The organism is Streptacidiphilus sp. MAP12-16 (genome assembly GCF_041262165.1).
Classification (GTDB): Bacteria; Actinomycetota; Actinomycetes; order Streptomycetales; family Streptomycetaceae; genus Streptacidiphilus.
The window spans coordinates 1-56,735 of sequence record NZ_JBGCBY010000025.1; the positions used below are offsets into that span (position 1 = coordinate 1).

Sequence of the window (56,735 nt, forward strand, 5' to 3'; positions counted from 1 at the left end):
CTTCACACTGTGGCGGCAACCAGAAGCCCACACCAGCCCTCCGACCAGGTCACTCCCACCAAAGCCCCGGACTTCTTCAGGGGCAAGTAGCTAGTCGACTACGACTGCTCCCAGTTTAAACCACTCGTTGGAAACTGCTGATGTTACTAGTCGTATCAAGTCATTCATGAACTGCTCACATTTCGCCCTATGGGATTCAAACATTCGGGGTGAGATGCTCTCCCGGCGGCTCCCGTGAGCAATGTCGTTTCTGGCGTTTTTGACAAACTCTATGGCGTTGAATTGCTGGCCGCTGACCTGGCTACTAGGAATGGCCAGCATGTAAAGGCAGCGCCTCAGAACATCACGTCCCAAGTTCATTTCCATCGAGGCTGCAATTTCTGCAACGATCTCAACAGGGGCGCTTGAAACCTCTTGCAACTTTTGAACGAAGATGACTTGATTCTTTGCTCGACGAGTTAGGCGCCCATCTTCCTCCTTTTCTTCGTCAGTACTCACATTCTTTCGCATGGCTTCGAACTCGGCCGTTAAGGCCGAGGCCATCAACTGTGGTTGTAGCTCATTAGCCTTGAGCGACTTCTCATTGATAGCATTGACATACACCGAAAATGCGTTCCGCGTAAAGCCTTCAAGGTGCGCGTACTGCATAACAAGAATTGTTCGCATTGCCGTGGCGGACCACTGATCAGCAGAGTCCCCTGCCAGCAGCGTGTTTCGCAAATGGCGAAGTTCGTCGAGCCGCCAGCTCAAATCATTTTCAAGCTCGGCTCGCAGCTCAACGATGTTCAAGCCAGCGCTCCGTCAAACCGGTCTTCGAAGTATCCAACGCGAGCTTTTAGCGCGTTGCGCTCGTTCTTCCCTCCGCCTGTCGCTTTCAGGAACTTCTGGTCGACCTTTCCAGATTTTACGACGTCTGCCAAGGCTTGCATCTGGACATCATCGTCGATATTAACCCTGTCAATCACGCGTTGGATACCGAGAGCGATACCTTCATAGTGATAGACAGAGAACTGACTCTTCGGCTGGCCCGACGGCGCTATGGTGCCGAAGATCCTGGAGCCGTAATCGAGGATGTCAGAAATCCTCTTAATGACACGGAATGTTTTCTCGAAGATCTTCCGTTCTTCCTCATAATCAAACTCTGTTGGTGCCGTGGGATCCGAGACGGCTTCCATGTAGTCTGTCAGAAAATCTGCAATATCGTGCCTGTATAGCTCCCCGGCATTCTTGAAGGAAAAGAACCGCAGTACGAGCTCCTGGTCGAACTTGCGCCTTACTGCGTTTTCAGTAATTGCGTCAATTGAAGCGGAGAAGTCCGTATTCCGGCTAAGGCTCACAATGAATTGGTTGAAGTCATTGGAGAGAAGCCGAATCGTTGCGTTCCTGACTTCCTGCTCTGCCAGTCGTTCCCCGCCAGTGTTGAGACGCTTGAACATGTAATAGCGGAGTCGTGGGTCACTTTCCTTGCGCAAGATTTCGGCGCGGATGTAGCTTCTCTTCAGCTTGATATCAAGGGCGCGAGGAAGATCCTTAATAGATTTTCCATTCAGCTCTTTGACGATGTCACAGTCGGAAAGAATTAGGGGCTCAAGCTTCTTATCGTCGATGACTAGCTGACCCCGAAAATGCAGGAAAGACGAGATGCGTTGCAACCCATCGATCAACTCATAAATGCGGTCATCTCTCTCGATGAGGAAGATTGGCGGAACAGGCAGCTCTAGGAGTAGGGACTCGATGAATCGCGCTTGGGCTCCTTCGGTCCAGCGAAACATTCGCTGGAATTCAGGATCGATTATCAGCTCGCCCTCGGCATGCATATTGGCCAACTCGTTGAATGAGAAGTCCAAGCTTTGGGTTCGCACCGCAGAAATCTTCATGTCTACGGCTCGGATAAGCTGGTCGGGGCTTGCTGATACTACCTCGTCCACTAGCTTTTCCTCCTGAGAGTGACCACGGTTTCCGCTACTTCGCCCTTGGTATATGCACGCGCTGATTTGTTCAGAGAAGTCAAAAGACGGCGGACTGGGAAATTCTCGCGTTCCTCCAGAACCCAACCCCGCCGCTGTGACTCATCAATGCAAATGTCTGCTAGCGCTACAGGCACATCCTTGTAGTAGGAGTCCTGGACCACGAGATGCATGAGTCCGTTGAATTTGGAAACTCTCGTGATCTCATCGAGACTGCAAGTCAGATCTGTAAGGTATTGTCGCGCTTGCTTCAAGTAGTAGCCCGTAGAAGCTTTACTGTCGTGGGCTTCAATCTTACCGAGAAGCGCTGACGCCACCGAACCCAAAGTCTCGCGGTTGAAAAATTCATTTCGCGTGAGAGTAGTTCCCATGAGGGCGTACCGAATCTTCTTATCATTAAAGATGTCGAGGCCCAGAATGGCCAATTCCCTAGAATACGCTACAGCGTAGTCAATCCGCGTGAGATACGGGGGTGACGTCAATACTACATCAACAGTTCGATCCGCTATTGGCAAGTGACCGGAGTCGGCTGTGATTAGGGCAATTGGCGCATCCGTTCTCGGTGAGGACTGTGCCCTCTTGAACAGGAACTCCTGTTCAGTGGCAATCGCCTGATCTAGCTGTACGGAGGGAATGTGAATCCGTTCCTCTTCGCTACTAGCTTTCTTCACCCAAGTTGGGTTAGTTCCCTCAAATGACTTGGTCATAAGACGAGCTACCCTGAACAGGGCGACGATTCCAAGTGCTCGAGTGGCCGGAGTGCAACCCGCAAGCTTCCGTGTCCAGTCGCGGAACCTCGAAACGGTTTCCTGATCGAACCAGTGGAAGAGAGGATCAGTACTGTCTAGCCTTTTTGGCGTAGCCCCGCGGCCCGGCGTCTTGCAAAGAACTACGCTCGAAGAAGCTGTGCATCGAAAGCTCGCTACAACATTAGCAATGGGATTTCTGTCAATCCCCAGGGCCTTGTGCCCTCGCGAGTTTGCAGCCAGGGTGGTTGTCCCACTGCCGTTCCATGGATCCAAGATGGTCAGGAGCCCAGATTCCTGCGATCCGCTAATCCGACTGCATGCCCATTCGAATGAGAAGCCGGCGTAGTAAGGGAAAGCATCCGCCATTCCTGCGGTCTCGGTAGCCGGCCTCTTGGGTGACAATGCACCGTGAACCATTGGTCCGGGCCGACTAAATTCGAGTGACGCATGAAGCGCTTCCTGAGCGTAGTTGCCGCCTAGGCTGCTGCTGGCTGACTTGTCCACTTTCCTTCTCTCGCGAGCTAGACTATCGTCGCCTCTACCCTATCGCATCGTTGGATGGTAAAAGTTATCACCTGTGCAGCTGTCGTCAATAGATATCCTCAGCCCTGTCGTTGAGGTGAATCCACGAGGCTGGGCTGAGGCAGCTCACGTCGCCGCTGTGTGTGCTGGCGGAGCCAGCTTGTAACGCGCGGGGCGAGGACCCTTCTGGTGGTGAGGAGTAGGGCTCGGTAGTGTGTGCGACTCTGATCGACCTGCCGCCTCGGAGCTACCCGCTCGTCACGCTCGTAGATGATCTTCACATGCCTGGGCAGCGACTGGGGCGTCCTCCAGACGACGGGGACCGTCGTGGTTCCTGCGGAGTCGCAAAGCTGAGCGCACGATATTCTACCGCCGTGATCACGGCAGAACGCGCGCGCGAGATAGCGAACATCTTCTTGGCCGAGGAGGTCAACGCCCAGCCCCAATTCGAGGGCATCACTGGGGAGATCACTAGGTTCGATGAGCACCGTTTTGGATGGGTGTTCTTCTACCAGTCATCGACCTGGGTAAAGACGAGAGACATCAACGACGCGTGGATGGGCCATGGACCGGTGCTCATCGACCGCCGTGACGGCAGTGTTCACGCTCTTGGGTCCGCCCGCCCCGAAGAGGACATGGCCCGCTTCCAGAGCCGCTACGACGCGGAGACCATCCAGAAGGACCGCTGAGAGAACCTCTGGGCCGTCTAGGTGCCGTGCGAGGCTGGCCAAAGGTGACCAACGACGACAACCGCCGACCGCTCCTCCGCAGTTCAGGGGAGTGATCGACGTTGGTCCGCAGGTCAGAGAACCGGCGAATCACTTCCTTCGACTTCTGATAAGAACCTGCAGTGCACTGCCGGGTACACCCAGATTCTATCTGGGAATATTCCATGCGTGGACGAGGGCATTGTGCAGTACAAGTTGCCCTTTGAGAAATACGTCTGTACCTTCTCGCCTGTGATAAAACTGCATATAGGTTTCTTGGCCAGGTCGAAGATTACCTAGAGCTCCAGCAAAGAAGAACCAGGTGAGAATCTTCTCCGCCTTCTTTTTGTTCTCTGGAGTCGAACCTCCGAAGCACTCGGCGCTAAATTCCTCGAGAGTGAAGGTACTCTTGGGAAGATGACGCAAAGTAACCATGCCTTCCCGAACTAGTTCTTGATCATCGCCATCCCTTCCAACGAGCTCGTTATGGATTGCATCAACGAAGTACTTAGACGAATACTGCAATACGCCCTCGCGGATAATCTCCTGGGTGAGTTTTCCATGTTGGGCCATTGGGAGATTTCCGGCTTCGGCGACCTTGCGAATATGTTCAAACAGCCTCAGCAAGTCGCGCGGGGTGTGTCGCGTTAGATTTAGAAGATACTGGTGGATTTGCACCCACTGAGGAGCTCCTCCGTGTCGCCCACCAAGCTGGACGTCTGCAGGGAAGTAGGCGTCGACAATATCGGCGGGTGGATCCTCAAGGAGCGAGCCGCCTTTCTTGCTTGCCAGCTTGAAAAGCGGCGCCTGCCGAGGCTGCCCAGACAGGATTCTCCAGTCCAGGTCTGCACCGAAGTCTTCCCGCATCTTGCCAGCGTCGGCCAGAGTCAGCCGGGAGAACAAGTCATTTCTGATCAGGAGAACCACGTGTGCACTCGACTGCGAAGCGCGCAAGCTCTGGTTGATCGAGTAAACAGCCTGTACCAATGCCGAGATAGAAGTAAAGTACTGTGGGTCATTGAGGTAGATCGAGTCAATGCCATCCAGGATCAGCGTGTGGCTGTTGTTGCGGCTCCCGCAAACCCATTTCTCGACAAATGGAACGATATTGGCTAGGTGTACCGAGCTTGTCTTCTCTCGTGAAAAGATCTCCCCAAACTGCGGAATGGGCACCTTGTACGTGTTCTTGGTGGTTGCCAGAACTGCCTTGATCGGAGTGGGGTCCATGAACCCCTCTCTCCTCAGCTCCTTTTCCACTCGTTGCAGTTCAGAGATCTGATGAAGTGGGCTCGATTTGTCGCTCAGTATCAAGTCGAGCAGTGCACATAGAATGATCAGTTTCCAGGCCGTGACCGTTCGGCCCACGCCCGCACTGTCACCGGTCTTCATGCGCTCGATATCAGCGATAGGCAGCTCGCTGATATCCCGAGTGCTCACTAGCTCTGTGGCCGATTTACTCAAGTCCATATACCATGCTACAGCTGACTTACCAGCACCCTTGGGACCCAGGACGAGAAACCTCCTGCGAGTCTTCAAGTCTTCGACGATCCTCTGATGGTCGACGAAGCTCTTAATGAAAGCTTCGGGATTGTCGCGTGCTTCATTCTTGCTGTCGGCCATGCCAAAGTAGAGTTCGGAGAACTTGGGTGAGCTACTCACGATGCAACCCCAAACTGTGGCATTCTGCAGCGAATTGGCACTGACCGGGGTCCGCGCCGGCCGACCATGGGAGCAGCATGCCAGAGTACGCGACGGATGTCTGTTATCTGCCGCAAGCTGGAGTCCTGCTCGTCGACGCCCATCAGCAACTGGGCCGACCCCTGGTGCTCGTGTGGGACAACCTCAACCCGCGATGCCCACATGCGCGCCTTCATCGACACCCATGACTGGATCACCGCCTACCACCTGGCCCCCGTATACCCCACAACTTAACCCGTCGAGCAACACCACGGCCTACCATCCGCGCGGACCTACCGGGCCCGGGGGTGTACGGTGCGCGCCGATCCGGCATCGCAGTGGCACACTTCGGCGGCCCATTGAGGCCACGTGCCCGATGCGTGCCCGTGCTGACGGTGCCGCGCGGTCAGAGAGAGTCAGTCACGGTCAGGCGGTGGGAAAATCGCAGATCAAGGGCACGGCAGCTCAGGCAACAGGCGCTGAAGAGTCTTCCCAAGCTCAGAGCGCGAGTTCGATTCTCGTCACCCGCTCCAGTGCTAAGGCCCAGGCCAGGGACATGATCCCCAGTCTGGGCCTCTTTGCTGTTCGAGCCCGAATCAGGGGCCGTGCCCCCTACGTGCCCTTCGTTGCGATCATGGTTCGGCGGACCCCTCGTCCGTGCCCCGGCCACGCCTGCTCTTGATCTCTGCGTCCATGCCGTCCGCGATCTTCCTGTCCCGCTCAGAGGTCGCGTTGCTGGTAGATCATCGCGGTGCGGACCGAGCCGTGACCCATGCGGGCCATCAGCTCCTTGAGACTGGCTCCGGTCGCAGCCGCCAGGGTGTTGCCCGTGTGGCGGAGATCGTAGAAGCGGAAGCCGGGAAGGCCGGCCGTGTCGCGCGCCTTGCGCCAGATCCGACCGAAGGACGACCGCCGGAACGCTCCTCCCTCCGGGCCGACGAAGACCAAGCCATTCGCGCCTTTCTCCGCGAAGGTGTCGAGGTGGTGCTTCACCTCGGGGAGGATCACGGCCGGGATGGTCACCAGCCGCTTGCCCGCATCCGACTTGGTGTCGCCGACGACCCGGCGGCCCGTGGTCAACTCCGGCGCGGCGAGACGGACCCGGACAGTCGCTGCGCCGAGGTTGATGTCCTGACGGCGCAGCTCCGCCAGTTCCTCAGGCCGCAGGGTGGTGAACGCAGCGAGCAAGACCATGGCGCGCCAACGCTCACCGACCAGGGCCGCGAGCTCATAGACCTGCTCGATCGTCGCCGTGCTGCGCTCCGGGGAGGGCTCCTTGCCCGCACCCTTGATTCGGCAGGGGTTCCGGCGGATCAGGTCGTCATCGGTGGCGGTGGCCAGGATCGACCGCAGCAGCCGGTACGCCTTGGCGGCGGTGATCCGCTTGTCTGCCTCCAGCGGCTCCGTACGCCAGGTCCGGATGCGGGGTGCGGTGATCTGGTCCAGGTCCAGGGCCCCGAAGGTCGGGGCGAGGTGGAGCCGGAGCAGTCGGCGGTACAGCTCCAACGTGGTCGGCCGCAGGTCACGTTCCTTGATCCAGGATTCGGCGTACTCCAGGAAGTTGACCGACCCCGCGTCCGGGTCGCGCCAGTCACTGCGCCGGAGATCAGCCTCCATGAGGGACAGGAAGACCTCAGCTTCATCTGGTTGATCGTCTGTGTGCGGGACTTGACGGCCGACCGGCGTGCCACGCGCAGGGCCTGGATGGCCTCCACGATGCCGTCGCGTGTTTTCGGGGTGCCGGCGGCAGTGCCGGCGAGCACCGATGTTGCGGCGGCGTAGGCGTCGACCGGGTCGGACTTGCCCTTGCTCCGGCGGGCTCGGCGGTCGGGCCGGTCGACCTCGACCACCTGGACCTGGTGTGTGCGCAGGTACCGGGTGAGGGCGGATCCGTAGGCGCCGGTTCCCTCCACGCCGACGGCGAGGACTTCGCCGTGCGAGCGCAGCCAGGCCAGCAGGCTTTGGTAGCCGTCAGGGTCGGTGGAAAACGATGCGCAGGCCAGGTGCCGGCCGAGGGAGTCGATGACAGCGGCCTGGTGGAAGTAGGTGTGGGTGTCGACGCCGCCGATCACCGAAGGGTTGTCTGCCATGCTGGTTGGTGCCGTCCTTCCGGTTCGATACACGGGGGATGGCACGCGCCGGTCGGGCGCCATCTGAATATTTCGAACCACCAACTTGGACAGAGCCCGACTCGATCGTCGATGGCTGGCTCACCGATTAGACAACCGGGGCGGAGCACTCGCGTGGCCGGGCCGTCCCTGGGCCCTGCGAGGTAGACCAACGTCGCCCAGCAACGACAACCGCCGACCGCTCCCCCGCAGCTCAGGGAGGTGATCGACGGTTCCGCCCCAGGCCAGCGATCCGGGGTGTCACTGTTGGGTTCGAACCAACGCAGGCATAGCCGGCTGATTTCAAGACCGTGGACTTCGAGATCGTGAAGGGTCAGACGTGCGTCTGTTCGTCGATGTCCGAGCGACGGCCTCCATACGAGGCGACCAATGCGTCAGCGACGGCCGCCGCGTCTGCATCGGCTATGGCTGCCGGGTACTCCGGCAGCAGGTCGTCCCAGACGGGCAGCCACGACCCGAACAGCTGGGTCTGCCCCTCGGGCCGGGCGAAGAACCAGATGTGCAGGTGCGCCGCTCCGTCCCCGATCCGATAGACGTGGGCCCGGGAGATGTGCGGCAGCGCCTGCACGTGGCGGACGAGGTGTGTGGTGAGCACGCCCAGTTCCGCCGCCATATCGTCGGACAGATCCGCCATGTCGTAGTGCTCGCGCGAGAACAGCATCAGGACCAGCGGCACACCGACGCCGCCGATCCGGGCCAGTCGCCAGCGCTCGTTGAACCAGATTCCCTCGTCCCGCTTACGGCACATGTCGCAGTCCGTGGGGTCCTCGCCGTGCCGCGCCGGCTCAGGCAGCACCGGAGGACGCAGCGGCGCGACGCGCAGCCCGTCCTGCTCGAATGGGCTGATGTTCCAGCCGGTCATCCGCGCCAACGGAAGCCGCAGCTCACCATCCGCAGCCGCACGGGCATGGTCGTAGAACTCATCAGGTCGCAAAGCCATGATCGAAAGGCTAGCGTTGCCCATTCGGCGCCCTCACGACGCCCCACCCGGGCCGTTCCGGGGCCGTGCGAGGCAGCCAGCGGCGCTCATGCATATCGGCGGCCGAGCTGCTGGTAGTGCGCATCGAAGGGGCCACCTGCCCGCCGCGTGCCCGTTCCGAAGGGACGTAGCGGGGATACGGGAATTCACGGTTTGGCCGGCGGTCAGCGGTAGGTCAGCGGATCGCCAGGTCGGCCCTGATCCGGTAGCGGACTCTTCTACACGATCCCCGGGCACAGCGGCTCGCCGAAGCGCGGATCGTCCGGTGGGTGAACCTCGTTGCACGCCAGGGGGCGACCGTGGTGGCCCGGGCTCCGGGGCGCGATAAATCCAGGGGGCTTGTCGTACGTGTGCGCTAGCGTTCCGCACGTTCGTGCCCGCGCAGGCGGTGCCGTTGCCGGGCGCTGTGCGCGGGCCTATGGGAGGGAAAACGTGAAGACATCGCTGGGCGCACGGACCCGTGTCGCTTTTGCATCGATCGCGGCCATCAGCTTGGCGCTGCTGCTGGCTACGCCGGCGAGCGCAGCCACCGGGACACCGACGACGCCGACCGAACTGTTCAACGCCGACCAGGCGTGCTCGACCGATGCGAGCGCGCCCCTGTACGTGGCCGGACGCGGCGGCCTGGTCGTCGAGGGCATCCCCGGTGACAGCGACAGCAGCGTGACGGAGTTGTCCGTGCAGTACCAGATCTGGCCGCTCTCCGACCCGACGAAGATCGCCACCGCCTCGAACCAGTACGCCCTGGCCGGAAACGAGTCCTCGGCGAACCTGGGCGGCGGCTTCCTGACGGACGGCCAGTCCTACGCCTGGCAGGCGCGGACCGTGGACGCGAGCGGCGCCGCCTCGGCCTGGTCGGCGCCGTGCTACGTGGCTGATGACGACACCGCGCCCGCCGCTGCTCCCACCGTTTCCTCCGTCAACTACCCTTCGGGGCAGTCGAACCAGGGCGGCGCGCCGATAAAGATCACCCTGGACGCGAACGGCACGAGCGACGTCCGCGGCTTTGTGTACTCCTGGGTCGGCAGCCTCCCCGTCGCGGGGGTCGCGTCCATCGGGGAGCACGGGATCCCCCAGTTCCAGGACCCCTACAGCGACCCGAAGTACTTCGCTCGTGCGGACGCACTGGGCGGCTCGACCACGGTGAGCCTAGTGCCTCCGCAGGCCAGCGGGTTCCTGGTCCTGACCGTGGCCAGCCTGGACCGCGCGTTCAACGAGTCCCCGACGACGCGGTTCTACATCCAGGTGAAGTTCGACGGCCCGACGGTGACCCAGTTGTCCCACCCGAAGGAGTTCGGCAAGCCCACCACCTTCGAGTTCACCCCTGACCCGGGGGTCGAGGCAGTCAGCCCGGTGGTCAGCTACACCGTCGTGCACCTGGGGCAGAATCAGACGACCACCACGGTGAAGGCGTCCGCCCAGGGCACCGCCAAGTTGAAGATCACGCTGGACGGCATATACGGGGACACCCTGCAGGTGTCCTCCACGAGCGCAGACGGCTGGGTCACCCAGGCCAACTGGTGGACCGGCGGCGAGGCCGACACCACTCCCACGGTCTCCTCGGACGTCTACGCCGAGAACGGCACTAGCGGCGGCGTCGGAGTGCCCGGCACGTTCACCTTCGCACCGAAGTTCAAGGGCGTGGCGAGCTACACGTACACCTTCAGCGACGGTACGACCGGCACGGTCAAGGCCAAGGGGCAGGGCAGCGCCCACATCTCCTGGACCCCGAGCCAGGGCGGCTGGTACGACCTGAACGTCTACGCAACCACCGAGAGCGGCATCCAACTGGCCGCCTACGACTACTACTTCACCGTCAACTAGCCCCACCGCCGGGTAGCCCACCGCCGCTCCGACGCGTCGGACGCCTCGACCCGCCGTCCCGCCTGGGGCGGCGGGTCGAGGCGTCCACGAGGATCAGGACGGCTTTCGGTCGCGTGGAAGGGCTGTCACCCCCAACCGGGTGATGGACACGCGCACCTCGCTCGGCTGGCATGACGGCGGCCTTTCGTCCGGCCAGAGCATCGCCCTGACCGGACTTGAGGACTGGTACGACGGAGTGCCTCCGTTCGGAGCCACCGCGCTCACGCTCAACGTCACGGCGACGAACACGGCGACGGGTGGTTATGTCGCCGTGTTCCCGTACGGCCCGTCCGACCCGAACACCTCCACTCTCGACTTCTCGGCCGGTCCATCTCCAATCAGGCGGTGGTGCGATTGCTCAACGACGGAGTCGCGTTCTCCCATGGAGGGGGACATGTCGACCTCGTAGCCGATGTCGTGGGCTACTACATCAACTGACGACTCGGCATCCTCGATGCGACCAGACCCGCACGGTCCGCCAGTCGAACGGCAGACGGACCGTGCGGGTCCCGATACGGGTCCCGATACGGGTCCCGATACGGGTACCGAGGAGGGCCGCTGACGTCGCTGCTCGTGCTCAGGACTGGGGCGGGGTGGACGAGGCCGGCGACTCCTTGCGCACGCTCAGTCCAGGACGTCAATTATGGGGACTGCGCAAGCAGCCGGCCCCGCCGCGACGGGTAGGCGGTTGGGCTCGCCGAAGATCATGAGGCCTGACATTCCTCAACTCTGCTGTGGCGAGAGGCTTTCGCCATGCTCGGGGAGAACGTCGGCCGGTGCCACGGATGCGGGGGTACTCCAGCAACACGGTCACCGACTGCCTGGGGTCCAGCCGGGTAGGGCCGACGTCCAGGTGACTCCGTAGGATGTGGCGCGCCGCCAGGGTGTGCGGGGGAGGAACGGGGGATCAGCATGACGGCCGAGGGTCCGAACCAGCCACGAAGAGGGCGGCGTAGGCCGCTACGACTGGCCCTGGCTGTGACGTGCTTGGGGATCGTGATGATCGTGGCCGGAGGTGTCACGCTTCACGCCGGCGTCCACGCGTACCGCGTGAGCAGTGCCGCCATGTCTCCGACCTTCGTGCCGGGTGATCTGGTGGTCGGGGAGACCGTCGTCCCGGCCACGCTTCGGCACGGCGACGTGGTACTGGCTGATCCCATGGGGTGGGGTGTCCGCGGACCGGTCCTCAAAAGGGTGATCGGCACCGGCGGTGACCGGATCACGTGCTGCGCCTCTGGACACGTGACCGTCGACGGGAAACCACTCGACGAGCCGTACGCGCCCTCGGCGGACGGCGGCATGCCGGACTTTGCGGTCACTGTCCCTGCGGGTCGCGTGTTCCTCCTGGGCGACAACCGTGCGGATTCCATCGACTCTCGGATGTTCCTGAGCCAGGCTCAGGGCAGCCTCCCCGCCTCCGCTGTGCTCTCACGCGTCGTGTGGACATCAAGGAGCGGGTTCCAGGGCGGGGCATCCACGACCCTGCTGGTCTCGTCCCTACTGACCGCCATCGGCCTGCTGCTCCTGCTGATCGGGCTGATAGCTCTGCCCATCGCCCTGGTCATCGCCGCTCGGCGTTCCCGGGCGGCCAAGTCTGCGGCCCGGAGCCTGTCCGGCCCTTCCGAGGATCAACCACGCCCGATTGGACACGCCTGAAAGGCGGAGGGTCCGATCGGCTCGGGCACTCGGTCGGCCTTTCGGGCACGAGTGCGCTCAAGCGGTACGTAGTCGGTTGCACGCGTCGACCACACAGGGTGTCGATCCGCAGCTCGCGATGGGTGGGCGAGCGTCTCGGGACACTTACCAAACCCAGCCATGACCGCCGGTGTTGTGGACCAGGGCAAGGGCTGCGGTGATCAGGGCGAGCCAGCGCGTCAGTGGGCTGCGCGGCAGCAGCGCCGCCAGGGGCCAGGCGGCGGCTGTGTACCAGGGCATGCACCAGGGAGCCACCACGATCCAGGCGAAGATCAGGGCGAAGGGCACGGCGACCACGCCTGGGGGCTTACCGGGGATCCGGCGCAGAGCCAGGGCGGCCACCAGCAGCAGGAGCACGGGCCAGATGGCGCTGATGGCGAAGGCAGTGGACGCCTGCCCGATCGTCAACCGTCCGAAGTGCTGTACTACCTGCCACACCGAGGGAACCGAGACGAGGTCCGAGGCCGTGGAGAGGGGTGCCAGAGCGTGCAGCCCGTACGTGAAGTACAGGGCGACCACGGTGACCACACTGACGACGGTGATGCGCAGCGCGCGGACCCAGGCACGCTGGCGGACGAGCGGCCAGATCAGTCCGACGCCGATCAGAGCTGCGCTGACCTTGACTCCTGCGGCCAGGCCCACAGCGGCACCGGCGAGGAGGTCGTGGTGCAGCAGCGTGCCCCGTCTGACAGAAAGTACGGCGCAGAGGGCCAGGGCGGCGACATAGGTGTCCAAGTGCCCGCCGCCGACCAGTTGGCCGATCAGGAGCGGATTGGCCATCCACAGCAGTCCCGCGCGAATCTCGTCCTCTGCCTGGCGCATCAGCAGCCAGCCGACCGCGATGAAGACGACGGCGTTCGCGACCATCAGCAGCCATATGGTCAGCCATGGATGGCTGCCGCCGATCATGGCCGCACCCTCCTGGATCCAGGTGGCGATCGGTCCGTACACCGACGGGGTGTGGAGCCAGCTGCTGCTGACGAGTTGCGCGTACGGGCCGCCCAACAGTCCAGGGGTGGAGGAGTAAGGATCGCCGCCCAGCGCGGCTATTCGCCCGTATGCGGCGTAACTGGCCGTGTCCGATGAGCCTATCGGGGTCAGGCAGGCGAGGGTGAGCACGGCAGCGGTGCCGGCCGTGAGCAGTTGGCGCCGCGACGGGCGCCAGCCTGCGCGGTTGGCGGCGAGCATGCCGAGCAGCCCAAGCAGTTGCAGGACGATCGCCGTGAGGGTGAGGTAGGTGGACGCGGCGCCGGGCAGCGCGGGCAGCAGGGACAGCGGCAGCCGTGCGTCAAGGGTGTGGTCATTGGGCGAGGCCAGGCCGACGACGGCCAGCAGCAACGTGCCGACGACGGCAAGGGTGACCGCGATCCTCGGCGTTGCGAGCGTCCGGATGGGGAATCTGTCCCCGGCCGGCGGCCGTGACCGCTGGGCGGGAATGCGCCGCAGGTTTTTGGCGGTGGCTACGTCGAGGGTCTCGGGCGGCTCCGGCTCCGTGCGTATCACGGACTCGTCCTTTGGCAGCAGTGTCGTCTTGCGCTGAACGGATCTTTCGACCGCCGACCGGCGCAACGAGCGTGCACCCCGCCAGGGAGCTCAGTGGATCGAGCCTCGGTGGCTTCCGTGGGTGTCGGGACTGAGGCGGGTCGCAGGATTGCCGCGACACCTGAGGCGCGAGCCCGGAAGCGGATCCGGATCGCCATCTCGCCCAGGAGGGCTGTGTTGCGATTGGTGGCCGGACAGGTCGGCGCGAGCGGATGAGTCACCCCGGAAGCGTATAGACGCTTCCTGGGATGGCGGACGGGGGTAGGGCAACCGCCTACACGACTACGCCCCGAACGCGCTCACGCAGCCCGGATCGGGCCTCGATCGGCCGGGGGCGGCGCAGAACACGGGCCCAGGCAACACCCAGGAACGCAAGCCCCGCGAGCGGATAGACCGCCGCGAAGGGCATCTCCCAGTACGGAAGGTGGAGCGCTCCGTCCCCCGACTGCGGCACCACCCACAGGCACTGGCAGGTGAACGCAGTCACGGTGACGGCGAGCGTCGTGCGCCGCCCCATCCGGCGGTGACCGCCACGGTCGTTCTCGGCTGAAGCTTCGGCCGCCAGCAGAATGATCACTGGGACGCACCACACCCAGTGATGTGACCAGCTGATCGGCGAGACCAGCAGACCGGTGATCGCACAGCACAGCACGCCCCAGGCTTCGGCTCGCGGTGCCGTCGAGGATCGTCGGGCGCAGGCTGTGGCCACCGCGAGTCCGAGGACGCCGACGGCCGCGGTCGCGACGACCGCCCAGGCACCGGGGTCGGCGGTGTGGAACAGCCTGGCGAGCGCGCCCCGCAGGGACTGGTTGTCGACGATCCAGGTCTTGCCGACGCGACCGGTATCGAAGAGGTCCTTGGTCCAGAAGTTCATCGAGTCGTTCGGGAGCGCCAGCCAGCCGAGCAGGACCGTGCCGAGGCTGGCGGCCCCGGCGACCAGGGCGGCCCGGACTCGTCCGGTGAACAGGAGGTAGAGGGCGAACAGGCCGGGGGTCAGCTTGATCCCGGCGGCGATACCGATGGCGATGCCCTTGCTGCGACTGCTGTCGGAGCGGGTGAGGTCCCACAGCACCAGCACCGAGAGAAGGATGTTGATCTGCCCGTAGTTCAGGGTGGTCCAGACCGGTTCCAGCCATACCCCGAAGCATGCCGCCAGGATCGCGACAGCAGGTTGCAAGCGCCTGGCCGGCCAGCCCGCCAGTCGGCACGCGAGGAGCGCGAACAGCCCCAGGAGTCCGACGTTGCCGAGCGTCACGAGCGCGCGTGCCGGTGCGACGGGTATCCAGGCCAGGCCGGTGAACGCCAGGGCCGCGAAGGGCGGGTAGGTCGCCGACAGCTGCCATGGCAGGACCCTCATGGCGTAGAGGTCCTGATCCGCCAGTACGGCGTGGCCCTCTGCGCGATAGACGACCAGGTCGACCATGGAGAGATGCAGCAGGAAGTGCCGCAGCAGTCCGTAGCCGAGGAGGGACACGCCTCCCAGGAAGGCCGCTGCGAGCGTGGGGTTCCGTCGGGAGAAGCCTGCCGGCCTGCGGCCGGCCCGAAGCGGGGCCCTCTGCCCTTCGACTCCGTACTCGTGATTCGCCATAGGTGGGGATTCTTGCAGGCGGTGCTGTGTCGACGAGCAGGCCATCCGGGTCGGAGTCGGCCCTCTGCGAGAACACCCTCGGCCAGGCGAAGACCGAGAGCACCAGGCCCGTGCATCCCGTCGCCCGTCATGGCAGCGGCACGACCGGATCATCCGGCGGGCGTCAACGATTCCCCGTCGAGTCGGGGGGCTGCCACGACCGTGTCGGCGACGACCCGTGCCTGTTTCCCGTCGAGGACGGTGCGGCCGAACAGGAGCCCATGCCACATCTGACCGACAACCGCGTCGATCAGGAAGTCGTTGTCCCTCCTGACCTCGCCGCGGGCGCGGGCCCGGGCGCGGGCGCGGGCCCGGAGCTGACGTCGCGGGCCGGCCTGGCCGCGGTGACGTAGCGGATCCAGGGACGCAGGTCGCCGACCTGGATCTGCTCGAACTCCGTGTCGCGGACCAGGACTTCCAGCTGGTCGATCGGATTGTGCTCCATGGCGGAACCGGTGGCGGCGCCGACCAGGTGTCGGCCGACCCGGCTGCTGGGCGGGCGGAAGTCGGCGATCATCAGGCGGCCGCCGGGGCGCAGTACCCGGTACATCTCGGCCAGCGCCTGCGGACGTACCGGCTCGGGCAGATGATGAATCATCAGGCTGCTGACCACGACGTCGAAGGAGTCGTCGGGGGCCTCGATCCGTTCGGCGATCCCGCGCTCGAAGGCGCAGCCGATCATTCCGTCTGCCAGCCTGCGGGCGTGTTCGATGACCGGCGCGGACGGGTCGGTACCGAGGGCGGTGCCGCCGGGCGAGACGACCCTGCCCAACTGCCGGGTGAGGTATCCGGTCCCGCAGCCCAGGTCCAGAGCGCGGTCTCCGGGGCTGGCGCCGCTGAGCTCCGCCAGCCGGGTGAAGACGCGGTTGCGGCGACCGCCGAAGGCGAGGGCCGCGAAGAGTTCGTAGCCCCGTCCCTGGTCGATGGTGGTGCCGCCGGTGTCCTGCTGCGGGTTTCCGTGCAGAAGGCGTCCGAGTTCCATGCCTGCCCCTAACTTAGTGGTGACTAAGAACGCTCATCTTAGTCATGACTAAGTTTTGTTGGCAAGGCCGTCTACGATGACCGGGTGACCAAGCCCGCACCAGCCAAGCCGCGCCGCACCCGGCTCAGTGCGGCCGACCGCCGCGCCTCGATCCTGACCGCTGCGACCGAGGTCTTCGCCGAACGCGGCTACCAGCGCGGCAAGGTCTCCGAGGTCGCTGCCCGGGTCGGCGTCAGCGAGCCGGTGGTCTTCCAGAACTTCGGTTCGAAGGCGGCGCTCTTCGCCGCAGTGGTGGAGCGCGCGGCGGAGCAGATGTGCGCGCAGCTCGCCGGCGCGGTCGCGGCCGGCACTCCCGTCGCAGCCCTTGTGGTCCAGGTCACCTCGCCCGCGCATCTCGACCAGCTGCACGCGCAGGGCTCGATCGGCGTCCTGTTCGGCGACTCGGTCGCCGCCACCGCGGAACCCGTTGTCGCGCAGGCCGGTCAGGCCGCGGTGCGCAGCGTCGCCGACACTCTGGCCGAGCTGCTGCGCCAGGGGCAGGCAGTCGGAGAGGTCCGGTCCGAGGTCGACCCCGGCGCTGTGGCCTGGCTGCTGGTCTCGCTCATCTCCGCACGCTCACTGCGGGTGGCGGCGATGGCCCCCGCCGAGCGTGACCGGCTGGAGGCCGCGGTCGCGGCCCTGGCCGTCGGCCTGCTCGCCCCGGCGTGAGTTGCTCGCGCGCGGCGACAGAACACACTTCACCGGAACGGACCACATGAAAACGGGCCAACCCGCACGTCGCAAAAGTTACATTACGGACTGCCGAGGGCCACAACCCCGCAGGTGAACCCGACCCGTCGCTGTCGCGTAGGGAGGGATGCATACCCGACTCCCGAGGAGGGGGCACGTGAGAGCACGAGTACGCACGGCCGTTGCGGCGGCCGCGATCCTGATGCTGGGGGTGGCCGCAGGGGCCGCCCAGGCGAGCGGCGCAGCCGCGAACGAGCCTTTCGTCGGACCCGATCACACGATCAGCGCGATCGCGTCCACGGTTCCCGCCAACGGCGACGTGAACCCCTACGGTGTCGCGGTGGTTCCGGCCAGCCACGGCCTGCTGCACCGCGGCAACGTCCTGGTCAGCAACTTCAACAACTCGAGCAATCTGCAGGGCACCGGCACCACCCTGGTCGAGATCAGCCCGGGCGGCGCGGTCAGCCAGTTCGCCCAGATCGACGCCGCGCACCTGCCGGGCAAGTGCCCGGGTGGTGTCGGGCTCACGACCGCGCTCGCGATCCTGCCGGGCGGCTGGGTCGTGGTCGGCAGCCTGCCCACCACGGACGGCATGGCGGCGACCGCGAAGGCCGGCTGCCTGCTGGTGCTGGACAGCCACGGCACCGTCCGGGAGACCATCTCCGGACACGGCATCAACGGGCCCTGGGACATGACGGCCGTGAGCCGAGGCGACATCAGCCAACTGTTCGTCACCAACGTCCTGAACGGGACGGTTGCCGCAGGCGGCGCGACCGTGAACCGAGGCACCGTGTTGCGACTGACCCTGCTCGGAGGCGAGGGCGACCGCCCGCCGAGCCTGCTGGACACCGAGGTCATCGGTTCCGGCTTCGGCGAGCACACGGACCCCGCGGCGCTGGTGGTCGGCCCGACCGGCGTCGGCCTCAGCAAGCAGGGGACGCTGTACGTCGCCGACACGGTCGGCAACCGGATCACCGCCATCCCGAACGCCCTCCGGCGTGACGACTCGGCCGGTACCGGAAGAACCGTCAGCAGCGGTTGCGCCCTCAACAGCCCGCTGGGACTGGCCGTGGCGCCGAACGGCGACATCCTCACCGTGAACGCGGCGGACGGGAACCTGGTGGAGACCACGCCCCGTGGAGACCAGGTGGCTGTGGTGCAGCTGGACGGTTCCGGTAACCCGCCCGGCGCCGGCGCCCTGTTCGGCCTCGCCGTACGGCCGGACTCGCACGGCGTCTACTTCGTGGACGATGCCACCAACCAGCTGAACCTGCTGCACTGAGCAGCTCGACCAGGGCCCGGACCGGGATCGACGTCCCGGTCCGGGCCCTGTCGTGTCGCCGGGTCAGGCGTCGCGCCGCTCGGAGCACAGCAGGGCCGCCCGCAGGTCGAGCCGGTCCGCCAGCCGGCTCAGGTCGCGACCGGTGAGTTCCTCGATCCGGCGGATCCGGTAGTGGACCGTGTTCACGTGGATGTGCAGGGCCTTGGCCGTACGCGCCCAGGAACCGTCGTGGTCCAGGAACACGGCGAGCGTGCCTGTCAGCGAGACGCTGTTCTCCCTGTCGTGCGCGGCGAGCGGGGCCAGCAGGCGCTGCTGGAAGGCCGTGGTGACCTCGGCCGGGATGCCGCTCAGCAGCGCCGACAGCGAGTCCAGCTCGGCGCCGCTGCCGACGGGACCGGAGCCGGTCGCAGCCCGGAGCGCGTAGCGGGCGTGCACGAGCGAGGCACGCAGCGCGGCCGTTTCGGGCAGCGCCGACGGGCTCACCCCGGCGACCAGGGTCTGACGGTCGCTCAACCGGCGTTGCAGCAGCGGCCAGGTACGCCGCAGCGCGGCGGCCACGGCCGACGCGCGACCCCTGCCGTCCGTGCCCGCGGCGAAGGGGGCGCCGAACATGTGCAGTGCTTCGGTCAGCGCGGCGACGGCCCAACCCGACGGCGCCGCGCCGCCGGTGGCGTCGATCCGTGCGGCCACGGTGGTCAGCGGCTCCTGTAGGGGCAGGTCGCAGCGGGCGAGCGCCGCATCGAGATCGGCGGGGCCCTGCTCGTCGAGCAGCTCGCAGAGCTGTCCGGCGGCGGCCCGGCGGGCGGCGGTCGCGGCGTGGGCCTGGACGGCGAGTGGGGCGAGGAGATCGGCGAGGCCGCGCAGCAGCTCAGGGTGGCAGGCCGGACTCTGCGGTTGCAGCAGCCAGGCGTCGAAGGGGGACTCACCGGGCGGCCCGATCGCGACCGCCCGCGCGGAACCGCCGTGCGGCTCACCGCCCCGCGCCGAACCGCCCCGCGCCGAACCGCCCCGTGCCGAACCGCCCCGTGCCGAACCGCCCCGTGCCGCACCGCCGTGCGGCGAACCTCCTTGCGGCGCACCGGACTGGTGCGGACCGGCCTGCTCCGGGCCTCCCTGGTGCGAACCTCCCCGCTTCGCTCCCGCCTTCGGCGGAGCCGCCGGCGTGGAGCGAGCGACGACCCGGCCCGCGGCCGTGACCACCGAGCAGTCCGGGATCCCCAACTGCGCGACCGCCCGCCGCAGTACGTCAGCCGGCTCCGCCCCGCCCTGCACCTGCTCCAGCAACTCCCGCCGCGCCGCCTCCGGGAGTCCGCCGACGCCCTGCTCCCCGGCCCCCGCCCGCAGCCCGGCCCACAGGCGCAAGTAGACCCGGTCGGTGACCGCGCGAAAGCTGGTCCCGGGCGGCACGCTCAGCAGCGGGATCCGGTGGGTGCGGCAGGCCTCGACCAGGCTTCGCTGGACCGGACCGTGGGTCCCCTCACCGGCGAGCAGGGCGGCGACCCGAGCGCTGCGCAGCGAGGTCACGAAGCGCACGGCGGCCTCGGCGTCGTCCGGCTGCCACCAGACCAGGCCACTGAGCACCAGCTCCCCGGGCTGCAGGTAGCGGGCCGGGTCCTGCAGATCGGTCGAGGTGACCCCGGTGACCCGGCGGTCGAGCAACTCGTCCGGCCCCCAGGCCAGCCCGATGTGCAGGTCGTCCAACTGCAGCAGATCTCCGACGATCATCTCCCACTCCTGGTGTGCCTGGATCGGCCGTCATCACTCCGCGTCGATCCACGGGCCTGGCAAGTGCGAGGAAATGGCGCGCATTCGCATGGTAGATGCCAGTCCGGAATGGTCAATCATCCTTGGTTGATCCTCCAGCCGAGCAGCTCGCGCATGGTGCTGCAGACCAGTGGTACCGACGATTGCCTATCCGGCGGCGGATGCGAGGTGCAGGCGTCCGGATGGATCTCAGATGCAACCCGAGTAGGCACAATGCGCCAGCAGATGCGATTCACGGGCCTGCTTCCCGGGTACGACCCTTCAGAGCCGCACGGCACGGCCTCGGAAGGGGACCTCGGATGAGTACCGTCTCCGCCACCGTCCTGCTCCACGGCCAGCTCGACCAGCCGGTGGAACTGACGGTGGAACAGCTGCGTGACCTGCCCGCGCGCCGGGTCGAGGTGAGCTTCGACTGCAGGACCAGCGGGTCGCAGCGCCACGGCTTCGAGGGACCCATGCTCTGGGACGTGCTGCGCGCCGCCGGTCCGCGCATCGACTTCACCCGGCGCAAGGCGCGGCTGCGCTACCTGCTCACCGTCACCGGCGCGGACGGCCACTGCGCGGTGCTCTCCTGGGCGGAGATCGACCCGGAGTTCGGGGGGCAGCAGATCCTGCTGGCCACGAGCATCGACGGCACGCCGCTGGACGAGACGGGGCCGCAGCTCGTGGTGCCCGACGACGCCTGCGGTGCCCGTTACGTCAGCGGGATCCAGGCCGTCTGGGTCGGGTCCCTGCCCGGCTGAGCAGCCCCGACACGCGTGAGCCGCTCAGCCGGGCGCAGGGACGGTCGTGGATCAGACCGTGGCGAGCGAGACCTCGGTCGACTTGATCAGTGCCACGACCGGCGAACCCGCCGTCAGGCCCAGGTCGGTCACGGCGTCTGCGGTCACCGCGGCGGTGAGCTCGCCGCCGTCCACGCGGACCTTCACCCTGGCCATGGCACCGCCGGTGGACACCTCGGCGACCGTGCCAGGGATCTGGTTGCGGATGCTCAGCCCGCTGACCGGGCCGGTGGCGAGGGCCACCTCGGTGGACTTCATCAGCGCACGGACCTCGCTGCCCGCGCTGAGGCCGAGGTCCTTGACCGCGTCCATGGTGACTGCGGCGGTGAGGTCCTGTCCGGACGCCAGCCGTACCTTGACGGCAGCCATGACCTCCCCGAACGACACCGAGGTGACGGTGCCGGAAAGCTGATTTCGGATGCTCAGGCTCATGGGAGGTTCCTCGGAGTTCAGTCGTTGGAATGAGACGGAATCAGATGGGAGGAGGCTGTCGCGATCAGGCCAACTCCACTGTAGTGGTTGAGAAAGCCCAGTTCAGAGCGTCGGCGTGGCGGCTCGCAGGCGCGAGGGCGATGGCCCTCGCGGTGTCGCAGCTGCGGTTCGGCTGCTACGTGCGGCGGCTTTCGCCGCGCATCAGAGCGTTCAACTCCGCGTGGCTCATGGCCTGCGTCAGTTCCGTGTAGGTGCCGGTGGTGAGCAGTTCCCGGGCCGCCCGGCGGACCAGGTCGTAGGCGGCTCCGGCGACGGCGGAGCCGAGGCTGACCCGTGCCACGCCGAGCTTCGACAGCTCGCCGATCGAGGGTCCGCCAGGGCCGACCAGGATGTTCAACGGCGCGCGGATGCCTTCCACGAGTGCGGACACCACGGCGGGGTCGGTGGTGCCGGGCACGAAGATGCCGTCGGCTCCGGCGCCGAGGTAGGCCTCGGCGCGGGCCAGGGTCTCCTGCAGGCGGGTGCCGGGCTCACCCACCGCGCCCAGGTAGGTGTCGATCCGGGCGTTGACGTAGAGCGCGACCCCGGCCTGGTCCGCCGCACGCCTGGCTGCCGCGATCCGCTCGGCCTGCTCGGCGACGGGGCGCAGCGGGGAGCTGCCGCTGCTGAGGGAGTCCTCGATGTTGACGCCGACCGCGCCGGCGGCGACGACGCCCACGACGGTCGCGGCGACCTCGGACGCGTCGGCGCCGAAGCCGCTCTCGATGTCGGCCGTCACCGGTACGCGGACGGCGGATGCCACGCGGGCGATCAGGGCGAGGGCCTGGTCACGGTCGAGCTCGTCGCCGTCGGCCGCGCCGAGGCCCCAGGCGACCCCGGCGCTGGTCGTGGCGACGGCCGGGGCCCCGGCCTCCTCGACCACGCGGGCGCTGACGACGTCCCAGGCGTTCGCCAGCGCCAGCGGGGAGCCGGGCCGGTGCAGCGAGCGGAAGAGCGCGGCCTTGCTCCGCTGCTCGTACTGCTGTTCGTTTCGCGGTTCGGTCATAGGCCACATCAGATCAGCCCGGACGGGTGCCCGCTAGCGGGTATCGGTCAGCGTGCTGTGGGTCAGGGACGGCTGCGGGGAACCGTCCCTGACCGAGCGTCAGCGATCGCGAGTCAGAGCAGCGTCTGCCAGCAGTACCAGAACTGCCGACGGCTCCGGACCGCCTCCGGAGACCGCCCGACGACCGGCTCCGCCGGGCGTCCAGCCCCGGAACGTCAGCCGCCGTAACACCCGCAGAGAGAACTCTCCAGCGCCGGAAGGTGTCCGGTCCCAGCGAAGGTGCGGTGTCGGTGCAGGGTTGACCTCGGTGGCGCGCCGCTACATCGCTATATGCAATCAGTTAAATACGATGCGTAGTCATGTGAGCCTATCTCGCACCCTCCTGACTCGGACCGCCGAACGGAGTCCCATGCATCGCATCACGACAGTCCTTGGCGCGCTCGCCCTCGCCTCGACCCTCGCACTAGCTCTACCGACCTCCGCCGCCACCGCGTCCGTAGGAAACCTGTTCCTCAACGGCGTCCGATTCGAGAACCCGGACGGGTGCATCACTGTGCCCGTGCCGGGCGTCATCGACGTCGCCAACTTCACGCAGTCCGCGGTCCGTGTCTACTCCGGAACCCACTGCGATGGCGATGTCACCAGGGAGGTCCCCCGGGGCGACCGGGCGTTCGGCGTCCCCGGAAGGAGCGTCGAGGCAGGTGTGCCCAATACGGGCGACCCCGGCTGCGATGGAAGCCCCTGGTCCGACCGGCCACAACTCTCAGGGACCCCGTGAGTGCGTAATTTCCGGCCTCCGGAAGCTCCGGCGAGGCATCTGCACTGCTCCAGACTTGCCTGAGCAGCTGGTGATGCAAGACGAGCAGCCGCCCAGAGAAAGGAGCCCCCTACCGGCGGGAAGCCGCTGGTAGGGGGCTTGCGGGTCAGAGTGTGGACCAGTAGTACCAGAAGCGGTTGAGCACCATGAGGGCGATCACCAGGTACCAGAGGGCCGGAACCACCCAGTGGTAGCGGGTGACCGCGGCGATGCCGGGCCGCCAGCGGTCCGGGGTCGGGATCACCCCGTGCCTGAGGTTGTGCAGGGTGGTGTACCAGAACAGCGGGATCATCGCGGTCCAGACGGCGACGCAGTACGGGCACACCGCCCCGATCCGGTACAGCGTCTGGGTGATGAGCCAGTGCACGAAGACGATCCCGAACAGGGTGCCGGCCTGCAGGCCGAGCCAGAACCAGCGCCGGTAGCGTGCCCCGGCCAGGGCTCCCGCGCCGATGGTCATCACTACGGCGAATCCGGCCACGCCGATGAGCGAGTTGGGGAAGCCGAAGGCGGAGGCCTGGGCGGTGCGCATGACCGAGCCGCAGCTGATGATCGGGTTGATGTTGCAGCTCGGGATGTAGTGCGGGTTCTCCAGGAGGCGGATCTTCTCCAGGGTGAGCGTGACCGAAGCGGCCAGGCCCAGCCCGCCGGCGAGCAGGAGCAGTAGCGCGAAGGCTCGGCCGGTGTCGACGGGGCCGGTGCGGGCGGGTCCCTGCGGACGCGCGGTGGTGACCTCGGGGGCCATGTCGGGGTTCATTTCTCGATGCCCGCTCATTTCCTGGTGGCCGCTCATTTCTTGGTGGCGGAGACGGTCTGCTGGACCAGCGCCTGGTACTGCGCCGGCGTGATCGGACCGTTGCTCCCGAAGAGCGTCAGCGTGCTGCCGTTGAGCTTGAAGGTGGGTGTGCCGGTGACGCCGCTGGCGTTGAAGGCGTCGCTGACCTTGGCGGCCCAGGGCTTGTAGGTGCCGTTCCGCACCGCCTGGTCGAAGGCAGGGGTCCTCAGTCCGGGGACCTTGCCGGCCAGGTCGAGCAGGTGGTTCACGTCGGAGAAGGAGTCGTTCTGCTCGTCCGGCTGGTTGGCGTAGAGCACGTTGCGGAACTGCTCGAATTTCGCCGTGCTCTCGTTGAGCGCGGCGCCGGCTGCCGCAAGCGCGGTGATGGAGCCGGAGCCGCCCAGGTTGTTGTCCAGGAACGTGCCCATGTGGTACTGGATCTTGTAGCTGCCGTCGTCGGCGAGCTTCTGGATCGTCGTGCCGTCGGCCCGCTCCAGCGAGTCGCAGACCGGGCAGCGGAAGTCCTCGTACACGTCAAGGGTGTTGGGGGCGTCGGCCTTGCCGTAGACGATGACCGTGCCGCCGGGGCCCGAGGTGTTCGCCGGGACGGTCAGCGGTGTGGTCGAGGTGGCGTTGCCGGCCTTCGTCGAGCTGCCACCGGCCAGGGCGACGCTGATCGCGGTGCCCGCGCCCACGACGACCACGGCGGCGAGGGCGATCAGGGCGATCCGGCGGCGGGCCGCCGTCCGCTCCTGGAGGCGTCGCTCGGCGATCATCCGGTCTCGGGCGGATTCGGTGGGCTTGTGGGTGCTGTTCCTGCTCATGGCTGTGGTCTCTTCCTGCTCCGGGGGGGGTGGAACGACGACGGATCCGGAATGTGCAGGCAGAAGAGGCCCCTCTCGGGGCGGGGAACGCTCAGGTTCTTCCGCTCAGCACATCGCGGCGAGGAGCGGCGGACCACGCCGCCTCGCGGTGCGGAGCAGAACGTCCTGGGGGCCGGGTTGGCTGAGCCTCGGCGCCGGGGCAACCGCTACGCCGACCTGTGAGGTCGGCGCGAGTACGGCGAAGATCACCCGCAGCGGAACCGCTGCGAGTGACGCGGCGAACACGGCGACGGCGCGCAGGGTGCGGAAGACCGCGGCCTCGCCTCGCCGCAGCCAGGCCGCGGCGAGCAGCGCAGCGAGCAGATCGACGGCGAGCAGCAGCGCGAACCGGGAGGTGGTCGGCTCGGCGGGGATCGCCAGATGCAGCAGGCCGGGGCCGACGGCGGGACCGCGGGTCGCGCCGCCGCCGCAGAGCAGGAGGTCGGGCAGTCCGCCCAGCGCGCTGGCCGGCTGAACGCCGGGGGCGCAGGTCTCCTGCCCGAGGTTGAACGTGGCGTTTAGCGCGAGTTCCAGCGGGACCAGAACAGCCGCTATCCGAACGAAGCCGCGCTCGTCGGCGGTGAGCAGCAGTGCCAGCGCGAACACCGCGAGGCCGGCCCACAGCGTGGTGGCGGCGGGGAGCGGCGCCCCGGTCACCAGGAGGTAGCCGCCTGCGGACAGCGAGAGGGACACGCCGGCGAACACCGCCGCGCGGACGACCCTGACTATGACTCCGCTGCCCACACCCACGGAGTATGCCAGGCGCCGTCCGTCAGGCCCAGGAGCCTCGGACGGCGCTGCCGCTCACAGCGCGTTGACAGCGTGGGAACGGCTCGGTGGACCCGGTTGCGGCTCGGCCGGGGCAGGACGGATCGGGCCAGGACGGATCGGGGCAGGACGGCTCGGGGCAGCTCAAAACGCCCAGCGGGACCGACCGGCCACTGCCGCTCGGACCCGTGCTGGGCGTCCTGGTACCAAACGACGACTGCCAGGCGCGGCAGCCGTCTGCTTCAGAGCTTGTTGAGCTTGCTGAACGGGGTCGGGATCCGGACTTGCCGGGAGCCGAAGTCGACCACTACCGCGGTCTCCCCCTCGACTCCGATGATCCGTCCGAGTCCGTGATGGTCGTCCGTTACCAGATCCCCGATGGTGAAGCTCTCGGGAGTCGGGGGCTCGGCAGGTGCCTTGAAGGGACTGGTGGGCATGTGGCGCCGGGGCGCGGCGGTTCTGGTCATTGCCTTCAGTATGCGCCTGCCGGGTGGTGTCGGGCAGGTTTGCCGTCGAGTCGAGATGAGATCGGTGCCGGACGCGAGGCTCGCTGCCGCCGTGGATCTGCCCCGGGTCAGTCGCCGGTGGTGCCGTCCAGCAGCTCGCGGATGATGTCCAGATGGCCGTTGTGCCTGGCGGTCTCCTCGATCAGGTGGTTCAGGACCCACCGCAGGTTGATCTCCCGGCCGTCCCGGATCTGCTGCTTCGCGGGGGTGTCCAGATCGGTCACAGCGACGATCTGGCGGTGCCGCTCGCAGTCCGCCTCGTACAGGTCCAGCAGTTCTGCCAGCGGGATCTGCGGTCCGAGCCGCATCTCGGCGTCCGGGTCCTCCTCGGTCCAGGGGCCACGGTCCTCCTCTCCGAGGAAGATGGTGCGGAACCAGTGGATCTCCACCCAGCGCAGATGGTTGATCACCCCAGACATGGTCATCAGCGGTGAGGTCGGCAGGACCGAACGGCCCGCGTCGGCGTCGCTCAGCCCTTCGCACTTGGCCTTCGCGGTCGCGCGGACGTAGTCGAGCAGGGTCGTGACCATGGCGAGCTCGTCCATGGTCTCGGGGAGGTCGGTTCTCGTCATGCGGTGAGCATCGTCCTCGCGTGCGGCGCCGACAACCCCGTGTACGCCTTACGGCCGCACCGCGCGCCCCGACCGCGAACCTCTTACCGCGAACCTCTACCGCGAAGCCCCACCGAGCAGCCGCAGGCGCCGACAACCCCGGGGACCGCACAGCCGTGCCCGCCACCACCGCTGCGGGGGACATCCGGGTCGAAGTACTGTCCGGACCGACCCCGGTCCCGCACACTGGCAACCATGCGCGTGGAGATGGCGGGGGAAGCGCAGCGCCCGGACCGGGTGAGCGAGGACTACGCGGCGGCTACGCCCGAGGCCTTGGTGCTGCTGGACGGTTCGAGCTCGCCTGCGGCGTTGGAGTCGGGCTGCCAGCATGGCACCGCCTGGTACGCGCGCAGGCTGGGAGTGCACCTGCTGACCCGGTTGGTGGACCGGCCGGACCGCACCATGGCGCAGTGCCTGAGCGACGCCATCGCCGAGACGGCGTCCCTGCACGGTGCCCGCTGCGATCTCGCGCACCCCAACACCCCTGCCGCGATGGTGGTGGCCGTTCGCCGCCACGGACCGGCACTGCAGTACCTGGTGCTGGGGGACTCGCTGCTGGTGCTGGATCGCTTCGGCGCGATCGCGGTGATCGGCGACAACCAGCCCTTCCCGGCCGGGGAGGCGTTGCGCCACGAGGTGCACGCGATGCCACCGGGGAGCCCCGAGCGGGCCGCGCTGCACATGCGTTACGCCGTCGCGGTGCGGGCGGCCCGGAACACCGGGCGTGGCCCGTGGATCGCCGCGGCACTGCCGAAGGCGGCCGACCACGCGGAGACCGGAACCGTCCCGCTGTCCGAGCTGCGTTCGCTGACGGCGCTCACCGACGGTGCGTCACGTTACGTGGAGCGCTTCGCGCTGGGGAGCTGGCCGGACGCGGTGGCGCTGCTCGACGACCAGGGCCCGGCCGAACTGCTGCGCCGGGTACGGCAGGTGGAGGCGGGCGACCCCGCCTGCGCGCGCTGGCCGCGCGGCAGGGCCCGTGACGACGCCACGGTGGTCTACGCGCGCCTGCCGTGAGGGGTGCCGTGGTGCCACGGCACCCCCTGAGCAGGCTGCTGACCCTGGGTCAGTCGAGCTCAGTTGAGATCAGCCGAGATCAGCTGGTGACGGTCCAGTAGTGCCAGCCGGTGCTGCTGCTGCCGTTGCGGGCGTCGCCACCGAAGCCGGCGGCGGAGCGGAAGACCCAGCCCTTCGGCCAGTTGGGGAAGTTGACCTTGTACTGGCTGGAGGAACCGAGCTGGAAGTAGTGCGTCTGGTTGGCGGCGATCCACTGGCCCTTGTAGTAGACCTGCACGGTCATCGAGATGTTCTCGCCGGCCTTGTTCGGGTAGACGGTTCCCTGCAGCACGGGAGCGACGTTCGCGTGGACGCGGGCGACGGAGTGGCCGGCCCAGCTGTAGGTCGAGTAGTAGCCCGAGAACGAGCCGGAGGTGCTGGAGCCCACGTGGACGCCGACGCCCGTCGCCACGGACGGGGCGTATGCGGTGCCGCCGTCGAACTGGGCCCAGAAGGTGTGGTTCTGGTAGCTGCGAACGGGCACGGACAGGTTGCCCCAGCGGTCGACGTTGCCCCGGGCGACGACGTAGCGAGCGCCGCCGGCCCAGTCCTGGCCGAAGATGGTGACGGTGCGGTTGTAGCCGTGCCTGTCGAGGTGCGCGGTCAGCGTGATCGTCTGACCCGGGCTGATCCAGCGGGCGCTGGCCGAGATGGACAGGTGGGTGGCGATGCGGGTGGACGCCGACGCGGAAACCGACGCGCTGTGCGCGACGGGCGTGGCGGCCAGGGCCGGCCCGGCGGTCAGCGCCAGCACACCGGCGGCAGCGGCCAGCGCAGTGCCCAGGGAGGTGCGAAACTTCAAGTTGAGCCCCCAGAAGTGCGTGCAAGAGCACGTGACGCGGCGCGGGCAGGGAGACCCCCTGCTTCCTCGCTGCCGCGATCAACGAGCTGACACTACGACACGCCGCTGACAGCCGGGACCTGAGGGGCAGCTGTGACAACCCTGTTACAGGTGAGGGCCGACGCACCTGGGTGCATCGGCCCTCAATGTCCTGAAAAGCGGACCTGTCACCCGGTCCTTACGCCCCTGATCAGGCGTGTTCGGCCGGGATCTGGCCGAAACGTCCGGCCTGGAAGTCCTCGACCGCCTGCTGGAGTTCGCGGTGACTGTTCATCACGAACGGTCCGTAGTGCGCCACCGGCTCCCGGATCGGCTGCCCGCCCAGGATCACCAGGTCCAGGTTCGGCGACCTCGACTCCTGCGTGGCGTCGGCCTGCACGGTGATGCTGTCGCCGTCCCCGAAGAGCACGGACTGGCCCATCCCGAGCGGACGCTTCTCCTCGCCGACCGTGCCGCGCCCGTTCAGCGCGTACACCAGGGCGTTGAAGTCGCTGCGCCACGGCAGGGTGATCCGTGCGCCGGGGCTGACCGTGGCGTGGATCATCGTGATCGGCGTGTGGGTCACGCCGGGGCCCTCGATGCCGCCGATCTCGCCGGCGATCAGCCGCAGGATCGCGCCGCCGTCCGGCGTCGTCAGCAGCTTCACGTTCGAGCCGGAGATGTCCTGGTACCTGGGCTTGATCATCTTGTCGGCCGCAGGCAGGTTCACCCACAGCTGGAGTCCGTGGAACAGGCCGCCGGAGACGACCAGGTCCTCCGGCGGGGTCTCGATGTGCAGGATGCCCGCGCCTGCGGTCATCCACTGGGTGTCACCGTCGCCGAGGAAGCCGCCGCCGCCGGTCGAGTCCTGGTGGACGAACTTTCCGTCGATGAGGTAGGTCACCGTCTCGAAGCCGCGGTGGGGGTGCCACGGCGTCCCCTTCGGCTCCCCGGGTGCGTACTCCACCTCGCCCATCTGGTCCATCATGATGAAGGGGTCGAGGTACTTGGTGTTGATCCGAGCGAAGGCGCGGCGGACAGGGAAGCCCTCTCCCTCGAAGCCCTCGGGAGCGGTCACGACCTGGAGCACCGGGCGGGGTACGGCGGTGGTGGGGTCCGGAGTCTCCACCCGCGGCAGGACCAGCGGGTTTTCGACGGTCACTGCGGGCATGGCAACCTCCTCGATCTGCGCGGCAACGGGATGCCGACACCGATGAGATTAGTTGATGCATCAACCGAATGCAAGTTGAAGTTTCAACCATTAGTCCATGCTGCGGCGCGGCCCGTGCGCCTGTGAGGGTCAGCCGTACATCCGCCGCATGGTGAAGTCGACCATCTGCTCCACGGCCTTGGCGTCGAACACCATCCGGTGCTCGCCCTCCATGTCCATGGCGAAGCCATAGCCGGTGGGGAGCAGGTCCAGCACCTCGGCGCCGGTGACCGTGAAGTACTTGGACTCCTTGCCCGCGTACCGTCGCAGCTCCTTGAGTGAGCTGAACATCGGGATCACCGGCTGCGGGGTGTTGTGCAGGGCGAGGAAGCCGGGGCGCTCGCCGCGCGGGCAGTAGACCTTCGAGGTGATGAAGATCGACTGGAAGTCCTCGACCGGGAGTCCGCCGGTGGTGAAGGCGCGTACGGCGTCGCTGAGCGAGGGTGGCGAGGGTTCGGGGTAGAGCGGCTGCTGCGGCTGCTGCTGGCCGTAGCCGTCCCCGAGGCCGCCGCCGCCCATGCCGCCGCCCATGCCCGCGCCCGTGCCGGGCTGCTGCGCCTGCTGTTGCTGCTGGTAGGGGCCGCCCTGGTAGCCGGGTCCGGCGCCGCTCGTCGTCTGCTCGTAGCCGTACACGAGGCCAAGGTTATCGAGTCCTGGGGCACCCGGTCGGGCCACTGGGGTTGAAATAAGTTACCTGTGGGTAGCATCATGGTACTTACCGCTGGGTAGGGGGCCTATTCTGGCCCGCGCAGTCCCGGCACCTACCGACGCGATGACCGGAGAAGGTTCATGGGTCACTACAAGTCCAACCTCCGCGACCTGGAGTTCAACCTCTTCGAGGTCCTTGGCCGTGACGAGGTCTACGGCAGCGGGCCGTTCACCGACATGGACGTGGACACGGCGAAGAGCATCCTCGCCGAGATATCCCGCCTCGCCGAGAACGAGTTGGCAGCGTCCTTTGCCGACGCCGACCGCAACCCGCCGGTGTTCGACCCGGCGACCAACACCGCGCCGGTGCCGGAGACCTTCAAGAAGAGCTACCACGCGTACATGGACGCCGAGTGGTGGCGCCTGGGCATCCCGGAGTCCATCGGTGGCACCCCCACCCCCAGCACCCTGATCTGGGCGTACGCGGAGATGGTGCTCGGCGCCAACCCCGCCATCTGGATGTACTCCTCGGGCCCGGCCTTCGCCGGCGTCGTCGCCGACGAGGGCACCGACGAGCAGCTCAAGGTCGCCCAGCTGATGACCGACAAGGGCTGGGGCGCCACCATGGTCCTCACCGAGCCCGACGCGGGATCCGACGTCGGCGCGGGCCGCAGCAAGGCCGTCCAGCAGGCCGACGGCAGCTGGCACATCGAGGGCGTCAAGCGCTTCATCACCTCGGGCGAGCACGACATGTCCGAGAACATCATCCACCTGGTGCTGGCCCGCCCCGAGGGACACGGCCCCGGCACCAAGGGCCTCAGCCTCTTCATCGTGCCGAAGTACGACTTCGACTGGGAGACCGGCGAGCTCGGCGAGCGCAACGGCGTCTACGCCACCAACGTCGAGCACAAGATGGGCCTCAAGGCGTCCAACACCTGCGAGCTCACCTTCGGCGCTGTGCACAACGGGACGCCGCACCCCGCCAAGGGCTGGCTGCTCGGCGAGAAGCACGACGGCATCCGCCAGATGTTCCGCATCATCGAGTTCGCCCGGATGATGGTCGGCACCAAGGCCATCGCCACCCTCTCCACCGGCTACCTCAACGCGCTGGAATACGCCAAGGAGCGCGTGCAGGGCCCGGACCTCGCCGAGTTCCTCGACAAGGCCGCCCCCCGCGTCACTATCACGCACCACCCCGACGTCCGCCGCTCGCTGCTCACCCAGAAGGCGTACGCCGAGGGCATGCGCGCCCTGGTGCTCTACACGGCCTCGGTCCAGGACGAGATCCAGCTGCACAAGGCGCGCGGCGAGTCCGCCGACGCCGCCGAGCGCCTGAACGACCTGCTGCTGCCCATTGTCAAGGGCTACGGGTCGGAGAAGTCGTACGAGCAGCTGGCCCAGTCGCTGCAGACCCTCGGCGGCTCCGGGTACCTGCAGGAGTACCCGATCGAGCAGTACATCCGCGACGCCAAGATCGACACCCTGTACGAGGGCACCACCGCGATCCAGGGCCAGGACTTCTTCTTCCGGAAGATCGTCAAGGACCAGGGCCAGGCCCTGACCGGGCTCTCCGAGCAGATCCAGAAGGCCATCGCCTCCGGCCTCGGCGGCGACGACCTGGCAGCCGAGCGTGAGCAGCTCGCCGCGGCGGCCAGTGACCTGGAGGCCATCGTCGGCGTGATGCTGGCCCAGCTCGCCTCGGTCGAGCAGGACACCCGCAACATGTACAAGGTCGGCCAGAACACCAGCCGCCTGCTGCTGGTCTCCGGTGACGTGGTCATCGGCTGGCTGCTGCTGCGCCAGGCCGCCGTCGCCCAGGCCAAGCTGGCGGCGGGAGCGTCCGACAAGGACGTCGCCTTCTATCAGGGCAAGATCGCCGCGGCGCGCTTCTTCACCCGTACGGTGCTGCCGACCGTGCACGCGCAGCGTCTGATCGCCGAAGGCATCGACAACTCGATCATGGACCTGCCGGAAGACGCGTTCTGAGCGCCTTCCCAGCGCCACCAGGGCCCCGGGGCTGCACGCCCCGGGGCCCTCGCGTTGCCGGAGTCCTTGACCAGAACTTGACGAGAAGATCTCCGGACAAGCGACCGCCAAGGGCACTTCTCCGGCACCGTCGCTGTTGCGGTACAGACAATCAAGCTTCGACCCGGGCGTAGGCTCGGACGGCATGGGGCGGGGCCTGGACCGGATTGGTCCGGGGCCTCGCCCCGGCCGATCCCCTCACCCCTGGAGCAGCATTGACCAGCGCAGCCGGCGCGGGCAGCGTCGCGTTCGACCGCCGCCACACCGACGACCTCATCGCGTACCTGCAGGCCAGCCCGTCGCCGTTCCACGCGGTGGCGAGCGCCGCAGAGCGGCTGGAGAAGGCGGGCTTCCGGCAGGTCGAGGAGACCGCGGCCTGGGAGGGTACGGCGGGCGGACGCTACGTCATCCGGGGCGGCGCACTCATCGCCTGGTACATCCCCGAGGGGGCCACAGCAGCCACCCCGTTCCGCATCGTCGGCGCGCACACCGACTCGCCGAACCTGCGGGTCAAGCCCATCCCCGACACCGGCGCGGCCGGCTGGCGACAGGTCGCGGTGGAGATCTACGGCGGGGTCCCGCTGAACACCTGGCTGGACCGCGACCTCGGCCTCTCCGGCCGCCTCGTCCTGCGTGACGGCAGTGCCCGGCTGGTCCAACTCGACGAGGCGCTGCTCCGGGTCCCGCAGCTGGCGATCCACCTGGACCGCGGCGTCAACGACGGCATGACCCTCGACAAACAGCGCCACCTCACGCCGGTCTGGGGCCTGGGCCGGGTCACCGAGGGCTCGCTGATCGAGTACGTCGCCCAGTCCGCCGGCCTCGACCCGGGAGGGGTCGTCGGCTGGGACCTGATGGTCCATGACATCCAGCCGCCGTCCTACCTCGGCCGGGACCGCGAGCTGTTGGCCGCGCCCCGTCTGGACAACCTGCTGTCCGTCCACGCGGGCACCGCCGCACTGGCCGCGGTCGCCGCCGGGGCGAAGCTCCCCTGCATCCCGGTCCTGGCCGCGTTCGACCACGAGGAGAACGGCAGCGAGTCCGACACCGGCGCGCAGGGGCCACTGCTCGGCACGGTGCTGGAACGTTCCGTCCACGCCCGCGGCGGAAGCCTGGAGGACCGTGCCCGCGCGCTCGCCGGAACGGTCTGCCTGTCCTCGGACATGGGCCACGCCGTGCACCCCAACTACAGCGAGCGCCACGAGCCCGGACACCAGCCGATGCCCAACGGCGGCCCGATCCTCAAGGTCAACGTCAACAACCGCTACGCCACCAACGGTGTCGGGCGAGCTGTGTTCGCCGCGGCCTGTGAGCGGGCCGGAGTGCCCTGGCAGACCTTCGTCTCCAACAACTCCATGCCCTGCGGCACCACCATCGGCCCCATCACCGCGGCCCGGCTGGGCATCTCCACCGTCGACTGCGGAATCGCTGCGCTGTCGATGCACTCGGCCCGGGAGCTGTGCGGCGCCGACGATCCGTACCTGCTCGCGTCGGCGCTGAGGGCGTTCCTGGAGAGCTGACCGCGGCTCCAGGCTTCTGGCGCCTCCCTCACGGCGCCTCACCTGCCGTGCCTCACCTGCCGTGCCTCACTGGCCGTGCCTCACTCGCCGCAGCTCCCTTCCGTGTCTCACCCGTCCATCCCCGCCAAAACCAGCGGCAGCCGGTTCGCTGCTCCGTCCACCAGCCGGACCGGGACGCCCCAGTCCTGCTGGTGGACATGGCAGGTCGGGAACTCGATCGCCGGGTCGTCATCGCAGGAGGCGGCCATGGCCGAGATGTGCAGCACACCCTCGGTGACCTCGGGGTTCAGTCGGAGCTCGCGGGCGAGGGCGGTGTCGGCTCCCGTCCCGGAGGCGAGCAGCTCGGGCGGGGTGGAGCTGACCAGCAGCCGGGTGGCCGGTCCGTAGGTCTCGTCCAGCTTCTGCCCGGCCGGGGGCGCGAAGATCACGTCCAGTTGAAGCGCGCCAGGGGCGACCTCGGTGGCCGGACGCTGCGTGCGGTGCGCGGCGGCTTCGACCTGGACGGCTTCCTCTGGAAGCCGCAGCCGGGTCAGGCGGTGCCGGGCGGACTCCACGACGACGATGTCGCCGTCCACGACGACCGCGCCGCTGGGCTCGCGCAGGTCCGTGGCGAGGGTGCTGACCTGGCCAGAGGCCGGATCGAAGCGTCGCAGGGCGTGGTTGTAGGTGTCCGCGACCGCGACCGAGCCGTCGGGCAGGACGGTCACCCCGAGCGGGTGCTGCAGCAGTGCCTGCGCGGCGTCGCCGTCGCGGTGGCCGAAGTCGAACAGGCCGGTCCCCACGGCCGTGTGGACCACATGGGTTTCACGTGAAACGTAGCGGAGCGCCGAGGTCTCCGAGTCGGCGATCCAGAGGCGCTCCTCGGTCGCGGCGAGGCCGGAGGGCTGCGCGAACCAGGCCTCGTCTGCCGGGCCGTCGACCAGGCCCTCGTTGGTGGTGCCCGCAGCGACGGTGACGGTCGCGGACTCGGGGTCGTAGGTCCACAGCTGGTGGGTGCCCGCCATGGCGATCCAGACCTGGCCGTCGAACCAGGCGACGTCCCAGGGTGAGGACAGGTCCACCTCGCGGGCGGGGCCCGAGGTGGGGGAGTTCTGCCACCACTGGCGGCCGGTTCCGGCGAGGGTGGTGACCGTGCCGGTCTCCAGGTCGACGTGGCGCAGGGCGTGGTTGACGGTGTCGGCGACGACCACGTCGCCGTCCGGCAGCAGCGCGAGGCCCTGCGGCTCACTGAAACGGGCCTGGTCGGACCGGCCGTCGGCGAAGCCCCGGTCGCCGCTGCCGATGCGCCGCAGCACCGTCTCGCCGTCCTCGGCCAGCTCGACCAGCGAGTGGTGCCCGGAATCGGCGACCAGGTAGCTACCACCGGGGAGGCGGACGGCCTTCCCGGGGAAGCGCAGCGCGCCGGGCTCGGCCGCCGGCGGGACATACGGGCTGTCGCCACGGCGCAGCGTCCCCTTCGCGGCGTGCTCGGTCTCAAGCTCGGCAACGAGGGCGGCAATGGCGTGGGCATGGCCCTCGCCGGCGTGCTGGGCGACGACATACCCCTCGGGGTCGACCACGACGAGCGTGGGCCAGGCCCGGACGGCGTACTGCTTCCAGGTGACCAGCTCCGGATCGTCCAGCACCGGGTGCTGCACGTCATAGCGCGCGACGGCGTCCACCACCGCCTGGTGCTCGGCCTCGTGCACGAACTTGGGCGAGTGCACCCCGACGATCACCAGCGTGTCCCGGTGCTTCTCCTCCAGCTCCCGCAGCTCGTCCAGGACGTGCAGGCAGTTGATACAGCAGAAGGTCCAGAAGTCTACAACGACGCACTTACCTCGTAGGTCGGCAAGCGTGAGGTTCTTGCCGCCTGTGTTGATCCATCCGCCTGCGCCGACAAGTTCGGGGGCGCGTACGCGTGCACGTGATGCCATACCTGCATCCAACCGCATCGGGCTGTGGACGCATTCCAGCATGCCGTAGGGCTGTCGAGGTTCGCCCGTGCCGCGTGTGCTGATCCTGGATCCTCTCGACGACGGGGGCCTCGTGGTCAACAAGTCACTCCCTGCTGGCCGACGGACGGTTGGGAGTGTTGCGGTGACCGGTGCCGGTCCGCCGGCCGATGTCCTGAGCCGGCACGGCGCCTTGGACCAGGGGGCAAGGTCCATCGAGAAGGCCAAGGGATTCTGTCGGTTTACCAACGCTGAGAGTGAGCCCACCTGACGGAAGACGCAGCAGGCTCACTCTGTTCCGTCCCTGGCAGCGGAATTCTGTTCCTGGGCACTCGGTGCGGGAGTAGCATCCTCGTGATCTTCGGGGCTCGAGTATACGAAAAAGCTGCCCGATATGTACTCTACTGTCGGGAGTGGGGGAAATTCATGAATTTGAGGTACAAAGTCGCCATCGCCGCCTCGGCCTTGCTCGCGGCAGGTGGGCTGGCCCCGGTGGCCGCGGCCCGCGCAGAGCAGGTGCCGTCTGACCTCTATGTGAATGGGGGCGATTGCTTCCAAGTGGGCGACGGGACTGTTGCGCATCCTTTCTGCGGCATTCAGGAAGCGGCGGATGTCGCCATTCCGGGACAGACCGTCCATATTGAGTCGGGCTTCGAGTACGGTTCGGTCGTCATTTCCCGATCGGGCAGCGCGGGGGATCCGATCAATTTCGCGGCGACCGACCCCAGGAGCGACCTCGCCATCCTGTCCAGGCTGACTTTCGCGGGCGTCCATGACGTGCGATTCAGCGGGTTCAACGTCGAGTACGCCTTCGGAGACGGCATCGATGTAAACGGCTCCAGCGAGATCAGCGTCGACACGTCCACCACGGACCACGTCGGGACGAGCACGGCTGTGGGCGCCGGGATCCATGTCGACGGCTCGTCCTCGAACGTGAGCATCACCCGTACTCAGGTCGTCAGCAGCACAGGCCCGGGCTTGCGGGTGGACGCAGGGGCGGCTCAGGTCGCGGCAGCGTCTGACTGGCTCCGTGTCAATGCGGGCGGTGACGTTGTTGCCAACGGTGCTTCAGGGCTTGCGCTGACCGGGAACACCTTCTATACAACGCCCTGTGCCACGTCTGTGAGCCTGACGGGTGGCACGTCGGCGACCGTCGAGAACAACGCCGCAAAGGCGACCGCTGCGGCCCTTTCGACGTGTAGTGCCCCGCCGCTGGTGTCGGTCTCGTCGGACAGCGCGGGGAGTGTCACCGCGGACTACAACGCCTGGTCCGTCCCCGCGCCGCGGTTCGACTATGCGTGGGGCGGGACCGACTACACCACGGGCGCGCAGCTCGCGGCCGCGGTTCCGGGACAGGCCGCCCACGATCTCGATGTGCCGCCGGCGGACATCACCATGACGCCCGCCGAAGGTTCTCCGCTGATCGACTCAGGCAACTCCGACGCCCCGGGCGCGACGAGCACTGACTACTACGGGAACCCGCCCGCGGACGATCCCCAGGTGCCGAACACCGGTGCCGGCACAGGGATCATGGACCGGGGTGCGGTCGAGCGCGAGGATACCCTCTCGCTCGAGCCGGTCTACAGCCCGGCCACTGCGTCCGGACCGGCTCCGCTGACCTTCTCGGTCACCCCGAAGGTTGGCGACAGCTGGGGGGATGCTCTCACCACGACGGTGGACTTCGGCGACGGTGGCGGTCCGCAGGCGGTGACCGGCGGCCAGATCTCCCACGTCTACACCACACCTGGCACGTACAGGCTTGTCACCACGACGGCCGACGTCAACGGGTACGCGGCGAAGACGTATCAGGGGGTCAAGGTGGCGACGCCCTCCGCGCCCGCGATCACGCTTTCGGCCACATCGTTGACGTCGGTCGGGGCAACCACAATGGTCGCCCCCGACCTGGCTGCGTTCAGCGTCGCCTCAGGTGCCAATGCCTGGGAGTTGGCGAGCGCTGAGCTCTACCCAGGTGACGGGACCAAGACGCAGGCGGCGTTCAACACCGAGACCGACTGGACCTACTCCCACCCAGGCACCTACAACGCCAAGATCGTGACTACGGATGTGCTCGGCCGCACCTCCACGGCGAGCACGACCATCACCGTCGGGGACGAGTTCTGGGCGAAGACCCCCATGCGGGTCTACGACAGCCGCAGCACTGGCCTCGACAGCGTTCCGGCGCACGGCACCGTCCGGTTGTCCCTGAAGCAGCTCACTGATGACGCCTCGGGCGCAGACGCTGCCGGACTGAGCGTCACGGTCACCGACACCAAGGCCAGCGGCTTCCTCACGGTGTTCCCTGACGGGACCTCCAGGCCGACTGGTTCCACGCTCAACTACACCCGCGGTCAGACCGTGGCCAACGGTCTTCTGGCCGCTGCCGGCAAGGACGGTGTCATCGACTTCTACAACGGCAGCGGGGGCCCGATCGACCTACTGGTAGACACCTACGGTTTTGAAGCCGGCCTGGTGCCAGGTGCGGGCGGCGGCATCGGCCCTACCTACTCACCCGTCGGCCCGGTGCGGGTACTCGACACCCGGGACGGTACTGGAGCGCCCAAGTCCCTGGTGCGGGGCGGAGGTTCGGTCGTCCTCACTGTCGGCGGGAACAACGGGGTTCCTTCCAATGCCACGGCGGTGGTGCTCAATGTGGCGATCACCGACACGAAGGCCGCCGGTCATCTGACCGCCTATGGCGACGGAGTCGCCAACCCTGGCACGTCCAACTCCAACTGGGTGGCGGGGCAGACCGTCTCGAACCTCGTCGTGGTGCCGGTGACCGACGGGAAGGTCGTCCTCTCAAACGCCAGCAGTGGGAGCGCCGACTTCGTCGCGGACCTGGTGGGTTACTACCACGTCTATGGCACCGCCGCCGTGATCGTGCCGACCCAACCCACTCGGCTGCTCGACACACGGTACGGCACCGGCACCGCCGGTCACATCGCCAAGCTGGGCGCGCACCAGTCGCTGACGCTCCACCTGGCTGGCGCAAACGGCGTGCCGGTGACCGGCGCCGTCGCGGCAGAGCTCAACCTGACCGTCACCGACGGGACCCAGCCCGGGTTCATCACCGCCTACCCGGGCGGTACCTCACTGCCGAACGCGTCGAGCCTGAACTTCGCGACAGGGCAGACGGTGGCCAACGCCGCCGTGACGTCCATCGGTTCGGACGGGTCGATCGTGCTCTACAACGGGAGCGGAGCTCCGGTCGACCTGATCGTCGACATGAACGGGTTCTATGCCGCGTCGTCCTGAGTCACTTCTTCCGGCCCTCCTCCTGGAGGGCATAAGCCCGCTCAGATTGGCGGCGTAGGGAACCCCGGTAGCAGGGCGGGCACAGTCCCGGTGATCATGGAGTTGCGACCCTCTGTGATCACCGGGGGCTTGTGCCCGTGTTGCCTCATGGCTGACCGCCCGCTCTAGGGCCGATCCATGCCGTGCCGCCGGCGCTGACGCGTCTTGTAAGTTATGCAGCCTTCCCTGACCGCGATCTCTGGGCAGACTCGGAGGGAGCAGGAAGGCAAGGATGTCTAGGCGAACCCAACTGGTGAAGCGGCGGAAGGCCCTCGGCCTCAGCCAGGAGGACTTCGCCAACGCGGCGGAGACCGACCGTGCCACGGTGGGTCGCTGGGAGCGGGGGGAGAACTCTCCGCAGCCTGTCCATCGCCCAAAACTGATGCGCATCCTTCAAGTTGACGCCGATGAGCTAGATCGGCTGCTATCACCCGAACAGACAGCGGTGCCCCCTCTCCTCGCTGTGGCCGTAGCTCCGGGTGATCCTGACGACATGATCCGTCGTGACTTCCTACGCCTCCTAGCCTTGACCGGCTCCATGGCGATGTTTCCGGCCGGTCCGCAGACGTTTGAAGAGCGCTTCGAGGACTTCGAAGCCATGAACGGGCACCTGTGGCAGGTCTACCAACTCGCCCGCTCGAAGAGTGCAGTCCTCCCACTGGTCCGGGATCAGCTCAGCGTGCTCTCTGGTGCCTTCGGTGCTGGCCGGGGGCCAAGCGACTTTGTGTGTTCTCCGCAGACCTGTTCCAACTCGCTGGTGAGGTCTTCTTCGACGGGGATCGGTACACCGACGCGGCACAGTGCTACATGCTGGCGATGTCCGCCAGTCGGGAGGCCGGCGCCTACGACTTGTGGGCTTGTGCTCTGACCAGGCATGCCTACCTGGGTCTGTATGAGCGCCGACACGGTGAGGCGTCGGAGATGCTGACCGTAGCTGAGCGCGTTGCCCTCCAAGGGGACAGCAGTCTGTCCACCCGCCATTGGGTTGCTGCTGTCCAGGCGCAGGCATTCGCCGGTCTCGGGGCGCTGGAGGACTGTGAACGTGCCTTGGAACGTGCGGAACAGGTGATGGAGCTTCCCGCAGGTTCCTCCAATGACGGTTGGCTCCGCTTCGACGGCTCCCGCCTGGCGGAGGAGCGCGGCGCGCGGTACGTCGAGCTGGGACGGCTGGACCTGGCGGAGCAGGCGCTCACTGCCGCCCTCAAGCAGTCCCCGTTGGCCAAGGGGCTGTCATATCGCAGGCGCGGAGCGGTGCTCGCTGACCTGGCAATCGTCGGGGCGAAGCGCCGGGACATCGACGAGACCTTGACGCACGCACACGAAGCTGTAGACCTCGCAAAGCGTTCAGGGTCGGGGTACATCGCCCGTAGACTCCAGTCGCTGCGAGCCGAGTTGGCCCCCGTGGCCAGTGACGCTCGAATCGCTGAACTGGATTCTGAAATCGTCGCCTTGAACGTGAGCTGAGGAGTGGCTGGCATGACGGAGATGGATGGACGCAAGTTTCGGGAAGCTTGGATTGCTGGAGTGCTGAAGCATTTCCCCGGAGAGCCGAAGTCTGGCTACATCTCTCCGTGGGCGGAGATGCCGCTGTGGGAGCAGGAGGCCGCGGCGACTGTCTATGAGCAGGTTCGAGGGTTCCTAAACGTCAGCTCGGGCAGCGCGGCCAAGCTGAGCCGCGAGCAGAAGGGACGATTCGTTTCCTTGTGCTGGATTGCTCAAATCTACAAGCAATTCGAGGAACCGAAGCCGAGTTACGTTGCCGATTGGGTCGACCAGCCAGACTGGCAGCGGGAGACCAACTCCGACATTTTCGAGGCTATCGAACATCAATAGCCTGGCTGCTTCAGCCCTGAAGCGCCGCCAACCGCAGGAGCGTGCGGCCGTCCTGCCAGCCTGCCCCGGTTCCGGACGCACCTTGAGATGGACCGGGGGCTCATGCTGGCCCGTGCCGGGGACAAGGTTAGCGGGGCGGCCTACGCGCAGTCCACGCTAGGACGCACTACGGCCCGGTCACCGCTTCAGTTTCAGCCACCCCCATGCTCAGCCACAGGAGACACTGTGGAGACGCCCGAACTACACGTTGGGGACAGCGTCCTCGTTAGAGAAGGCCCCTTCGCGAACCTTACTGGCGTGGTGCGTTTCATCGACGCTGAGAGAAAGCGGGTGGGCGTCGTCGTGCTGATCTTCGGAGATGAGACGCTGATCGACATCCCTCTACCCACGGTCGAGTAGACCGCCTGAGCTACGTCGGATCAGCGGGTCCGGGCGGTCGCAGCTCTGGGGCACCGTTGGTTCCCCTCGCACAGCCCAGAGACGACCCAACGGTTGCCAGGCGGGCGGCTTGCCGTCATGGTGATCGGCATGCCCGGGCAGCGAAAGAGGAAGCGACAGCAGCAAGCGCGCCATCAGCAGGCCGTAGCTCTGCCGGAGGGTCATTGGCAGGGGATTTTCGAGACTCAGGACTATGAGGAATGGCGAGGCTGGCTCCGGGAGCACCTGGCCGAGTACGCCGTAACCGACCGGGCTCACCTGCGGATGGACACCCTGTGCGGGCGTCTCGTGCAGCCGACGACCTATCGGATGTCGCTGTTCGTCCCCCGGCACGCCTCGGGCGGCGTGGCATGAGCAGACGACGCTACGTCGCTAGGGGCGTCCCAGGCGGCTACCGGATCTGGGACAAGAAGGGGCGTCGGTGGTGGGGGGACCACTACGAGCTCTGCCCCGATGACCTCGTAACTGCACTGAACGCCAAGGCAAGCCCGGAGACCATCACGGCGCTCCTCAAGAAGTGCAGAGCCATGAAACGGTAGAACGACACACGCGTCCTCGCCTACCAACTGCCCGCCACCTGACGGCGAACGGCACGCTGGCAGGCCAAGATCCTCTATGCCCGACTCTACAACGAGAACAAAACCCCCGGCGCCTGGCCTGGGGATTTTACGGAGCGGGTGACGAGAATCGAACTCGCGCTCTGAGCTTGGGAAACCATTGCCCTGGTGGCCATGGAAAACCAGCCCTGAGCTGCTCGTTCAGCCCGCCTCGGGCGGTCGCTCCGCTGGTCGAACGGGCCTCGGTTTCACCGTGGTTTACCGCTCGGCTCTGCCCGTTGGGGCACACCCGGGGCACGCCCTCACTTGCGCAGCAGATCCCGGCCGGCCTCAGTCGCCGACAGGGTGACTGCGCCCATCCATGTGTCCCCCTCTTCTGGATCGTCCCACGTTCGAGGGTCCGCGAGAACAGCCGGGATCTCGGCATACGGGATCGGGGCGCCGTAAGGTTGACCCCTCCTCTCCGTCCGGCCCTATGCAGCGCTCAATTCGATGGATCTCAACCCAGCCGTGGTCAACCATGTTGAGCACGATGCCGGGGAGGTCCACGGGATTGCCGTCCTCGTCTCTGTCGCCGCAGGCGTAGGCCAGGACGCTCCAAGCTTCGACGGCGCAGATCACGAGGTCCCGTTCAGTCTGCGTGAGTTGATCCCATGGCGATTCGGTCACAGGCGCATGGTGCCACGCGTCGGCGGAGCGGTCTTGGCCGGTGTCCTAGGTCGGCCCAGAAGTCGAAGAAGCGACACCCCGGTTCCCCTCACGGGCGCAATAGCGGCTTTAGGAGCAAGGTCGGTGATCCGCACGGTGTGGCCTGCGTATTCATCGCCGCGCCTGAGACCCATCTCTCCACCGGGAGGCAGCCCTCGACTGAGAGTCACGCGCCTCGGTCCCATTGGCGTGTCGCTGCCCCAGTGCGCCCGCTGGTCGAAATCGATGCTATGGCGAGCCTGCGAGGTTCGTCCGGAACGGGCACGCATGGCACGATCTAGATTCGGTGCCGCTGAGCTCAGCCCGATACTGCTGTCCCCGACAGAAGATCAAAGAGAACATGTCCGAAGACATCCAACGCAATGTCGGAGTACAACGAACGAATGGTCTTCATCCAGTGGCCCTTAGGGGCCTTCTTGGTAGATCCCATGTTGCCTCCCTCGTGCTGCTTCTCAGTGGATGCAGTGGTTCCATCGGAGAGGTAACAGAAGATCGCGCTAGACAGCAGTAGACCAGACCCGGCGAGAACCGGGCTCAGCCAAGCGACGAAGGCATTGTTCCACACCTACGCGGTCAGTGAGGCGGACTTCACTGTGCCCCAACTGGTTTGGGATCGAGCGCGACCGCATTGGGCATGACCAGCGCCGTCACGCAGACCGCTTTCGCGTCAAGGCACCGCTGACGTTGAGCCGCCACGTGAGCATCTGCTCGCTGACGCCGTATTGGAACATCGCGGAGTCTCTGGTCACCTTCCGCCGCGCGATCGACCACGCAGCCTCGTTGGTGATCAAGAGACTGCCAGCCAACCAATTGGCCTCTTCCTCGACTTCGCCGTCCCAGTGGCGGCAGCCGCGCACGTCGAGTGCCGGTCCAGGAGGGTGCTGGAGCAGCGCATGAGCAGCCTCGTGGTCGACCGAACTATTCTGCCGGGCCGGCTCGTGAGAGTCGTTCACCCAGATCACCCGACGTGACCCCAGGTGAACGGTCAGGGCGCTAACGGCTTCCTTCTCGGAACCAAGCAGTACGGCGACGCGAGGTTCCTCGGCTATCGCCGAGCTGAAGGTCTTGATGGGAATCAACAAGTGCTCCGCAAGGCGCGCAGGAGAGAGCGGATCCGCGGGAGCTATGCCCAGCTCCTTGCGTACTTGGACAGCAAGTCGATTGGCCTCGGCCTTGAAGCCGTGACGCAGCGCCATGCGGTTCCCCTACTCCGGACGATCCTTCGCCAACTGCTTATACGCAACCGCGATCAGCGCTTCGAGCGCCTCAGCGGCTTCAGGGGTTAGGTTCCGGTCACCGCGAAGGTGAGTCGCCACCTTGGTAAGCGTGTCCGGCGCTCCCGGCTCCTCGGTGCGACGCACAAAATCGTCCGCGCTGAGATGTGCCCATGCGACGAGGGCTGCTAGCCCATCGACGTCTGGCCTGCGCCCCTGTGCAAGCCGAGTGAGCGTGGATGCGCTGACCCCAGCTTGATCTGCAACGTGCTTCCACAGGAGACCTCGATCTTGACGGGTGCGTTCCAGGGCCGCGTGAAACGCGACTGCATCAAAGCGACCTGCTGCGTTCCGCTCGCTCATGATCTCCTCCCTTCGCCTACCAGTCTTGCACAACAGGAATCACTTGCATAAGTCAAACTAGCCCTCGTACCCTGATTGCGAGATCGGTACTGATGTCGATCTAGCAAGTGGCGATGGTCAACCTGATCATCTCAGAGCGGAAGGCAGGAAACCGATGGCGACCAACACGGGCAAGGGGTTCCGGCGCGGCAGCGTCAAGGGGCGTAGCCAGACCAAGAACCCTCTCACTCGGATCTGGACCAAGCGCGCCTCGAACGGCCAGTTCATGGACGGGAAGGCCGACGGCTCGCCCTTCAAGGGTGTCCGGCGCGAGCGCTAGTAAGCCGGTGGGCCAGGTCCCCCTGGCCCACCTCCGTCGCACACAGGAGATCATGATGATCTACATCACCGCAGTACACCTCGTCGGCGGTACGAAGCACGAGCACATCGCCCGCGTCCGATGGCAGAACTCCAACGGCGGGAATGCCACGGAAATCACCACAGCCGACATGGTGGCCTGGCTGAAGGGGGGCGGCGACCATGTAGCTCATGTGCGCAATGGCGCGTCTTCGGTGCCGGTCGGCGTCGTCAACGCCTTACCTCCCTACCTCCGCACTTACTCGGATGGCGTCTGGACGGACAACCTGCTCGCATTGCCACGCTTCTAGATCGCCCTTGGCAACACGGTTGGACCAGCGTCGTGCTGCCACCGGTGTTGATCCATCCGCCCTTGCCGACCAGTTCGGGGGCGCGTACTCGTGCACGTGAAGCCATGCCTACATCCAACCGCATCGGGTTGCGCCGGCATTCCGGGGGAGGTTCACCCGGCCCCCGGGTGGCTCGGTCCGGCCGGCTCAGTGCAGGTGCCGTTGCCAGTCGGCCGGTACTTTGCCGGCCGGTCCGGGGGAGGGCTGGGTGAGCGGGCGCGACTGCGGGGACGGGAGGTGCGGGCCGTCGTAGAACTGCTCTGTGTCGGTGTTCCAGAACCAGTCCTCCCCGGGCTCAAAACTCGTCAGGAAGGGGTGTCCCGCCTTGCGGGCGTGACCGGACGCGTGCTGCGAGGGGGAGGAGTCGCAGCAGCCGATGTGCCCGCAGGCCGCGCAGCGGCGGAGGTGGAGCCACCAGCCCGGTCCCTGGCCGGCCAGGCAGTCGACGCAGCCTTCGCTGCTCGGTGCGACGGTGGTGTCGATACCGGGGATCTGGCTGTTCGTCATGGCGCGCTTCCTTCACAGGACGGGAACGGCGACGCTCCTATCTATCACGTATACGACCGAAAGGAGGGAGAATCCCCGGATGACCGACGGGGCCTTGGCGCGAGGAGGGGCACCCCGGGCAGCCCGGAATGCCCCTCGACCGGCAGGATTCATCAGGGAGCTGACGGGAATTCGACGACCTGCTGGTAGGTCGGGCGGTTCTGCCACGTCGTCTGGGGGTCGGTGATGCCGCCGAGCGGATCCTGGATGATGCTGTCCGCACACCACTGGTCGCCGGCCGAGCACGACGCGTCGCTCGGGTAGACCGTCGCGGCCGACTGCGCCGCGGCGGACGACAGCGAGCCGAGCAGTGCGGTGCGGCATGCCGACAGGCTCCCGCTGCCGCAGTACGCCACCGGGAGCGGGTCCTGCCCGGGCTGCCCCAGGGCCGTCCGCAGGTCCTTGCTGACGTAGCCCCACCAGCCGTACTGGAACGCCGAACCCTTGTGCGGCTGCGCCTGGTTGGACGACGCGGCGGTACCGGTGGTGCTGATCTGCTGCCCGCCCGAGGGCGAGTCGTTGACCGGCATGGCGTTGACGAGCGAGGTGAACAGGTTGTTGCCCATCCCGGGTCCGAACTCGGCCTGCACCAGCAGCGGCCACCAGGCGTCGAACAGCTGGATCGCAGCGGAGTCCTGGAACGAGGTGGCTCCGGGCGAGGTGGGCGTGATGGTGACGCCGTCCTTCAGCCAGCCGGTGAGCTCGGCGACCAGGGCCTGCTGGGTGGGATCGGTGACCGGGGCACTGTTGATCACCTGGAGCAGCAGCGGCAGGACCTCCTTACCGCGCAGATCGGTGACCGCCGCCCGCTCCATCACCTGGACCAGTGCGGCCCGGGTGAACTTCGCACCGGTGCCGAGGTAGGCCTTGATCCCCTGGTCGAGCAGGTCGACGCGCTGGACCGGGCCGTAGCTGAAGTTGCCGTCGGCGGCGCTGTAGTCGCGGGCCTGCTTGTTGTTCCAGCTGACGAAGTAGTCCTGGTCGGTCGCGTTCGGGTGCGCCGAGGGTGGTGTGTCCGCGGAGGTGCCGGTGGTCGGGTCCCAGCCCACCCACTCGTCTGCCGGGGTGCCCCAGATCGGGAGGTTCGGGTCGGTTCCGGCCGCGCGCACCGGGTTCAGGCCGGAGTCGAAGTACGCGGTCTGGGTGGAGTTCACGTAGAACCAGTTGAAGTCGTAGCCGACCTGGGCCGCCGCGCTCTGGAATCCGGCCGGGGTCGACATCACGCTCGGGTCGTTGAACATCTGGAAGCCGATGGCGGAGATCGCCTCGTGCAGGTATGTCGAGCGCTGGAGGGTGTAGGCCACCGGGACTCCTCCGACTGTGGCCGTGTAGTCGACCAGGCCGTAGTGGGTCCGGTACATCACCAGGTCGTAGGAGCCGGCGGCGGTACCGTCGGCGACCGTCGGACTCCACGCGTCGGACCGCTTCAGCTGTTGCATCGGCGTGCAGACGCCGTTGTCCAGGTACGACGTCGAACTGGTCGTCGCCGGACTGCCGTCGGCGTTGCACAGCTTCACCGCGAAGGTGTCCGCGGTGTCCTGCTCCCCGGAGGTCGCGCTCCAGGAGTAGCCGGGCCCACGGCCCAGCTCGACGTAGAAGTTCAGTCCGGCGAAGGAGACGCCGCGCGCGCTCAGACCTGGGCCCTCGATCTCCTCCAGCATGAGCAGTTGCGGCGCGAAGTAGCCGGTCTGAGGACCGAAGACGGCGATCGGGTGGCCGGAGGCGCTGTTCGCCCCGGAGACCACCAGCGCGTTGGACATGCCGGGGTGCTGCTGCCCGGGGGCGGGCAGGTCGACGCCCGGCAGCGCACCGCTGTCGAACATCCCGTTCACGGCGCCGATCCTGGAGCGAAGCGGCGCGGGCACCTTGGCCGCGAGACGGGCCAGCGCGGCGGCCGTGGCCTTGGGCGCTGCCAGTGACGACTTCGCGGCCGCGGCTCCCGACCCGGTCGCGTTCTGCACGATGTGGACCGCGCTGACCGACCCCGAGTCGGGCATCGCCGCGCCGGCCTGGCTTCCCGAGGGCTCGCCGTACGGGAAGGACTGACCGGCGTGCAGGGTCAGCGTCGTCTCGGGATCGTTCTGCTCGCGCAGCGCGGACCAGACCGCGTCACCCTTGACGACGCCGTACTGCGCCTCGGCCGCCTCCTTGACCAGGGCGGACTGCAGCTCCTGCCCGCCGCCGTTGCCGAACAGGCCACCGATGACTCCGGCGATCGCGATCATGTCCGTCTCGGTGAACGGCTGGATCGGCTTGCCGGTCAGGTCGTACTCGCCGGGGAAGTCGTTCGCTGCCTGGACCTGGGCGATGTAGGCGTTGACGCCGCCCAGGTAGCTGTCGATGTCGCTCTTCACCTGGGCGCCGCGCGCGCCGTCCAGCGCCAGCGCGGTGACCTGCGACTGGAGATCCGCGTCCGTGTAGGGGGCGGTCTGCCAGAGGTTCTGCTCCAGGGCCCGGTTGGCCGGGGCGCCGCCGGCGAAGGAGCTCATCTCGGCGCGGCCGAGGTGACGCATCAGGTCCATCACCCAGAGCCGGTCCTCGCCGCCGGCGTACCCGGCCCCGAACTCGGTCTCCGGGCGGGTGTCTCCGTGGATGTGCGGGATGCCGCTGCTGTCGCGGGTGATGGTGACGCCGGGTTCGGGCTGCTCGGTGCTCTGCACCTGGTTCGCCGGGACCCCGAGCGCGGAACTGTTGTAGAAGGTGTTGATCTGACTGTTGGTCAGCCCGGTGTACGAGGTGACCAGGTTCGCGTACGGCGCCAACTGGTCGTTGTTGTTGGACGGCCGCGCACCGAACAGCTTGAACAGGATGATCTGCGCCAGCGTCTCGCTGCCGTTCTCTCCCGGCGGCAGGATGTCGGAACACTGGCCGCCGCAGTAGTCGGCGACCGCCGCCGGCGCCTGGCCGGGAGCGGCGCCGGACGCCGGGCTCATGGCGGCCGGAGCGATCAGCGCGGCCGCGGCTGCGAGGGCGAGGACCCCGGAAGCCCGGTGACCACGGCGGAAGGTGCTACGGGATCGGCGCATCGCTGACCCTCCCAGACGGGTGGACTCGTTCCGGGCGACAGGAACATGACGAACTGTCACGTTACCGCCGGGCAACTCAGAAGTCTCCATGTCCACCTCAAGAAATTCACCGTCGTACGCAGCCCTGCACGGGTGATAGGAACTTGCCCTGCGGGGAATGCGTCCTTGTCGGTGTGGCACCGTCGGTGAAGCACCGTCGGTGAAGCGCGACGGACGACTCTCGGAGGCGAAGCGGAATGAAGTTCCTGATGCGGGATCGGATGTTCTCGATCGGTGACGACCACTGGATCACCACCGAGCACGGCGAGAAGGCGTTCCTGGTGGACGGGAAGGTGCTGCGGATCTCGGACACCTTCGAGCTGAAGGACCCGTCCGGGGTGAAGGTCGCGGTGATCAAGAAGAAGCTCGTCAGCGTCCGTGACGCGATGAAGATCGAGCGCGACGGCGAGACCCTCGCCACGGTGAAGAAGAAGCTGTTCACCCCCTTCCGCGACAAGTACGAGGCCCATCTCGCTGACGGGCGCGAGCTGGAGGTGCACGGCAACATCCTCGACCACGAGTTCGACATCGAGGACGGCGGTCACCGGGTCGCACGGATCAGCCGGAAGTGGTTCAGCATCAGGGACGCCTATGGCATCGACATCGAGGACGGCCAGGACGTCTCGCTGCTGCTGTGCGTCGCGGTGTGCGTGGACCATCTGCAGCGACTGGAGCACGAACACGAGGGCTGACCGCAGGTCCACCCGCCTTCTGGGAGACGCCTCCTGAGACCCGCCCTCGCGGAGCCTTGAGTGGAATAGACTCAACTTAGGTCATGCTGTAGGCAGCAGCACAGCACAGTCGAGCACCAGGGTCGAGTACGGCGAGTATCAGGAGGACACGGAAGCGTGGACGCGAGCAAGCTCACCACCAAGGCACAGGAAGCCCTGTCGGCCGCGATCCGGCAGGCGTCGAGCGCGGGCAACCCGGATGTGACGCCGGTGCACATGCTGCTCGCACTGCTGGAGCAGCCCGAAGGCATCGCCCGACCGCTGCTGGAGGCCGTCGGCGCCGACCCGGGCAGGCTCGGTGCCGCCGCCCAGCGCCTGTACGCAGCACTGCCCAGCGCGCAGGGGTCGACGGTGTCCGCCCCGCAGCTGGCCCGGCAGACCGTGGCAACCCTCAACGAGGCCGCCGCTCGGGCCGCCGAACTCGACGACGCCTTCGTCTCCACCGAGCACCTGCTGGTCGGCCTGGCCGCCGAGGGCGGCTCCGTCGCCGAGGCGCTCAAGGCCGAGGGTGCGACGCCCAAGTCGCTGCTGGCCGCCTTCAAGGAGGTGCGGGGCAGCTCCAGGGTGACCTCCGCCGACCCCGAGGGGACCTACAAGGCGCTGGAGAAGTACGGCGCCGACCTCACCCAGGCCGCCCGCGACGGCAAGCTCGACCCGGTCATCGGCCGGGACCAGGAGATCCGCCGGGTCGTCCAGGTGCTGTCCCGGCGCACCAAGAACAACCCGGTGCTGATCGGCGAGCCCGGTGTCGGCAAGACCGCCGTGGTCGAGGGCCTGGCGCAGCGGATCGTCGCCGGTGACGTCCCCGAGTCGCTGCGGGGCAAGCGCCTGGTCTCCCTGGACCTGAGCGCGATGGTCGCCGGCGCCAAGTACCGCGGTGAGTTCGAGGAGCGGCTGAAGGCCGTGCTCGCCGACATCAAGCAGAGCGAGGGCCAGGTCATCACCTTCATCGACGAGCTGCACACGCTCGTCGGCGCGGGTGCGGGCGGCGACTCGGCGATGGACGCGGGCAACATGCTCAAGCCGATGCTGGCGCGCGGCGAGCTGCGTATGGTCGGCGCGACCACGCTGGACGAGTACCGCGAGCGGATCGAGAAGGACGCCGCGCTGGAGCGGCGGTTCCAGCAGGTCATGGTCGGCGAGCCGTCCGTGGAGGACTCCATCGCCATCCTGCGCGGCCTCAAGAGCCGCTACGAGGCACACCACAAGGTGCAGATCTCGGACGCCGCGCTGGTCGCCGCGGCCACCCTGTCCAACCGCTACATCACCTCCCGCTTCTTGCCCGACAAGGCCATCGACCTGGTCGACGAGGCGGCGTCCCGGCTGCGCATGGAGATCGACTCCTCCCCGGTGGAGATCGACGAGCTGCAGCGGGCGGTCGACCGGCTGCGGATGGAGGAGATGGCGCTCGCCAAGGAGTCCGACGCCGCCTCGGTCGAGCGTCTGCAACGGCTGCGCCGCGACCTGGCCGACCGCCAGGAGCAGCTGGCCGGTCTCACCGCCCGGTGGCAGCAGGAGAAGTCGACCCTGAACAAGGTCGGCGAGCTCAAGGAGCGCCTGGACGACCTGCGGGGCCAGGCCGAGCGTGCCCAGCGCGACGGCGACTTCACCACCGCCTCCCGGCTGATGTACGCGGAGATCCCCGCCGCCGAGCAGGAGCTCGCCCAGGCGCAGGACGCCGCCCGTACCGAGGCCACCACCGCGACCATGGTCAAGGAGGAGGTCGGTCCGGACGACGTCGCCGACGTCGTCGCATCCTGGACCGGCATCCCGGCCGGCCGGCTGCTGGAGGGAGAGACGGCGAAGCTGCTGCGGATGGAACAGGAGCTCGGCCGCCGGCTGATCGGTCAGGCCACGGCGGTGCAGACGGTGTCGGACGCGGTCCGGCGCTCGCGCTCGGGCATCTCCGACCCGGACCGGCCCACCGGCTCCTTCCTGTTCCTGGGACCGACCGGCGTCGGCAAGACCGAACTGGCGAAGGCGCTCGCGGACTTTCTCTTCGACGACGAGCGGGCCATGGTCCGGATCGACATGAGCGAGTACGGGGAGAAGCACTCGGTGGCGCGGCTCGTCGGCGCGCCTCCCGGCTATGTGGGCTACGAGGAGGGCGGCCAGCTCACCGAGGCGGTGCGGCGCCGTCCGTACGGTGTGGTGCTGCTGGACGAGGTGGAGAAGGCGCACCCGGAGGTCTTTGACATCTTGCTGCAGGTCCTGGACGACGGTCGGCTGACGGATGGTCAGGGGCGGACGGTGGACTTCCGCAACACCATCCTGATCCTCACCTCCAACCTGGGCTCGCAGTGGCTGGCCGACCCGGAGCTGGACGACGACGTCAAGAAGGCCCGCGTGCTGGAGACGGTGCGCACGTCTTTCAAGCCGGAGTTCCTGAACCGGCTCGACGACATCGTGGTCTTCGACCCGCTGGGCACGGAGGAGCTCGCCCGGATCGTGGACCTGCAGGTCGCCTCGCTCGGGAAGCGACTCGCCGACCGCCGGCTGACCCTGGAGGTCACCCCGGCCGCCCGCGACTGGCTCGCGCTGACCGGTTACGACCCGGCGTACGGCGCCCGCCCGCTGCGGCGCCTGGTCCAGTCCGCGATCGGTGACCAGCTGGCCCGGGCGATCCTGGCCGGGGACGTCCACGACGGCGACGCCATCGAGGTCGACACGGACCAGGAAGCGGACCGGCTCACCGTCCGTCCGGTGGAGCGCGTCGCGCACTCGCTGGAGAAGCAGGGCTGAGGCTTCGCCGGGGCGCGGGCATGAGGCAGGATGGAGACGGTAAGTCCACTCGAAGGGAACTCGGCCAGATATGAGCATCGACCCGTCCTCCATCCCGTCATTCGGGGTGCCGCAGCAGCAGCCGCAGCCGTCGGGCGAGGCCGGGCCGCCGCCGGTGGTCGTCCCGGACCAGGAACTGGTGAAGCAGCTGCTGGACCAGATGGAGCTGAAGCACGCCGTGGACGAGGAGGGCGACCTGCTCGCCCCCTGGGAGGGCTTCCGCGTCTACTACATGTTCCGTGGCGACCAGAAGGAGCTCTTCGCGGTCCGCGCCTTCTACGACCGGCCGCACCCGATCGAGAACAAGGCCGAGCTGCTCGAGGCCCTGGACGAGTGGAACCGCGAGACCCTGTGGCCGAAGGTGTACACGCACACGCATGACGACGGTGTGGTCCGGATCATCGGCGAGTCGCAGATGATCGTCGGTATGGGTGTCAACATCAACTACTTCGTCGCGATGACGGCGAACTGGACCCAGGCTGCGGTCACCTTCGACCAGTGGCTGGCCGAGCGCCTCGGCCTGGCCAAGGACGTCGACACCGAAGAAGGCGAAGGCGAGGACGGCTCCGCCGAGAGCTGATCCGCGGCAGGAACCCCGCAGGGGGCCGGTACGCGTCACGTGTACCGGCCCCCTGCGTCGTCCAGCGCCGCCGAGCGCCGGTGCGCTGCTCGCCGTCAGCGGCTGCTGCTGTCCGCGATCTCCACGAACGCCTGACCGCTCCCGGGCGTGGACCCGACCGACACGCACAGTTGGGTACGGTCGATGACCCACCCTGCGGGGCGGCAGTCCTGCCCGTCTGCGTCGAGGTGCCAGCCGTGCTGCTGCTCCAGGTACTGCCCCAGTCGCTGCTCGATCTGGTTCTGGGTAAGCCCCGCGTCGCCGGTCACCGTGATCCCGCTGGAACAGGTGTCCGACCCGCAGCCCCCGCTGCTTCGGTCGACGACGGTGAGTCCGGCGGGCAGCGGGAGCAACTGGTCGGTCGACGGGATGACCGCATCGCCACCGACCATGCACATGAACACCGATACCGCGCAGGCGGCCAGGGCGTACCCGACCAGCCCGGCGATGCCGGCGCCCCGGCGGTCCTCCAGCGGGTCCACCACGGTCCGAGGTCCGGCCAGCCGCCGCTCCAGCAGCCAGCCCGCCGGCACCACCAGTACCGGCAGCAGCAGGGCCAGCACGATGAGATCGTTCTGCCCGCGCTCGACCTCGACCAGATGGTTGGACAGGCCGAGTTTGGCCGCGCCGAGGAGCACAAGCAGCGCGCCGATCGCCCAGCCGACCCGGTGCGTCCGCACGGTCATACACCAGACGATCAACGGCGCCACGGTGACCAGCACTCCGGCGATCACCCAGATCATCGTTTCCCCCTCCACAGTGGATCAACAGCAGCGACAGTGTGCAGACAGGATGGCTCAGGCGTGTGCTCAGGCGTGTGCTCAGCCGTGCGCTCAGGCGTGTACTCGGCGCAGCCACTCCAGCGCGCGCCGGGCCTCGGCGGCCAGCGGGTGCTGCGGGCCGTGCAGCCGTTCCGCGTCGAACAGCAGCCGTTGCAGGACCTCGCGGGCTCCGGTCCGATCGCCGGCTCTCAGCAGCAACTGGCCTGTCCGGTGCCGGACTTCCAGGGGAAGTGCCGGGTCCGCGGCGGCCTGCTGCTCGACGTACGGCAGCAGGGCTCGGTACTCGGCTAGCGCCGGGACCGTCTCGCCGAGCTGCTCCAGGCACTGCGCGGCCTCGAAGCGGAAGCGCAGGACCTGGAGGTCCGTCGGGCCCGCTTCGGCGGCGCGGTCCTCGGCCAGCCGGCGCAGTTCCGGCAGGGCGGCCCGGAACTGGCCGTCCTCCATCAGCGTCGCCGCGTACTGCTTGCGCAGCATGCCTACGACCGGGGAGTGCGGGCCGTGCTCGGCTGTGGCGGCGGGCAGGACGTCGCCGAGTACGCCCACCGCCTGGGTGAGCCGTCCCGCGTCGAGGAGTCGTTTCACCTCGTCGACGGCTGCGGCAACGCTCGTGCTCCGGGCGGCGGCCGGGCGGGGGGCGGCCGGGCGGGGGGCGGGCTGTGCCTGCGCGGTCGGCGGGGGGCTGGTCGGCTCCTGTCCGGTCGGCGGCTGCCCGGTCGGCGGCGGCCCGTTGGACGCCTGCCGGTCGGGCCATGGCGCGTACGGGCGCAGGAACGGCCGGGTGGGGTCCATGGGACCGGTGGCGCCGCCGGGGAGTGCCGCGGCGGGTACCGGCAGCAGCGGGGCCAGCGCCCGGTAGACCTCCTGCGCGTCGGTCGGCCGGTGCCACGGGTCCTTGGCGAGCAGCCGCAGCACCAGCGCCTCCAGCGGCTCCGGCACCTCGGGACGGACCTGGCGCAGCGGCACCGGCGGTTCGTAGAGGTGGCGGTGCAGCACGCCGAGGGCCGAGGCGCCAGCGAACGGGACGGTGCCGCTGAGCAGTTCGTGCAGGACCACGCCGAGCGCGTAGAGGTCGGTACGCGGGCCGACCGCGCCGCCCATCGCCTGCTCCGGCGCCATGTATGCGGGGGTGCCGATGGGCGCGCCGCTCCGGGTGAGCCGGGTGGTGTCACTGTCCAGCACGGCGGCGACGCCGAGGTCGAGCACGACCAGCGTGCCGTCCGGGCGGACCATCAGGTTGCGCGGCTTGAGGTCGCGGTGCACCACCGGCACCGCGTGCACCGCCGCCAGCACCGAGCACAGCTGCGCTGCCACCGCGACCGCCCACGGCCAGGGGTACGGGTCGTGCTCGGCCAGATGGTCGGCCAGGTCGGCGCCGTCGACGTACTGCATCACCAGGTAGAGGTCGTCGCCGTCGCCGCCCGCGTCGTGCACCGTGACCAGTCCCGGATGGTCGACCTGGGCGGTGACCCGGGACTCGCGGGCGAAGCGGCGGCGCAGCTCGTCGGAGTCCTCCGGCCGCGCCGTCCGGTCGGGACGGAGCAGCTTGACGGCCACCCGCCGGTGCAGGTGGCGGTCGAAGGCCGTCCACACCTGGCCCATGCCGCCCTGCCCGACGAGCGTCGCCAGCTCGTACCGTTCGGCGATGATCCGCCCGTTCAACGCCCCTCCTGCCGGCGGAGGTAGGCGCTCAGCTCGTCGAGCTCCGCCCTGACCTGCACGATGCGGCCGGCGGGTGCGGCCGGCGGCGGGTAGGCGCCGTACGGCGGGTACGGGAGGTGCTGCTGTACCCGGCGTTCGTCCTGCCGCCGTAGATCGGAGACCAGGAAGTAGACGCAGGCGAAGACGGCGTCCGAGACGAGCACGAACCCGCCGGTGTTCTGCCAGGCGCTGTCCTCCGCTGCGCTCCCGACCAGCACGAAGCTCCCGGTGGACAGCACCGCCACCACGCCGAACCAGATCCAGTCCCGGAACCGGCCGCGCCCGATCGCCAGCCGCAGCATCGGCACCCAGGCGAGGATGCCGATCGTCGCCAGCGGAACGACGGTGAAGAAGGCGCGCAGGAGCAGGGTCGCCACCCGCCTGCCCAGGGCGGGAGGCGGCGGCGGTATCGGGCCGGTGCCGAACATGGCGCAGCTCCTGGTCGTCGGGCGGTGGCGGCGGCGGTCGCATGGCCGTCGCGGCGGCCGTCCCGATGGCGCGGGCAGCCGGTGCTGGGGTGAGCGTAGCGACCCCGCCGCCCCGCTGGGACGGCCACCGTGTCATTCCGGATCGACGCTGCCGTCCGTCAATCCGTCGTACAGGCCCTGCACGAGTTGTTCGCCCAGCCTGCCGGTGAGCCGCAGCGCTTCCTCGAACGCGGCCAGGGTGCGGAAACGCTCGCCGTAGCGCCGCTGGTCGGCGAGCGGCAGTCGGGGCACCTGGAGCCGGCGCACGTCCAGCCGGGTGGAGCTGGTGGTGTAGCTGCTGGCCTGCCGGTTGTTGGCGGTGCCGCGCAGGAACCCGGCCAGGAACCACGGGTCGAGCGCCGCCGGGTCGGGCCGCAGCAGGTAGACGTTGCGGCCCAGCGCGGCTCCCGCCGTCGCCTCGTCGACGAGCCGGGCCACCGCGCCCCGGCCGAGGACCGGTACCACCACGTCGCCGATCCGGGTCAACACGGGCTCCTCGTCGGCCCCTTCGGGCAGTACGCCGGAGGGCCCGCTACCGGCCACGACGTCGTGCTCGGTCAGCACCGCCGTGCTGCTGCCCCCGTCGCTGGTACCGCCATCGCCGCCAGTACCGCCGCGGTCGCCGGTGCCGCCACTGCCGGCGATCGCTCCGGCGCCGCCGGCCCGCATCACCAGCGCCCCCGCCCGGGCCAGCTCGCCGACGCTGGTCAGCGGCCAGTGCGCGGGCTCCCCCCGACTGCCGGCGGCGGGTGCCAGCTCGGCGGTACGGCGCAGGGTGGACGTGAGCCGGTCGCGGACCTCGGTCAGTCCGGTCGCCCCGCCGCCCACCACCGGCGGCGCGAGGTGCCGCGCAGGGGCGAGGTCCACGTCGTCGTCCAGCAGGTCGATCACCTGCAACGTGCGGCTGAGACCGGGCCGCTGAGGCAC

Annotated in this window: 51 protein-coding genes and 2 pseudogenes (1 of these 53 running past the window's edge); 23 read left to right on the forward strand and 30 right to left on the reverse strand. The window is 67.7% G+C overall.

Annotated elements, in window-relative coordinates; all coding sequences use genetic code 11:
• Positions 1-90: 90 nt before the first annotated feature.
• Genes ABIA33_RS27870 through ABIA33_RS27880 form a run of 3 tightly spaced genes read right to left on the reverse strand, consistent with a single transcriptional unit; the run spans position 91 to position 2,674 of the window.
• Positions 91-789 (reverse strand): MAE_28990/MAE_18760 family HEPN-like nuclease, encoded by a 699-nt coding sequence (locus ABIA33_RS27870; protein WP_370085385.1) that lies wholly within the window; start codon positions 787-789, stop codon positions 91-93.
• Positions 786-1,928 (reverse strand): DUF262 domain-containing protein, encoded by a 1,143-nt coding sequence (locus ABIA33_RS27875; protein WP_370085386.1) that lies wholly within the window; start codon positions 1,926-1,928, stop codon positions 786-788. The genes ABIA33_RS27870 and ABIA33_RS27875 overlap by 4 nt, the downstream gene beginning before the upstream one ends.
• Positions 1,928-2,674, reverse strand: coding sequence for a hypothetical protein (locus ABIA33_RS27880; RefSeq protein ID WP_370085387.1), 747 nt, complete (start codon positions 2,672-2,674; stop codon positions 1,928-1,930). Before ABIA33_RS27880 ends, ABIA33_RS27875 begins: the two co-directional genes overlap by 1 nt.
• A 938-nt stretch (positions 2,675-3,612) precedes the next feature.
• Between ABIA33_RS27880 and ABIA33_RS27885 the strand changes: the two genes are divergently transcribed.
• Positions 3,613-3,927 (forward strand): YrhB domain-containing protein, encoded by a 315-nt coding sequence (locus ABIA33_RS27885; RefSeq protein ID WP_370085388.1) that lies wholly within the window; start codon positions 3,613-3,615, stop codon positions 3,925-3,927.
• Between the two features lie 186 nt (positions 3,928-4,113).
• Here the strand turns inward: ABIA33_RS27885 and ABIA33_RS27890 are convergent, their stop codons facing one another.
• The 4 genes and pseudogenes from ABIA33_RS27890 to ABIA33_RS27905 all read right to left on the reverse strand — a co-directional run bounded on the left by ABIA33_RS27890 (position 4,114) and on the right by ABIA33_RS27905 (position 8,691).
• On the reverse strand, positions 4,114-5,565 hold the full coding sequence (locus tag ABIA33_RS27890; protein ID WP_370085389.1) for a P-loop ATPase, Sll1717 family: 1,452 nt from the start codon (positions 5,563-5,565) through the stop codon (positions 4,114-4,116).
• A gap of 777 nt (positions 5,566-6,342) precedes the next feature.
• Positions 6,343-7,239 (reverse strand): tyrosine-type recombinase/integrase, encoded by an 897-nt coding sequence (locus tag ABIA33_RS27895; RefSeq protein WP_370085390.1) that lies wholly within the window; start codon positions 7,237-7,239, stop codon positions 6,343-6,345.
• A gap of 80 nt (positions 7,240-7,319) precedes the next feature.
• Positions 7,320-7,775: pseudogene (locus ABIA33_RS27900) on the reverse strand (transposase); the annotation flags it as partial.
• A gap of 289 nt (positions 7,776-8,064) precedes the next feature.
• Positions 8,065-8,691, reverse strand: a complete 627-nt coding sequence (locus ABIA33_RS27905) for a hypothetical protein (RefSeq protein ID WP_370085391.1) — start codon at positions 8,689-8,691, stop codon at positions 8,065-8,067.
• A gap of 471 nt (positions 8,692-9,162) precedes the next feature.
• Between ABIA33_RS27905 and ABIA33_RS27910 the strand changes: the two genes are divergently transcribed.
• The 3 genes from ABIA33_RS27910 to lepB all read left to right on the forward strand — a co-directional run bounded on the left by ABIA33_RS27910 (position 9,163) and on the right by lepB (position 12,249).
• Complete coding sequence (locus ABIA33_RS27910; protein WP_370085392.1) at positions 9,163-10,554, forward strand: hypothetical protein; 1,392 nt, start codon at positions 9,163-9,165, stop codon at positions 10,552-10,554.
• Positions 10,555-10,696: 142 nt separating this feature from the next.
• Entirely contained in the window at positions 10,697-11,002 is a 306-nt protein-coding gene (locus ABIA33_RS27915; protein ID WP_370085393.1) for a hypothetical protein, read from the forward strand.
• Positions 11,003-11,592: 590 nt separating this feature from the next.
• Entirely contained in the window at positions 11,593-12,249 is a 657-nt protein-coding gene (gene lepB / locus ABIA33_RS27920; protein ID WP_370085394.1) for a signal peptidase I, read from the forward strand.
• 144 nt (positions 12,250-12,393) lie between these two features.
• Here the strand turns inward: lepB and ABIA33_RS27925 are convergent, their stop codons facing one another.
• The 3 genes from ABIA33_RS27925 to ABIA33_RS27935 all read right to left on the reverse strand — a co-directional run bounded on the left by ABIA33_RS27925 (position 12,394) and on the right by ABIA33_RS27935 (position 16,439).
• Positions 12,394-13,791, reverse strand: coding sequence for a glycosyltransferase 87 family protein (locus ABIA33_RS27925; protein WP_370085395.1), 1,398 nt, complete (start codon positions 13,789-13,791; stop codon positions 12,394-12,396).
• A gap of 313 nt (positions 13,792-14,104) precedes the next feature.
• The gene (locus ABIA33_RS27930; protein ID WP_370085397.1) at positions 14,105-15,418 is read right to left on the reverse strand and encodes a glycosyltransferase 87 family protein; all 1,314 of its coding nucleotides are present in this window, start codon (positions 15,416-15,418) and stop codon (positions 14,105-14,107) included.
• Positions 15,419-15,707: 289 nt separating this feature from the next.
• A complete protein-coding gene (locus tag ABIA33_RS27935; RefSeq protein WP_370085398.1) occupies positions 15,708-16,439 on the reverse strand; it encodes a class I SAM-dependent methyltransferase in 732 nt (243 codons plus the stop codon).
• A gap of 84 nt (positions 16,440-16,523) precedes the next feature.
• Here ABIA33_RS27935 and ABIA33_RS27940 point away from each other — a divergent pair, with 84 nt between their 5' ends.
• The gene (locus ABIA33_RS27940) at positions 16,524-17,147 is read left to right on the forward strand and encodes a TetR/AcrR family transcriptional regulator (protein ID WP_370085399.1); all 624 of its coding nucleotides are present in this window, start codon (positions 16,524-16,526) and stop codon (positions 17,145-17,147) included.
• A 178-nt stretch (positions 17,148-17,325) separates the two neighbouring features.
• A complete protein-coding gene (locus tag ABIA33_RS27945; protein WP_370085400.1) occupies positions 17,326-18,450 on the forward strand; it encodes a hypothetical protein in 1,125 nt (374 codons plus the stop codon).
• A 63-nt stretch (positions 18,451-18,513) separates the two neighbouring features.
• Here the strand turns inward: ABIA33_RS27945 and ABIA33_RS27950 are convergent, their stop codons facing one another.
• Positions 18,514-20,175: a helix-turn-helix domain-containing protein gene (locus ABIA33_RS27950; RefSeq protein WP_370085401.1), complete on the reverse strand. Its 1,662-nt coding sequence runs from the start codon at positions 20,173-20,175 to the stop codon at positions 18,514-18,516.
• A 338-nt stretch (positions 20,176-20,513) separates the two neighbouring features.
• Between ABIA33_RS27950 and ABIA33_RS27955 the strand changes: the two genes are divergently transcribed.
• Positions 20,514-20,957: a molybdopterin-dependent oxidoreductase gene (locus ABIA33_RS27955; RefSeq protein ID WP_370085402.1), complete on the forward strand. Its 444-nt coding sequence runs from the start codon at positions 20,514-20,516 to the stop codon at positions 20,955-20,957.
• A gap of 51 nt (positions 20,958-21,008) precedes the next feature.
• Here the strand turns inward: ABIA33_RS27955 and ABIA33_RS27960 are convergent, their stop codons facing one another.
• A complete protein-coding gene (locus ABIA33_RS27960) occupies positions 21,009-21,428 on the reverse strand; it encodes a molybdopterin-binding protein (RefSeq protein ID WP_370085404.1) in 420 nt (139 codons plus the stop codon).
• Between the two features lie 175 nt (positions 21,429-21,603).
• The gene (locus ABIA33_RS27965) at positions 21,604-22,473 is read right to left on the reverse strand and encodes an isocitrate lyase/phosphoenolpyruvate mutase family protein (RefSeq protein WP_370085406.1); all 870 of its coding nucleotides are present in this window, start codon (positions 22,471-22,473) and stop codon (positions 21,604-21,606) included.
• Positions 22,474-22,882: 409 nt separating this feature from the next.
• Here ABIA33_RS27965 and ABIA33_RS27970 point away from each other — a divergent pair, with 409 nt between their 5' ends.
• Positions 22,883-23,251 (forward strand): hypothetical protein, encoded by a 369-nt coding sequence (locus ABIA33_RS27970; protein WP_370085408.1) that lies wholly within the window; start codon positions 22,883-22,885, stop codon positions 23,249-23,251.
• Positions 23,252-23,396: 145 nt separating this feature from the next.
• On the opposite strand, the gene ABIA33_RS27975 is transcribed toward ABIA33_RS27970, so the two are convergent.
• From ABIA33_RS27975 to ABIA33_RS27995, 5 genes are all read right to left on the reverse strand, one after another.
• Positions 23,397-24,047, reverse strand: coding sequence for a vitamin K epoxide reductase family protein (locus ABIA33_RS27975; RefSeq protein ID WP_370085409.1), 651 nt, complete (start codon positions 24,045-24,047; stop codon positions 23,397-23,399).
• 32 nt (positions 24,048-24,079) lie between these two features.
• Positions 24,080-24,889 (reverse strand): thioredoxin domain-containing protein, encoded by an 810-nt coding sequence (locus tag ABIA33_RS27980; protein WP_370085410.1) that lies wholly within the window; start codon positions 24,887-24,889, stop codon positions 24,080-24,082.
• A 105-nt stretch (positions 24,890-24,994) separates the two neighbouring features.
• Positions 24,995-25,672, reverse strand: a complete 678-nt coding sequence (locus tag ABIA33_RS27985; protein WP_370085411.1) for a hypothetical protein — start codon at positions 25,670-25,672, stop codon at positions 24,995-24,997.
• A 266-nt stretch (positions 25,673-25,938) separates the two neighbouring features.
• Positions 25,939-26,163 (reverse strand): hypothetical protein, encoded by a 225-nt coding sequence (locus ABIA33_RS27990; RefSeq protein ID WP_370085412.1) that lies wholly within the window; start codon positions 26,161-26,163, stop codon positions 25,939-25,941.
• 107 nt (positions 26,164-26,270) lie between these two features.
• Positions 26,271-26,774: a DinB family protein gene (locus tag ABIA33_RS27995; RefSeq protein ID WP_370085414.1), complete on the reverse strand. Its 504-nt coding sequence runs from the start codon at positions 26,772-26,774 to the stop codon at positions 26,271-26,273.
• A 234-nt stretch (positions 26,775-27,008) separates the two neighbouring features.
• On the opposite strand from ABIA33_RS27995, the gene ABIA33_RS28000 reads away from it, so the two are divergent.
• Positions 27,009-27,830 carry an integrase gene (locus tag ABIA33_RS28000; protein WP_370085415.1) on the forward strand — a complete coding sequence of 274 codons (822 nt, stop codon included), beginning with the start codon at positions 27,009-27,011 and terminating at the stop codon, positions 27,828-27,830.
• A gap of 79 nt (positions 27,831-27,909) precedes the next feature.
• Here the strand turns inward: ABIA33_RS28000 and ABIA33_RS28005 are convergent, their stop codons facing one another.
• The 3 genes from ABIA33_RS28005 to ABIA33_RS28015 form a co-directional block, all read right to left on the reverse strand.
• On the reverse strand, positions 27,910-28,671 hold the full coding sequence (locus ABIA33_RS28005) for a hypothetical protein (RefSeq protein ID WP_370085417.1): 762 nt from the start codon (positions 28,669-28,671) through the stop codon (positions 27,910-27,912).
• Positions 28,672-28,900: 229 nt separating this feature from the next.
• A complete protein-coding gene (locus tag ABIA33_RS28010; RefSeq protein ID WP_370085419.1) occupies positions 28,901-29,860 on the reverse strand; it encodes a pirin family protein in 960 nt (319 codons plus the stop codon).
• A 129-nt stretch (positions 29,861-29,989) separates the two neighbouring features.
• Positions 29,990-30,532, reverse strand: a complete 543-nt coding sequence (locus ABIA33_RS28015) for an SseB family protein (RefSeq protein WP_370085420.1) — start codon at positions 30,530-30,532, stop codon at positions 29,990-29,992.
• A gap of 156 nt (positions 30,533-30,688) precedes the next feature.
• On the opposite strand from ABIA33_RS28015, the gene ABIA33_RS28020 reads away from it, so the two are divergent.
• On the forward strand, positions 30,689-32,533 hold the full coding sequence (locus ABIA33_RS28020; protein WP_370085422.1) for an acyl-CoA dehydrogenase: 1,845 nt from the start codon (positions 30,689-30,691) through the stop codon (positions 32,531-32,533).
• 254 nt (positions 32,534-32,787) lie between these two features.
• Positions 32,788-34,092: a M18 family aminopeptidase gene (locus ABIA33_RS28025; RefSeq protein ID WP_370085424.1), complete on the forward strand. Its 1,305-nt coding sequence runs from the start codon at positions 32,788-32,790 to the stop codon at positions 34,090-34,092.
• Positions 34,093-34,199: 107 nt separating this feature from the next.
• On the opposite strand, the gene ABIA33_RS28030 is transcribed toward ABIA33_RS28025, so the two are convergent.
• On the reverse strand, positions 34,200-36,008 hold the full coding sequence (locus ABIA33_RS28030; protein ID WP_370085426.1) for an NHL domain-containing thioredoxin family protein: 1,809 nt from the start codon (positions 36,006-36,008) through the stop codon (positions 34,200-34,202).
• A gap of 444 nt (positions 36,009-36,452) precedes the next feature.
• On the opposite strand from ABIA33_RS28030, the gene ABIA33_RS28035 reads away from it, so the two are divergent.
• The 7 genes and pseudogenes from ABIA33_RS28035 to ABIA33_RS28065 all read left to right on the forward strand — a co-directional run bounded on the left by ABIA33_RS28035 (position 36,453) and on the right by ABIA33_RS28065 (position 42,130).
• Positions 36,453-39,281: a PKD domain-containing protein gene (locus ABIA33_RS28035; RefSeq protein WP_370085428.1), complete on the forward strand. Its 2,829-nt coding sequence runs from the start codon at positions 36,453-36,455 to the stop codon at positions 39,279-39,281.
• A 271-nt stretch (positions 39,282-39,552) separates the two neighbouring features.
• Positions 39,553-39,684, forward strand: a pseudogene (locus ABIA33_RS28040) (helix-turn-helix transcriptional regulator); the annotation flags it as partial.
• Between the two features lie 362 nt (positions 39,685-40,046).
• Complete coding sequence (locus tag ABIA33_RS28045; protein ID WP_370085505.1) at positions 40,047-40,784, forward strand: transcriptional regulator; 738 nt, start codon at positions 40,047-40,049, stop codon at positions 40,782-40,784.
• Positions 40,785-40,796: 12 nt separating this feature from the next.
• Positions 40,797-41,153 carry a hypothetical protein gene (locus ABIA33_RS28050; protein WP_370085430.1) on the forward strand — a complete coding sequence of 119 codons (357 nt, stop codon included), beginning with the start codon at positions 40,797-40,799 and terminating at the stop codon, positions 41,151-41,153.
• Positions 41,154-41,378: 225 nt separating this feature from the next.
• On the forward strand, positions 41,379-41,552 hold the full coding sequence (locus tag ABIA33_RS28055) for a KOW motif-containing protein (RefSeq protein WP_370085431.1): 174 nt from the start codon (positions 41,379-41,381) through the stop codon (positions 41,550-41,552).
• A gap of 117 nt (positions 41,553-41,669) precedes the next feature.
• Entirely contained in the window at positions 41,670-41,945 is a 276-nt protein-coding gene (locus tag ABIA33_RS28060; RefSeq protein ID WP_370085432.1) for a hypothetical protein, read from the forward strand.
• Positions 41,942-42,130 (forward strand): hypothetical protein, encoded by a 189-nt coding sequence (locus ABIA33_RS28065; RefSeq protein WP_370085433.1) that lies wholly within the window; start codon positions 41,942-41,944, stop codon positions 42,128-42,130. Before ABIA33_RS28060 ends, ABIA33_RS28065 begins: the two co-directional genes overlap by 4 nt.
• 1,373 nt (positions 42,131-43,503) lie before the next feature.
• Here ABIA33_RS28065 and ABIA33_RS28070 read toward each other — a convergent pair.
• Both ABIA33_RS28070 and ABIA33_RS28075 read right to left on the reverse strand, forming a co-directional pair.
• Positions 43,504-44,052: an ImmA/IrrE family metallo-endopeptidase gene (locus ABIA33_RS28070; RefSeq protein WP_370085434.1), complete on the reverse strand. Its 549-nt coding sequence runs from the start codon at positions 44,050-44,052 to the stop codon at positions 43,504-43,506.
• 9 nt (positions 44,053-44,061) lie between these two features.
• Positions 44,062-44,433 carry a helix-turn-helix domain-containing protein gene (locus ABIA33_RS28075; protein WP_370085435.1) on the reverse strand — a complete coding sequence of 124 codons (372 nt, stop codon included), beginning with the start codon at positions 44,431-44,433 and terminating at the stop codon, positions 44,062-44,064.
• A gap of 154 nt (positions 44,434-44,587) precedes the next feature.
• Between ABIA33_RS28075 and ABIA33_RS28080 the strand changes: the two genes are divergently transcribed.
• Entirely contained in the window at positions 44,588-44,752 is a 165-nt protein-coding gene (locus tag ABIA33_RS28080; RefSeq protein WP_370085436.1) for a hypothetical protein, read from the forward strand.
• A 52-nt stretch (positions 44,753-44,804) separates the two neighbouring features.
• Positions 44,805-45,080, forward strand: a complete 276-nt coding sequence (locus ABIA33_RS28085) for a DUF3892 domain-containing protein (protein ID WP_370085437.1) — start codon at positions 44,805-44,807, stop codon at positions 45,078-45,080.
• A 186-nt stretch (positions 45,081-45,266) separates the two neighbouring features.
• Here ABIA33_RS28085 and ABIA33_RS28090 read toward each other — a convergent pair whose 3' ends face one another.
• On the reverse strand, positions 45,267-45,626 hold the full coding sequence (locus ABIA33_RS28090) for a UBP-type zinc finger domain-containing protein (RefSeq protein ID WP_370085438.1): 360 nt from the start codon (positions 45,624-45,626) through the stop codon (positions 45,267-45,269).
• A gap of 152 nt (positions 45,627-45,778) precedes the next feature.
• Positions 45,779-48,691 carry a penicillin acylase family protein gene (locus ABIA33_RS28095; protein WP_370085439.1) on the reverse strand — a complete coding sequence of 971 codons (2,913 nt, stop codon included), beginning with the start codon at positions 48,689-48,691 and terminating at the stop codon, positions 45,779-45,781.
• Positions 48,692-48,927: 236 nt separating this feature from the next.
• Here ABIA33_RS28095 and ABIA33_RS28100 point away from each other — a divergent pair, with 236 nt between their 5' ends.
• The 3 genes from ABIA33_RS28100 to ABIA33_RS28110 all read left to right on the forward strand — a co-directional run bounded on the left by ABIA33_RS28100 (position 48,928) and on the right by ABIA33_RS28110 (position 52,822).
• On the forward strand, positions 48,928-49,422 hold the full coding sequence (locus tag ABIA33_RS28100; protein ID WP_370085440.1) for an LURP-one-related/scramblase family protein: 495 nt from the start codon (positions 48,928-48,930) through the stop codon (positions 49,420-49,422).
• Between the two features lie 156 nt (positions 49,423-49,578).
• Positions 49,579-52,203, forward strand: a complete 2,625-nt coding sequence (clpB, locus tag ABIA33_RS28105) for an ATP-dependent chaperone ClpB (protein WP_370085441.1) — start codon at positions 49,579-49,581, stop codon at positions 52,201-52,203.
• 70 nt (positions 52,204-52,273) lie between these two features.
• On the forward strand, positions 52,274-52,822 hold the full coding sequence (locus ABIA33_RS28110; protein WP_370085442.1) for a YbjN domain-containing protein: 549 nt from the start codon (positions 52,274-52,276) through the stop codon (positions 52,820-52,822).
• A 95-nt stretch (positions 52,823-52,917) separates the two neighbouring features.
• On the opposite strand, the gene ABIA33_RS28115 is transcribed toward ABIA33_RS28110, so the two are convergent.
• The 4 genes from ABIA33_RS28115 to ABIA33_RS28130 form a co-directional block, all read right to left on the reverse strand.
• Complete coding sequence (locus ABIA33_RS28115) at positions 52,918-53,604, reverse strand: hypothetical protein (RefSeq protein WP_370085443.1); 687 nt, start codon at positions 53,602-53,604, stop codon at positions 52,918-52,920.
• A gap of 90 nt (positions 53,605-53,694) precedes the next feature.
• Complete coding sequence (locus ABIA33_RS28120) at positions 53,695-55,302, reverse strand: protein kinase (RefSeq protein ID WP_370085444.1); 1,608 nt, start codon at positions 55,300-55,302, stop codon at positions 53,695-53,697.
• The gene (locus ABIA33_RS28125) at positions 55,299-55,769 is read right to left on the reverse strand and encodes a hypothetical protein (protein WP_370085445.1); all 471 of its coding nucleotides are present in this window, start codon (positions 55,767-55,769) and stop codon (positions 55,299-55,301) included. The genes ABIA33_RS28120 and ABIA33_RS28125 overlap by 4 nt, the downstream gene beginning before the upstream one ends.
• Before the next feature lie 132 nt (positions 55,770-55,901).
• Positions 55,902-56,735, reverse strand: partial view of an N-6 DNA methylase gene (locus tag ABIA33_RS28130; protein WP_370085446.1) — the 3' end only. The gene runs 1,281 nt beyond the window's last position; only the last 834 of its 2,115 coding nucleotides appear in the window; its start codon lies beyond the right edge, outside the window; the stop codon is at positions 55,902-55,904.

Excerpts from the sequence above, each read along its gene's own strand:
- ABIA33_RS27880 (WP_370085387.1), bottom strand. The coding sequence starts at position 2,674 with ATGACCAAGTCATTTGAGGGAACTAACCCAACTTGGGTGAAGAAAGCT.
- ABIA33_RS27890 (WP_370085389.1), bottom strand. The coding sequence starts at position 5,565 with ATGGCCGACAGCAAGAATGAAGCACGCGACAATCCCGAAGCTTTCATT.
- ABIA33_RS27895 (WP_370085390.1), bottom strand. The coding sequence starts at position 7,239 with ATGGAGGCTGATCTCCGGCGCAGTGACTGGCGCGACCCGGACGCGGGG.
- ABIA33_RS27905 (WP_370085391.1), bottom strand. The coding sequence starts at position 8,691 with ATGGCTTTGCGACCTGATGAGTTCTACGACCATGCCCGTGCGGCTGCG.
- ABIA33_RS27915 (WP_370085393.1), top strand. The coding sequence starts at position 10,697 with ATGGACACGCGCACCTCGCTCGGCTGGCATGACGGCGGCCTTTCGTCC.
- lepB (WP_370085394.1), top strand. The coding sequence starts at position 11,593 with ATGATCGTGGCCGGAGGTGTCACGCTTCACGCCGGCGTCCACGCGTAC.
- ABIA33_RS27930 (WP_370085397.1), bottom strand. The coding sequence starts at position 15,418 with ATGGCGAATCACGAGTACGGAGTCGAAGGGCAGAGGGCCCCGCTTCGG.
- ABIA33_RS27935 (WP_370085398.1), bottom strand. The coding sequence starts at position 16,439 with ATGGAACTCGGACGCCTTCTGCACGGAAACCCGCAGCAGGACACCGGC.
- ABIA33_RS27950 (WP_370085401.1), bottom strand. The coding sequence starts at position 20,175 with ATGATCGTCGGAGATCTGCTGCAGTTGGACGACCTGCACATCGGGCTG.
- ABIA33_RS27955 (WP_370085402.1), top strand. The coding sequence starts at position 20,514 with ATGAGTACCGTCTCCGCCACCGTCCTGCTCCACGGCCAGCTCGACCAG.
- ABIA33_RS27960 (WP_370085404.1), bottom strand. The coding sequence starts at position 21,428 with ATGAGCCTGAGCATCCGAAATCAGCTTTCCGGCACCGTCACCTCGGTG.
- ABIA33_RS27965 (WP_370085406.1), bottom strand. The coding sequence starts at position 22,473 with ATGACCGAACCGCGAAACGAACAGCAGTACGAGCAGCGGAGCAAGGCC.
- ABIA33_RS27970 (WP_370085408.1), top strand. The coding sequence starts at position 22,883 with ATGCATCGCATCACGACAGTCCTTGGCGCGCTCGCCCTCGCCTCGACC.
- ABIA33_RS27975 (WP_370085409.1), bottom strand. The coding sequence starts at position 24,047 with ATGAACCCCGACATGGCCCCCGAGGTCACCACCGCGCGTCCGCAGGGA.
- ABIA33_RS27980 (WP_370085410.1), bottom strand. The coding sequence starts at position 24,889 with ATGAGCAGGAACAGCACCCACAAGCCCACCGAATCCGCCCGAGACCGG.
- ABIA33_RS27990 (WP_370085412.1), bottom strand. The coding sequence starts at position 26,163 with ATGACCAGAACCGCCGCGCCCCGGCGCCACATGCCCACCAGTCCCTTC.
- ABIA33_RS27995 (WP_370085414.1), bottom strand. The coding sequence starts at position 26,774 with ATGACGAGAACCGACCTCCCCGAGACCATGGACGAGCTCGCCATGGTC.
- ABIA33_RS28000 (WP_370085415.1), top strand. The coding sequence starts at position 27,009 with ATGCGCGTGGAGATGGCGGGGGAAGCGCAGCGCCCGGACCGGGTGAGC.
- ABIA33_RS28010 (WP_370085419.1), bottom strand. The coding sequence starts at position 29,860 with ATGCCCGCAGTGACCGTCGAAAACCCGCTGGTCCTGCCGCGGGTGGAG.
- ABIA33_RS28020 (WP_370085422.1), top strand. The coding sequence starts at position 30,689 with ATGGGTCACTACAAGTCCAACCTCCGCGACCTGGAGTTCAACCTCTTC.
- ABIA33_RS28030 (WP_370085426.1), bottom strand. The coding sequence starts at position 36,008 with ATGGCATCACGTGCACGCGTACGCGCCCCCGAACTTGTCGGCGCAGGC.
- ABIA33_RS28035 (WP_370085428.1), top strand. The coding sequence starts at position 36,453 with ATGAATTTGAGGTACAAAGTCGCCATCGCCGCCTCGGCCTTGCTCGCG.
- ABIA33_RS28050 (WP_370085430.1), top strand. The coding sequence starts at position 40,797 with ATGACGGAGATGGATGGACGCAAGTTTCGGGAAGCTTGGATTGCTGGA.
- ABIA33_RS28060 (WP_370085432.1), top strand. The coding sequence starts at position 41,670 with ATGGTGATCGGCATGCCCGGGCAGCGAAAGAGGAAGCGACAGCAGCAA.
- ABIA33_RS28065 (WP_370085433.1), top strand. The coding sequence starts at position 41,942 with ATGAGCAGACGACGCTACGTCGCTAGGGGCGTCCCAGGCGGCTACCGG.
- ABIA33_RS28070 (WP_370085434.1), bottom strand. The coding sequence starts at position 44,052 with ATGGCGCTGCGTCACGGCTTCAAGGCCGAGGCCAATCGACTTGCTGTC.
- ABIA33_RS28075 (WP_370085435.1), bottom strand. The coding sequence starts at position 44,433 with ATGAGCGAGCGGAACGCAGCAGGTCGCTTTGATGCAGTCGCGTTTCAC.
- ABIA33_RS28080 (WP_370085436.1), top strand. The coding sequence starts at position 44,588 with ATGGCGACCAACACGGGCAAGGGGTTCCGGCGCGGCAGCGTCAAGGGG.
- ABIA33_RS28085 (WP_370085437.1), top strand. The coding sequence starts at position 44,805 with ATGATGATCTACATCACCGCAGTACACCTCGTCGGCGGTACGAAGCAC.
- ABIA33_RS28090 (WP_370085438.1), bottom strand. The coding sequence starts at position 45,626 with ATGACGAACAGCCAGATCCCCGGTATCGACACCACCGTCGCACCGAGC.
- ABIA33_RS28095 (WP_370085439.1), bottom strand. The coding sequence starts at position 48,691 with ATGCGCCGATCCCGTAGCACCTTCCGCCGTGGTCACCGGGCTTCCGGG.
- ABIA33_RS28100 (WP_370085440.1), top strand. The coding sequence starts at position 48,928 with ATGAAGTTCCTGATGCGGGATCGGATGTTCTCGATCGGTGACGACCAC.
- ABIA33_RS28110 (WP_370085442.1), top strand. The coding sequence starts at position 52,274 with ATGAGCATCGACCCGTCCTCCATCCCGTCATTCGGGGTGCCGCAGCAG.
- ABIA33_RS28115 (WP_370085443.1), bottom strand. The coding sequence starts at position 53,604 with ATGATCTGGGTGATCGCCGGAGTGCTGGTCACCGTGGCGCCGTTGATC.
- ABIA33_RS28125 (WP_370085445.1), bottom strand. The coding sequence starts at position 55,769 with ATGTTCGGCACCGGCCCGATACCGCCGCCGCCTCCCGCCCTGGGCAGG.